This is a genomic window from Granulibacter bethesdensis, assembly GCF_001889525.1.
GTDB classification, from domain to species: Bacteria; Pseudomonadota; Alphaproteobacteria; order Acetobacterales; family Acetobacteraceae; genus Granulibacter; species Granulibacter bethesdensis_C.
Window position 1 is genome coordinate 2,012,501 of sequence record NZ_CP018192.1, and the last position, 57,671, is coordinate 2,070,171.

Annotated in this window: 50 protein-coding genes and 1 other RNA gene (2 of these 51 running past the window's edge); 26 read left to right on the forward strand and 25 right to left on the reverse strand. The window is 57.0% G+C overall.

The annotated features are described in order from the left end of the window. On the reverse strand, positions 1-1,749 hold the 5' portion of the coding sequence (gene clpB / locus GbCGDNIH6_RS08970; RefSeq protein WP_072563630.1) for an ATP-dependent chaperone ClpB. 849 nt of this gene lie to the left of the window's left edge; the window shows 1,749 of its 2,598 coding nt (coding positions 1-1,749); it begins with the start codon at positions 1,747-1,749; the stop codon falls past the left edge of the window. 419 nt (positions 1,750-2,168) lie between these two features. Between clpB and GbCGDNIH6_RS08975 the strand changes: the two genes are divergently transcribed. Next, positions 2,169-2,420 (forward strand): hypothetical protein, encoded by a 252-nt coding sequence (locus tag GbCGDNIH6_RS08975; protein WP_072563631.1) that lies wholly within the window; start codon positions 2,169-2,171, stop codon positions 2,418-2,420. On the opposite strand, the gene greB is transcribed toward GbCGDNIH6_RS08975, so the two are convergent. The 5 genes from greB to ssrA form a co-directional block, all read right to left on the reverse strand. Beyond that, complete coding sequence (gene greB, locus GbCGDNIH6_RS08980) at positions 2,402-2,869, reverse strand: transcription elongation factor GreB (protein WP_232450062.1); 468 nt, start codon at positions 2,867-2,869, stop codon at positions 2,402-2,404. The two genes, GbCGDNIH6_RS08975 and greB, sit on opposite strands and share 19 nt — an antisense overlap. A gap of 48 nt (positions 2,870-2,917) precedes the next feature. Next, the gene (locus GbCGDNIH6_RS08985) at positions 2,918-3,526 is read right to left on the reverse strand and encodes a DNA-3-methyladenine glycosylase (RefSeq protein WP_232449776.1); all 609 of its coding nucleotides are present in this window, start codon (positions 3,524-3,526) and stop codon (positions 2,918-2,920) included. A gap of 10 nt (positions 3,527-3,536) precedes the next feature. After that, the gene (locus GbCGDNIH6_RS08990) at positions 3,537-5,189 is read right to left on the reverse strand and encodes a fumarate hydratase (protein ID WP_072563633.1); all 1,653 of its coding nucleotides are present in this window, start codon (positions 5,187-5,189) and stop codon (positions 3,537-3,539) included. Positions 5,190-5,244: 55 nt separating this feature from the next. Further along, positions 5,245-5,838: an SspB family protein gene (locus GbCGDNIH6_RS08995; protein WP_072563634.1), complete on the reverse strand. Its 594-nt coding sequence runs from the start codon at positions 5,836-5,838 to the stop codon at positions 5,245-5,247. A 112-nt stretch (positions 5,839-5,950) separates the two neighbouring features. Then, positions 5,951-6,264: a transfer-messenger RNA gene (gene ssrA / locus GbCGDNIH6_RS09000) on the reverse strand. Between the two features lie 81 nt (positions 6,265-6,345). Between ssrA and thyX the strand changes: the two genes are divergently transcribed. Together thyX and GbCGDNIH6_RS09010 are read left to right on the forward strand one after the other, a co-directional pair. Then, complete coding sequence (gene thyX, locus GbCGDNIH6_RS09005) at positions 6,346-7,278, forward strand: FAD-dependent thymidylate synthase (RefSeq protein WP_072563635.1); 933 nt, start codon at positions 6,346-6,348, stop codon at positions 7,276-7,278. A gap of 30 nt (positions 7,279-7,308) precedes the next feature. Next, positions 7,309-8,187 (forward strand): ribokinase, encoded by an 879-nt coding sequence (locus tag GbCGDNIH6_RS09010; RefSeq protein WP_072563636.1) that lies wholly within the window; start codon positions 7,309-7,311, stop codon positions 8,185-8,187. Positions 8,188-8,201: 14 nt separating this feature from the next. Here GbCGDNIH6_RS09010 and GbCGDNIH6_RS09015 read toward each other — a convergent pair whose 3' ends face one another. Both GbCGDNIH6_RS09015 and GbCGDNIH6_RS09020 read right to left on the reverse strand, forming a co-directional pair. Then, a complete protein-coding gene (locus tag GbCGDNIH6_RS09015) occupies positions 8,202-8,972 on the reverse strand; it encodes an N-formylglutamate amidohydrolase (RefSeq protein ID WP_072563637.1) in 771 nt (256 codons plus the stop codon). 39 nt (positions 8,973-9,011) lie between these two features. Further along, positions 9,012-10,259 (reverse strand): ABC transporter substrate-binding protein, encoded by a 1,248-nt coding sequence (locus GbCGDNIH6_RS09020; RefSeq protein ID WP_072563638.1) that lies wholly within the window; start codon positions 10,257-10,259, stop codon positions 9,012-9,014. Between the two features lie 315 nt (positions 10,260-10,574). Between GbCGDNIH6_RS09020 and GbCGDNIH6_RS09025 the strand changes: the two genes are divergently transcribed. From GbCGDNIH6_RS09025 to GbCGDNIH6_RS09035, 3 genes are read left to right on the forward strand one after another with little or no spacing between them, the layout of a single operon-like run. After that, entirely contained in the window at positions 10,575-10,844 is a 270-nt protein-coding gene (locus tag GbCGDNIH6_RS09025; protein ID WP_025287164.1) for a hypothetical protein, read from the forward strand. Positions 10,845-10,859: 15 nt separating this feature from the next. After that, positions 10,860-11,303, forward strand: a complete 444-nt coding sequence (locus GbCGDNIH6_RS12490; protein WP_072563639.1) for a hypothetical protein — start codon at positions 10,860-10,862, stop codon at positions 11,301-11,303. After that, positions 11,285-12,334 carry an enoyl-CoA hydratase/isomerase family protein gene (locus tag GbCGDNIH6_RS09035; protein ID WP_157692402.1) on the forward strand — a complete coding sequence of 350 codons (1,050 nt, stop codon included), beginning with the start codon at positions 11,285-11,287 and terminating at the stop codon, positions 12,332-12,334. The genes GbCGDNIH6_RS12490 and GbCGDNIH6_RS09035 overlap by 19 nt, the downstream gene beginning before the upstream one ends. Here the strand turns inward: GbCGDNIH6_RS09035 and GbCGDNIH6_RS09040 are convergent. Both GbCGDNIH6_RS09040 and GbCGDNIH6_RS09045 read right to left on the reverse strand, forming a co-directional pair. Then, entirely contained in the window at positions 12,313-13,260 is a 948-nt protein-coding gene (locus GbCGDNIH6_RS09040; protein WP_072563640.1) for a cation diffusion facilitator family transporter, read from the reverse strand. The two genes, GbCGDNIH6_RS09035 and GbCGDNIH6_RS09040, sit on opposite strands and share 22 nt — an antisense overlap. A 99-nt stretch (positions 13,261-13,359) precedes the next feature. Beyond that, positions 13,360-14,553, reverse strand: a complete 1,194-nt coding sequence (locus tag GbCGDNIH6_RS09045; RefSeq protein WP_081370176.1) for a lytic transglycosylase domain-containing protein — start codon at positions 14,551-14,553, stop codon at positions 13,360-13,362. 429 nt (positions 14,554-14,982) lie between these two features. On the opposite strand from GbCGDNIH6_RS09045, the gene GbCGDNIH6_RS09050 reads away from it, so the two are divergent. The 4 genes from GbCGDNIH6_RS09050 to GbCGDNIH6_RS09065 all read left to right on the forward strand — a co-directional run bounded on the left by GbCGDNIH6_RS09050 (position 14,983) and on the right by GbCGDNIH6_RS09065 (position 18,149). Then, positions 14,983-15,813, forward strand: a complete 831-nt coding sequence (locus GbCGDNIH6_RS09050) for an ABC transporter permease (RefSeq protein WP_232449777.1) — start codon at positions 14,983-14,985, stop codon at positions 15,811-15,813. Between the two features lie 5 nt (positions 15,814-15,818). After that, on the forward strand, positions 15,819-16,604 hold the full coding sequence (locus GbCGDNIH6_RS09055; protein WP_072564489.1) for an ABC transporter ATP-binding protein: 786 nt from the start codon (positions 15,819-15,821) through the stop codon (positions 16,602-16,604). A gap of 10 nt (positions 16,605-16,614) precedes the next feature. Next, positions 16,615-17,259, forward strand: a complete 645-nt coding sequence (locus GbCGDNIH6_RS09060; RefSeq protein ID WP_072563642.1) for a hypothetical protein — start codon at positions 16,615-16,617, stop codon at positions 17,257-17,259. Positions 17,260-17,396: 137 nt separating this feature from the next. Beyond that, positions 17,397-18,149 carry an acid phosphatase gene (locus GbCGDNIH6_RS09065; protein ID WP_157692403.1) on the forward strand — a complete coding sequence of 251 codons (753 nt, stop codon included), beginning with the start codon at positions 17,397-17,399 and terminating at the stop codon, positions 18,147-18,149. An 88-nt stretch (positions 18,150-18,237) separates the two neighbouring features. On the opposite strand, the gene GbCGDNIH6_RS09070 is transcribed toward GbCGDNIH6_RS09065, so the two are convergent. Both GbCGDNIH6_RS09070 and GbCGDNIH6_RS09075 read right to left on the reverse strand, forming a co-directional pair. After that, a complete protein-coding gene (locus GbCGDNIH6_RS09070; RefSeq protein ID WP_072563643.1) occupies positions 18,238-19,884 on the reverse strand; it encodes a trimethylamine N-oxide permease in 1,647 nt (548 codons plus the stop codon). Positions 19,885-20,061: 177 nt separating this feature from the next. Beyond that, complete coding sequence (locus GbCGDNIH6_RS09075) at positions 20,062-21,069, reverse strand: helix-turn-helix transcriptional regulator (protein WP_157692404.1); 1,008 nt, start codon at positions 21,067-21,069, stop codon at positions 20,062-20,064. A 281-nt stretch (positions 21,070-21,350) separates the two neighbouring features. On the opposite strand from GbCGDNIH6_RS09075, the gene GbCGDNIH6_RS09080 reads away from it, so the two are divergent. The 6 genes from GbCGDNIH6_RS09080 to GbCGDNIH6_RS09105 are packed head-to-tail and all read left to right on the forward strand — an operon-like array spanning position 21,351 to position 28,781. Beyond that, complete coding sequence (locus GbCGDNIH6_RS09080) at positions 21,351-23,633, forward strand: DUF1989 domain-containing protein (protein WP_232449779.1); 2,283 nt, start codon at positions 21,351-21,353, stop codon at positions 23,631-23,633. A 33-nt stretch (positions 23,634-23,666) separates the two neighbouring features. Further along, positions 23,667-25,028: an NAD(P)-binding domain-containing protein gene (locus tag GbCGDNIH6_RS09085; protein ID WP_072564492.1), complete on the forward strand. Its 1,362-nt coding sequence runs from the start codon at positions 23,667-23,669 to the stop codon at positions 25,026-25,028. After that, positions 25,025-26,134: an aminomethyl transferase family protein gene (locus GbCGDNIH6_RS09090; protein WP_072563645.1), complete on the forward strand. Its 1,110-nt coding sequence runs from the start codon at positions 25,025-25,027 to the stop codon at positions 26,132-26,134. The genes GbCGDNIH6_RS09085 and GbCGDNIH6_RS09090 overlap by 4 nt, the downstream gene beginning before the upstream one ends. 18 nt (positions 26,135-26,152) lie before the next feature. Beyond that, positions 26,153-26,722: a dimethylamine monooxygenase subunit DmmA family protein gene (locus tag GbCGDNIH6_RS09095; RefSeq protein ID WP_072563646.1), complete on the forward strand. Its 570-nt coding sequence runs from the start codon at positions 26,153-26,155 to the stop codon at positions 26,720-26,722. After that, positions 26,719-27,693, forward strand: coding sequence for a PDR/VanB family oxidoreductase (locus GbCGDNIH6_RS09100; RefSeq protein ID WP_072563647.1), 975 nt, complete (start codon positions 26,719-26,721; stop codon positions 27,691-27,693). Before GbCGDNIH6_RS09095 ends, GbCGDNIH6_RS09100 begins: the two co-directional genes overlap by 4 nt. Positions 27,694-27,722: 29 nt before the next feature. Next, complete coding sequence (locus tag GbCGDNIH6_RS09105) at positions 27,723-28,781, forward strand: heme-dependent oxidative N-demethylase family protein (protein WP_072563648.1); 1,059 nt, start codon at positions 27,723-27,725, stop codon at positions 28,779-28,781. Between the two features lie 49 nt (positions 28,782-28,830). Here GbCGDNIH6_RS09105 and GbCGDNIH6_RS09110 read toward each other — a convergent pair whose 3' ends face one another. From GbCGDNIH6_RS09110 to urtA, 7 genes are read right to left on the reverse strand one after another with little or no spacing between them, the layout of a single operon-like run. Further along, complete coding sequence (locus GbCGDNIH6_RS09110; RefSeq protein WP_072563649.1) at positions 28,831-29,166, reverse strand: FmdB family zinc ribbon protein; 336 nt, start codon at positions 29,164-29,166, stop codon at positions 28,831-28,833. 11 nt (positions 29,167-29,177) lie between these two features. Beyond that, a complete protein-coding gene (gene fmdA, locus GbCGDNIH6_RS09115) occupies positions 29,178-30,410 on the reverse strand; it encodes a formamidase (protein ID WP_011632531.1) in 1,233 nt (410 codons plus the stop codon). Between the two features lie 47 nt (positions 30,411-30,457). Then, positions 30,458-31,147, reverse strand: a complete 690-nt coding sequence (gene urtE / locus GbCGDNIH6_RS09120; RefSeq protein ID WP_025287178.1) for an urea ABC transporter ATP-binding subunit UrtE — start codon at positions 31,145-31,147, stop codon at positions 30,458-30,460. 11 nt (positions 31,148-31,158) lie between these two features. Next, a complete protein-coding gene (gene urtD / locus GbCGDNIH6_RS09125; protein ID WP_011632533.1) occupies positions 31,159-31,905 on the reverse strand; it encodes an urea ABC transporter ATP-binding protein UrtD in 747 nt (248 codons plus the stop codon). Positions 31,906-31,919: 14 nt separating this feature from the next. Further along, the gene (gene urtC, locus GbCGDNIH6_RS09130) at positions 31,920-33,065 is read right to left on the reverse strand and encodes an urea ABC transporter permease subunit UrtC (RefSeq protein WP_072563650.1); all 1,146 of its coding nucleotides are present in this window, start codon (positions 33,063-33,065) and stop codon (positions 31,920-31,922) included. A gap of 14 nt (positions 33,066-33,079) precedes the next feature. Further along, positions 33,080-34,006: an urea ABC transporter permease subunit UrtB gene (gene urtB, locus GbCGDNIH6_RS09135; RefSeq protein ID WP_072563651.1), complete on the reverse strand. Its 927-nt coding sequence runs from the start codon at positions 34,004-34,006 to the stop codon at positions 33,080-33,082. Between the two features lie 40 nt (positions 34,007-34,046). Next, positions 34,047-35,330: an urea ABC transporter substrate-binding protein gene (urtA, locus tag GbCGDNIH6_RS09140; RefSeq protein ID WP_232449780.1), complete on the reverse strand. Its 1,284-nt coding sequence runs from the start codon at positions 35,328-35,330 to the stop codon at positions 34,047-34,049. A 214-nt stretch (positions 35,331-35,544) separates the two neighbouring features. Between urtA and GbCGDNIH6_RS09145 the strand changes: the two genes are divergently transcribed. The 3 genes from GbCGDNIH6_RS09145 to GbCGDNIH6_RS09155 all read left to right on the forward strand — a co-directional run bounded on the left by GbCGDNIH6_RS09145 (position 35,545) and on the right by GbCGDNIH6_RS09155 (position 41,113). Beyond that, positions 35,545-39,051 carry a hybrid sensor histidine kinase/response regulator gene (locus tag GbCGDNIH6_RS09145; RefSeq protein ID WP_072564494.1) on the forward strand — a complete coding sequence of 1,169 codons (3,507 nt, stop codon included), beginning with the start codon at positions 35,545-35,547 and terminating at the stop codon, positions 39,049-39,051. Further along, entirely contained in the window at positions 39,048-39,968 is a 921-nt protein-coding gene (locus GbCGDNIH6_RS09150; RefSeq protein ID WP_072563652.1) for a response regulator transcription factor, read from the forward strand. Before GbCGDNIH6_RS09145 ends, GbCGDNIH6_RS09150 begins: the two co-directional genes overlap by 4 nt. A gap of 113 nt (positions 39,969-40,081) precedes the next feature. Continuing rightward, positions 40,082-41,113 carry an aliphatic amidase gene (locus GbCGDNIH6_RS09155; RefSeq protein WP_072563653.1) on the forward strand — a complete coding sequence of 344 codons (1,032 nt, stop codon included), beginning with the start codon at positions 40,082-40,084 and terminating at the stop codon, positions 41,111-41,113. Between the two features lie 3 nt (positions 41,114-41,116). Here GbCGDNIH6_RS09155 and GbCGDNIH6_RS09160 read toward each other — a convergent pair whose 3' ends face one another. Then, positions 41,117-41,527: a hypothetical protein gene (locus GbCGDNIH6_RS09160; RefSeq protein ID WP_072563654.1), complete on the reverse strand. Its 411-nt coding sequence runs from the start codon at positions 41,525-41,527 to the stop codon at positions 41,117-41,119. A gap of 159 nt (positions 41,528-41,686) precedes the next feature. Here GbCGDNIH6_RS09160 and GbCGDNIH6_RS09165 point away from each other — a divergent pair, with 159 nt between their 5' ends. From GbCGDNIH6_RS09165 to GbCGDNIH6_RS09175, 3 genes are all read left to right on the forward strand, one after another. Further along, entirely contained in the window at positions 41,687-42,565 is an 879-nt protein-coding gene (locus GbCGDNIH6_RS09165) for a LysR family transcriptional regulator (RefSeq protein ID WP_232450065.1), read from the forward strand. Positions 42,566-42,641: 76 nt separating this feature from the next. Continuing rightward, positions 42,642-44,060, forward strand: coding sequence for a hypothetical protein (locus tag GbCGDNIH6_RS09170; RefSeq protein WP_072563656.1), 1,419 nt, complete (start codon positions 42,642-42,644; stop codon positions 44,058-44,060). A gap of 448 nt (positions 44,061-44,508) precedes the next feature. After that, entirely contained in the window at positions 44,509-45,159 is a 651-nt protein-coding gene (locus GbCGDNIH6_RS09175) for a CarD family transcriptional regulator (protein ID WP_072563657.1), read from the forward strand. A 30-nt stretch (positions 45,160-45,189) separates the two neighbouring features. Here the strand turns inward: GbCGDNIH6_RS09175 and GbCGDNIH6_RS09180 are convergent, their stop codons facing one another. Continuing rightward, positions 45,190-46,869: an NAD(P)/FAD-dependent oxidoreductase gene (locus GbCGDNIH6_RS09180; protein WP_072564495.1), complete on the reverse strand. Its 1,680-nt coding sequence runs from the start codon at positions 46,867-46,869 to the stop codon at positions 45,190-45,192. A gap of 192 nt (positions 46,870-47,061) precedes the next feature. Between GbCGDNIH6_RS09180 and GbCGDNIH6_RS09185 the strand changes: the two genes are divergently transcribed. Further along, positions 47,062-47,925, forward strand: coding sequence for an EcsC family protein (locus tag GbCGDNIH6_RS09185; protein WP_072563658.1), 864 nt, complete (start codon positions 47,062-47,064; stop codon positions 47,923-47,925). A gap of 54 nt (positions 47,926-47,979) precedes the next feature. Beyond that, positions 47,980-50,445, forward strand: coding sequence for a mechanosensitive ion channel domain-containing protein (locus tag GbCGDNIH6_RS09190; RefSeq protein ID WP_072563659.1), 2,466 nt, complete (start codon positions 47,980-47,982; stop codon positions 50,443-50,445). 68 nt (positions 50,446-50,513) lie between these two features. Here the strand turns inward: GbCGDNIH6_RS09190 and cysD are convergent, their stop codons facing one another. Genes cysD through GbCGDNIH6_RS09205 form a run of 3 tightly spaced genes read right to left on the reverse strand, consistent with a single transcriptional unit; the run spans position 50,514 to position 54,127 of the window. Continuing rightward, the gene (gene cysD, locus GbCGDNIH6_RS09195) at positions 50,514-51,440 is read right to left on the reverse strand and encodes a sulfate adenylyltransferase subunit CysD (RefSeq protein ID WP_072563660.1); all 927 of its coding nucleotides are present in this window, start codon (positions 51,438-51,440) and stop codon (positions 50,514-50,516) included. Positions 51,441-51,493: 53 nt separating this feature from the next. Continuing rightward, a complete protein-coding gene (locus GbCGDNIH6_RS09200; RefSeq protein WP_072563661.1) occupies positions 51,494-52,402 on the reverse strand; it encodes a 4-(cytidine 5'-diphospho)-2-C-methyl-D-erythritol kinase in 909 nt (302 codons plus the stop codon). A 3-nt stretch (positions 52,403-52,405) separates the two neighbouring features. Beyond that, on the reverse strand, positions 52,406-54,127 hold the full coding sequence (locus GbCGDNIH6_RS09205; protein ID WP_198355742.1) for a tetratricopeptide repeat protein: 1,722 nt from the start codon (positions 54,125-54,127) through the stop codon (positions 52,406-52,408). 211 nt (positions 54,128-54,338) lie between these two features. Here GbCGDNIH6_RS09205 and GbCGDNIH6_RS09210 point away from each other — a divergent pair, with 211 nt between their 5' ends. Further along, positions 54,339-55,187, forward strand: coding sequence for a uracil-DNA glycosylase (locus GbCGDNIH6_RS09210; protein ID WP_072563663.1), 849 nt, complete (start codon positions 54,339-54,341; stop codon positions 55,185-55,187). 146 nt (positions 55,188-55,333) lie between these two features. After that, on the forward strand, positions 55,334-57,172 hold the full coding sequence (locus GbCGDNIH6_RS09215; RefSeq protein WP_072563664.1) for a lytic transglycosylase domain-containing protein: 1,839 nt from the start codon (positions 55,334-55,336) through the stop codon (positions 57,170-57,172). A gap of 121 nt (positions 57,173-57,293) precedes the next feature. On the opposite strand, the gene GbCGDNIH6_RS09220 is transcribed toward GbCGDNIH6_RS09215, so the two are convergent. Then, a protein-coding gene (locus tag GbCGDNIH6_RS09220; RefSeq protein WP_072563665.1) for an oleate hydratase crosses the window boundary here: on the reverse strand, positions 57,294-57,671 show its end. Its footprint extends 1,599 nt past the window's final position; 378 of the gene's 1,977 nt are visible here — the last part of the coding sequence; its start codon lies beyond the right edge, outside the window; its stop codon occupies positions 57,294-57,296.

The window sequence follows — 57,671 nt, forward strand, 5'->3', positions numbered from 1 at the left end:
AACGGCCCGCAGCGCATCCTCCTGTCCTACCACACGCTGGCGGAGTTCATCTTCCATGCGCATCAGCTTGGCACGTTCGCCTTCCAGCATCCGATCCACCGGAACGCCGGTCCAGCGGGAAACAACCGCAGCAATCTGCTCATCTGTCACCGCCTGACTGACCAGCCTGCTGCCAGCGTTACCATGCGCAGCATTTTCGGCCTCTGACAGCTTTGACTGAAGGTCCGGAATCGTGCCGTAGAGAAGCTCGCTCGCCCGTTGAAGATCGCCGCGACGCTGAGCAACCTCGACTTCGTTGCGCGCCTGATCAAGTTGTTCTTTCAGCTTCTGACTTTCGGAAACGCGGTCTTTCTCGGCCCGCCATTCTGTGGTCAGGGCGAAAGATTTCTCCTCGAGCTCGGCCAGCTCCTTCTGCAGGCGCTCAAGACGCTCTTTCGCGCCCTGATCATCCTCCCGCTTCAGCGCCTCGCGCTCGATCTTGAGTTGAAGGATGCGGCGATCGAGTTCGTCCAACGCCTCCGGCTTGCTGTCCACCTGCATGCGCAGGCGGCTTGCGGCCTCATCCACCAGATCAATCGCCTTATCCGGCAGGAAACGATCCGTAATATAGCGGTTGGATAAAGTTGCCGCAGCAATCAGGGCAGAGTCCGTAATCCGAACACCGTGGTGGAGTTCGTACTTCTCCTTGATGCCACGCAGGATCGAGATCGTGTCCTCGACGCTCGGCTCCTCTACATAGACAGGCTGAAAGCGGCGAGCGAGAGCCGCATCCTTTTCCACATGCTTGCGATACTCATCAAGCGTGGTCGCGCCGATGCAGTGCAGTGCGCCACGGGCCAGTTCCGGTTTCAGCAGATTGGATGCATCCATTGCCCCATCCGCTTTGCCGGCTCCGACCAAGGTGTGCATCTCATCGATGAACAAAATGACTTCGCCATTCGCAGACTCAATTTCCTTCAGGACCGCCTTCAGGCGCTCCTCGAACTCCCCACGAAACTTGGCGCCCGCCACCATCGCACCAAGATCAAGCGCCAGCAGCTTTTTATTGCGCAGAGCCTCCGGCACGTCGCCATTGACGATGCGCAGAGCCAGCCCCTCTACAATCGCAGTTTTGCCGACACCCGGTTCGCCAATCAGAACAGGATTGTTTTTGGTGCGCCGGGCCAGAACCTGCACCGTGCGACGAATTTCCTCGTCACGACCGATGACCGGATCAAGCTTTCCATCGCGAGCCAGTTGAGTCACATCCCGCGCATACTTCTTGAGCGCATCAAACGTGGCCTCAGCGTTCTGGCTGGAGACAGTACGGCCCTTACGGAGTTCACCGATGGCGCGTTCAAGCGCCTGAGGAGTGACTTTGGCCTCTTTCAGAATACGCGAGGCGGGGCCATCCGCCAGAGCAAGCCCCTGCAACAGGCGGTCCTGCGCCACGTATTCGTCACCCGCCTTCTTCGCGGCCTGCTCCGCTGCATCCAGCGCACGGATCAGGTCCGGCGTCGCCTGCGGCTGTCCAGCCCCGGCACCCTGTACTTTCGGCACCCGGGCGATTTCAGCCTCCACGGCACGACGGGCCTCGTCAGGGTCACCTCCGGCAGCCCGCACAAGACCTGCCGCCGCCCCTTCCTCATCATCCAGCAATGCTTTCAGCAGATGCTCAGTACCGAGGCGCTGATGAAACTCCCGCGCCGCAATAGTCTGGGCAGCCTGAAGAAAGCCACGCGACCGCTCGGTAAACTTCTCGATATCCATACGTCTATGTCCCTATGCACTCAGGCGACTATGAGACACCAACCCCTCAAAAGGCGGTTAGGCATCCCTTTTCCTGAAGCTGATATGGCAAAAAAAATCGTCGTCTCAAGAAGGGACACCCTCCTTGGAGACATGACAGACGTGAAATTTTCATTCAGCCCAAAAGAATCAAATTTTTTTGTGCGATTTTTAGGACGATAGTTTTATTTAAGATTTTTGTCTCAAAATTTAAACCAAATAATACAAATTGCCGTCTACAAAATAGACAATTCGTTTTAAAGTAGAGGTATCAGCCTCTTCGCTCCGGTATGAAATAAACCCAATAAACAATCTGTTTGCTCTTGCATTTCCATATCAGCAACCATCATATTCACATGATTATGATGTTGCACATGGCAAGAAGTTTATAAGAGCCATCTATGACCCTCACGAATTCTTCCAGCCAGTTCCAGAATTACGCCAACGATCTTGACCAGATTGTCGCCAAGGCTCACGAGGATGGTAACCCCGGCATAGCCTGCTTGGTTTCTTCAATGGCCGACGCAATCAGGGCGATGCAGGCTACGCAGGACAATACGCCGGAATGGGGTTACCATGACATGGATATGACGCATGTCGTTCCCTTTCCCCTGATCAGGTCCACGCCGAAACATCAGGCTAATGGGCGGTAAGCCACATCGAGAATATCCAGAATTTCCGTCTTGACCGGGGTGATAACCGTTACCTCATCACCTTTACTGGCTCCCAGCAGCGCTTTTGCGACTGGTGAAAGCAGACTGATTCGCCCCAAGGCCATATCGGCCTCATCCGCGCCCACGATTGTTATCTGTACCGTTTCATCTGCTTCATTAATATAAGTGACCGTCGCGCCAAAATAGATGCGGTCCTTATGCGGTTGCGTTGCAGGATCGATCACCACGGCATTCTCGAGACGTTTGGTCAGAAATCTGACCCTCCGGTCGATCTCGCGCAGACGTTTTTTACCATACAGGTAATCGCCGTTTTCCGAACGATCGCCATTCCCCGCAGCCCAAGAGACGATCTCGACGATTTTAGGTCGCTCATCCCGCATCAGCTGTTTCAGTTCGGCAACCATCTGCGCATGCCCCACCGGAGTCATGTAGTAAGGCCCGCCCGATGGGGGCTTCGGTGTTACAGCCACAGGATACTACTTTCCGGCTTCATTGATGAGAACGCGAGAGGAACGGCTTCCGCTCACGAAAACCGACTCCGCCTGATAAAACCGCCATGGCGTTTCGGTGGCCCGTGTGATGCCAATACGCGGACCTGCCGCGATCAGGTCTGATGCTTCACCGGTCTTATGACGGGGCTGAAGATCGAATGGCGGCCTGCTCACGGACAGGCCATCCATTCCGCCAGTGATCCCGAGCGCCTGACATACCCGTCCCGGCCCGCGGCACAGATCACGCAACCGGATAGCACCGCGGCGCAGTCGCATGGCCTCCAGACCAAATATCGGATACAACGCCCGGATCAGGACCGCTCCACCGGGAACAGATCCGCACACGATGTTGAAGCACCAGTGAATGCCGTAGGAACGATATACATAAGCGTGTCCAGGAAGCCCGAACATGGACGCATTGCGACGGGTGAGGCCGGAGAAACTGTGAGAGGCCGGATCATCCCGATCATACGCCTCCGTTTCAACGATGACGCCGCCGCACCCATCAACCAGCAAGGTCATTCCCACCAGATCCCGGGCAATTTCCGTCACCGGACGAGTCCAGAACCCGTCCGGCACGCCGGTGGAGGTCACGGGCAATGAATCAGGACAATCCTTCAAAGAAATCGTTGCCCTTGTCGTCGATTACGATGAAAGCCGGGAAATCCTCGACCTCGATCTTCCAGACCGCCTCCATGCCGAGTTCAGGATATTCCAGCACTTCGACCTTGCGGATGCAGTCCTGCGCCAGACGGGCGGCCGGGCCACCGACACTGCCGAGGTAAAAACCACCATAGGTTTTGCAGGCATCCCGTACCGCTTTCGAGCGATTGCCTTTCGCCAGCATGACGAAACTGCCGCCCGCTTTCTGAAATGCATCGACATAGCTGTCCATGCGTCCGGCTGTGGTCGGGCCGAAACTGCCGGTTGGCATACCATCCGGGGTTTTGGCTGGACCGGCATAATAGACCGGGTGATTTTTAATATACTCCGGCAATCCTTCACCCCGTTCCAGTCGCTCAGCCAGTTTGGCATGGGCGATGTCACGCGCCACGACCACCGTTCCGTTCAGGGACAGACGGGTTTTGACCGGATGCTTCGACAATTCGGCCCGAATTTCATCCATCGGACGGTTCAGATCGATGCGCACCACCTCGCCGCCCAGAATGGCGTCCGTCGCTTCCGGCAGGAAGCGGGCCGGATCGGTTTCCAGCTGTTCTAGGAATACTCCCTCCGGCGTAATTTTCGCACGCACCTGGCGGTCGGCAGAACAAGACACACCGATTGCGATCGGCAGGCTGGCGCCATGACGCGGCAGTCTGACCACCCGCACATCATGACAGAAATACTTGCCGCCGAACTGCGCCCCGATCCCGATGGAACGGGTCAGTTCCAGCACCTGCTGCTCCAGCTCCAGATCGCGGAAGGCATGGCCGGTCATATCCCCCTGCGTCGGCAGGGTATCAAGCCATTTGGTGGAAGCCAGCTTCACCGTTTTCAGTGTGGTTTCCGCACTGGTACCACCGATCACGATCGCCAGATGATAGGGTGGACAGGCGGAAGTGCCGAGTGTCCTGATCTTCGTTTCCAGAAACGGCAGCAGCTTTTCGGGGCTGAGCACCGCGCGCGTTTCCTGAAACAGGAACGTCTTGTTCGCGGATCCCCCCCCCTTGGCGACGAACATCAGCTGGAACTCATCCGTATGATGCCCACCCGGCACGGCGAGAATATCGAACTGAACCGGCAGGTTGTTGCCGGTGTTCTTTTCCTCATACATCGTCAGCGGCGCCATCTGGGAGTAGCGCAGATTGGTCTCGGTATAGGTGCGATGCACGCCGAGGGAGAGAGCCTCCTCCTCATCGCCCTCGACCCAGACCTGCTGGCCTTTCTTGCCGAACACGATGGCGGTGCCGGTATCCTGACACATCGGGAGAATGCCACCAGCGGCAATATTCGCGTTCTTCAGCAGATCAAGCGCCACGAACCGGTCATTGGCGCTGGCCTCGGGATCGTCGAGAATTCGGCGCAATTGGGCCAGATGGGCAGGGCGCAGCAAATGCGCAACATCGTGGAATGCCGTGCGGGCCAATTCAGTCAGGGTTTCAGGCGCAATATGCAGGATACGCCGCCCTTCATGCTCCGATACACGGGCGCCCCCAATATCCAGTTTACGCCATACGGTTTCATCATGCGTCAGCGGAAACATCGGGCTGTAGGCAAAGCCGGGGAAAGCAGCGTTCGGGGTATGGGCATCCATGATCGGGAAAAGTCCTGAAGCTCAAGGGAGGTGGGAGGAAGAAAAAAATACCGCTTCAGTCCTTACGGCGGCGGAAAGCATCCAGACTCACGACCTGCGGCGCGCTCTGGGTCGATGTGCTGTCTTTATTCTCCTGCTCTACTTCGGCAGTGGCAGGGGACGCTGTTGAAGAAGCGGCAACAGAGCCGGGGAAGGTTGCAAGCTTACCGCTTTCGGATACGTCTTCCGCCTCGTCTTCACGTTCATCCTCACCTGCGTTTTCATCACTTGGCTCATCGGCCTGGAAACGAAGGCCCACCCCGACATGCGGATCCGCAAAGCCCAGCAATGCGGCAAAGGGGATACGCAGCGTGCTGGCCACACCACCAAAGGAAAGGCCGACGCTGAAACTGTCCGGGCCGACCGCCAGATCCCAGAACTGATGCTGAAGCACGATCGTCATTTCGTGCGGATACTGCGCCTTCAGACGGGAGGGGATGGAGACGCCGAAATAATCCGTGCGAAAAGTAATATAGAAATGATGGCCCTCCGGCATGCCATCATTGGCGACATGCTCCAGCGCGCGGGCAACGACTTGCCTCAGCGCCTGTTCGGTCCATTCATCATAGGGGAGCAGGCTCTCCGGCCGCTGTTCCGTGGTATCGGTCATGTCAAAGGTCACCTCAACGCGTTGCCCTGCAATAGCGTGACTCGCCACGCGATGGAAGCAAGGGAACGGTGGAAGAATGCCACAGCCATCCCGGCAGATCACTAAAGCTGGAAGTGGGGGGCTTCTGTTGCCCGGTGCCCCCCGAACCGCGCTTATCGCTTATGCAGCGACAGCGAGCGCCTCATGATTATCATTGGCACCTGTAATATGGCCCGATAACGGCGGAACCATGCCGGGCAAAAAACGAGTCTTTACCGCGCGCGTCGAGCCTGTTTCGCCCCCATGAACCCCGCAGAACGGAGTTATATGGTGGAGGCGCCGGGTACCGCCCCCGGGTCCACTACGCTTATTCCACTCGCCGTTTATCACCATAGTCAGCGAACTGACGCCTTCTATATAAGGCATTCTCGCCTTGCATGGTAGAGGGTGTCATCAAATTGATGACGGTCACCCTTTCCCCTGAATCATCCTCTCCCCTGCCGGTAGGGGGCATGCTAGTGGAAAGCCATGACACTCAGCATCGAACAGCAGGCGGATATTGAAGCCGCCCGTGCCCAGTCAACCGCCACGCGGCGTGCGACCGTCCCCGCGCTGGAGAATATGCTGTATGAAGCCGTCCCGGTGCTGGATCACGGCTTTGTCCGGGTGATCGACTATATGGGGGATGATGCCGCCATCGTACAGGCGGCCCGTGTTTCCTACGGCAAGGGCACCCGCCATGTGACCGAGGATGCCGGGCTGATCCGCTATCTGATGCGCCACCGGCACTCCACCCCGTTCGAGATGTGCGAGATCAAATATCACATCAAATTGCCGATTTTCGTGGCACGACAATGGATTCGCCATCGGACTGCCAATGTGAACGAATATTCGGCCCGCTACTCGGTGATGGATCGGGAATTCTATATCCCTGCGCCCGAGCATCTGGCGGCACAATCCGTCAGCAACCGGCAGGGACGTGGCGAGGTGCTTCAGGGGGAGGAAGCCGCGGCGGTACTGCGCCTGCTGCGCGAGGATGCGGAGACCTGCCACACCCATTACCTCGCCATGCTGAACGAGAACGGCGCCGATCCGGAGCGGCAGGGACTGGCTCGCGAGCTGGCGCGCATGAACCTGACCCTGAACACCTACACCCAGTGGTACTGGAAAACCGACCTGCACAACCTGCTGCATTTCCTGTCCCTGCGCGCCGATCCGCATGCGCAGTACGAGATCCGCGTCTATGCGGACGCCATGATACGTAGCGTAGAGGCATGGGTACCGCTGGCCATGGCCGCGTTCCGCGAATACCGTCTGGGTGCATTCACCTTCTCTGCCGCCATGCTCGCCGTCCTGCGCAGACGGTTGAACGGTGAAGCCGTCTGTCAGGAAAACAGCGGACTGAGCCGACGGGAATGGCTGGATATGGAAGCCGCTCTCTCCGCTCAGGAAGGCGCGTAACATTTCTGGAGCCGGGAAAGGGCTGCAGGCATGATCGTCTTTGGCTCGATCAATCTCGATCTGCTGTTGTCTGTTCCTTCCCTGCCGGAGCCGGGGCAAACCTTGCTTGCCCGCGACAGCCAGACCGCACCGGGTGGTAAGGGGGCCAATCAGGCCGTAGCCGCGGCGCGGGATGGTGCCAGCGTGAGAATGATCGGGGCCGTTGGTCAGGATGGTTTTGCCGACGCTGCCCTATACGGACTGAAACAGGCCGGGGTTGATCTCAGCGCGGTGCGTCAGGTGCAGGACAGAACCGGTCTGGCCTCCATCTGCATTGACCATGAAGGACGCAATCACATCGTGGTTGCTCCGGGTGCCAATCTCGCTGTGCGGGCGGAATGGATCGAGGAAAACTGGCTGCTCCCCGGCACGGTGCTGGTCACGCAGATGGAGGTTCCACCGGACGAAACAGCGGCCTCCCTGTATCGTGCGAAGCAGGCCGGTATGCGGACTGTGCTGAACCTTGCCCCCGCTGTGTCCTTGCCTCTGGAAACAATGCGATCAGTGGATATTCTGGTCGTCAATGAAGATGAGGCCGCATGGCTGGCCCGTCATCTCCAGACCGATGACAGCGCTGCGGCCCTTCATGCCTTGCTCGGCAGTACCGTGATCAAGACACTGGGCGCAGACGGCATCCATATCGCCGATGCGGAAGCAACAACATCCCTGCCCGCTTTTTCAGTCTCCGCCATCGATACGACCGGTGCGGGAGATTGCTTCGTCGGGGTGCTTGCCGCAGCACTGGAACGGGGCGCATCCACCATAGACGCTGCCCGACGCGCCATCATCGCCAGCGCGCTCTGCTGTACCCGGCCCGGCGCACAGACAGCGTCACCAGCGCAGTATGAAATTGAAGCAGTTCTGCGGTAAACAACGGAAGCAAGCTACCCAGTCAGGCGGCTGATCCCGATGCGCAGCAGACGCGCCATACGCTCCGCCCATTCCGCCTGACCAGCCGCATCGGCAATCAGATCCTGACGGATTTCCATCTCCAGATAGGCCAGGCCTCGACGCTCGGCATGGAATGGGACCGTATAATCCGTCTCGTCACTCACGCTGTAAGGGGCGTTATCTCCCACCACCAGCCCGTTCTCAGCACGGAGCAGGTCCAGCATGATATGCGGCAGCGCCGTATGGCGATTATACAGAACGCCTGCCTGCATCTCCCGCACCTCGCCTTTATAAACCGGTGTGAAGCTGTGCATGGCCACCAGAATCGTGGGGCGTCCGGCCCGGCGATCCAGCTCGGCGGCGATGCGGGCGTGATACGGGGCATAAATTTCCGCCCGACGCGCTTCACGCTGTGCCTCATCCAGCCCTGCGTTACCGACAATCCAGGTGTCTTCGCTGATCTCCGGAATGGCGCTCGGCACATGCAGCGGGCGGTTGCAGTCGATGACCAGCCGGGAATAGCGCTGCATGATGCAGGTTGCATCCAGATGCTGCGACAAAGCCTCACTCACGCCTGCAATGCCGATATCCCAGGCGATATGCCGGTCCAGCTCCGCCGGAGCCAACCCCAGCAAGCCCAACTGGCGGGGAATGGCCCGGCCGGCATGATCCACCACCAGCAGAATATCGGTTTTGGCCTCTGGTCGCAGCACCATAACCGGTGCTGCATCCTCAGGGGCCTGCAACAGGCTGTTATGCGCCATCCGCCCTGTTCCTTCCGTCGCCATGCCCTGCGGAGGGTCTTATTTCATCAACTGGTTGAGGCGCTCATTCAGCATCGCACCATTTTTAGCCCAGAATGCGGCATCGATTTTCAGCCCCTTCTGCCAATGATTGTCCGCCGTGGGCATCCAGCGGATGATCTGCGGTGACAACCCTGCCAGTGCCTCAGGGGAAAAAGTGCCGAGGCCGGTTTGCCCGGCCATGGTTTGCTGGACCTCCTTACCGGCCCATACCCTCAGAAAATCCTGCACAATCGCCGGATTGGCCCCGGATGGAGCCGCCCACCAGCCAATTCGGTAGAGATTGCCGCTCCATTGCACACCATAGCGCAGGGTCTTTCCCGTTGCCGACGGAGCACCCGTTTCAGCGGCCCGGTCTGCAAGAAAAATCTGCTCCGCCGGCGCGCTTTCCATCAGCACCTGTCCGGATGCCATCAGATGCACGGCCTGCGCATCTGTCTCCCACCACACGATATAGGGACGGAGCTGAGCCAGCTTGCGGAAGGCACGATCCTGACCGTCCTTGCCGGAAAGCACGTTATAGACATCACCCGGTGATACACCGTCAGCCATCAGGGCAATTTCCAGATTGCCTTCCGCCCCACGATGCAAGCCGCGCTTGCCGGGATATTTGGCGATATCCCAGAAATCTGCCCAGCCTTCCACGGATTGGAATTTGGACACATCCCAGACCAGGACCATGCTGCGCATCCATGCGCCCAGCCCGCATTTGCCCTGCCCCTGCGGCAACCAGTCTATCCCTGCTGCCCCGGCTGCGGCCGATTTGTGCGGCACAGGATTACGCTGCGCATCACCTGCTGTAGCGGATGGTTTCGCATTGTCGGGGGATATCGGCGAGAGTGGTGCGGGTGCGGCGTGAGTATTGCCCTGCTCCGCTTCTCCGGTCGCAGCATGATGAGGGTCGGAATTGTCCAGCACTTTGGCCAGCGGCATTACCAAACCATGCTCGCAGGCAGCATCCAGGGCTGCTTCCGGCCATTCAAGCACGCTGTCAGCCGGCCCATCCAGATGACCGAGTGTATCAACATCGCCATTCCACTGGAAGAAACGAAGCTTCAGATGCGTACGTGCTTCCAGATCGGCCAGCATATTTTTGCGCAGGAAATCCTGATTGGCGCCCGGCAGAAACCCTACCCCCAGAACAGAAGGCGACGTATCCCGCTTCTCCTGCGCCCCCGCCCCGTAAGCGACAAGGGCCATGATCGCGGCGACACCAGCCGCGATAATGCCAGCAAACCGAGTTTTCATCCGATAGGGTATCCGTCCAAAAACACGCGGGGCTGACCTCTTTCCGTCATGGGGCAGGCAGGATTATTGCAGGCGCGACCACTCATTCCCCGATGCTTCTACACAGGCAGACTGCCGAAAGGGAGGGGAGAAGCATAGATGCGTTCATTCCGGCACCCAACCACCTGAACGCCCATGAAGCAACCGCCCATGAGGACGTCGCGTTAAAAGAGGCAACAGGCCCTGCAGCAAGGTCTTCCGCCAATGATCCTCAACGATCTCGTGCGGTATTGATTTTGTGCAGGGTCACGCATGACGCACCAAGGAGATAACCTTATGGCGCTATTCCGTCGCTCCCGTCCCTCTGCCGATGATGCCCGGGAGCAGATTTTGCACCTGCGTGAGCAGGTGGAGGCGCTGTTGAACGACCGCGTTACCCCGGCGCTGGCCGATGCAGCCGGCCGGGCCGAAAGCGCAGCACGGAATGCACAACGTTACACGCGTGAGCATTCCAGTGTGATTTGTGAGCACGTCAAGGAAAGACCTTTGGTCGCCCTGCTTGCAGCCGGCGCCGCAGGATGGCTGATTGCCCGTATCTTCCGCTGATACGGGACTCGATTCATGCGCACCCTTCGCCTCGCACGTACCGCCCTTGAGGCGGAGGGACTGATCCTCAAACGGCAGGCATGGCAGGTTGCCCTACGGGGGATCTTCCTGGCCATTGCCCTGCTGTTTCTGGGGGCATCTTTGGTGATGCTGCACCTTGTCCTTTATCTCGCCTTGCAACCTCATGTCCCGCCGATCGGTGCTGCGGGGATCATTCTGGGCGGTGATCTGTTCTTTGTACTGATTTTCGCTCTGCTGGCGCTGAAAGGATCACCTGATCCGATCGCCCATGAAGCAAGGATGGTGCGCGATCAAGCACGGGCGGAACTGGCTGGTATATTCACGACTGCGGCCACTCTTGCGCCCCTGGCAAAACGATTTGGAGTAACAGGCATACTCGGGGCCTTGCTGACCGGTGCCATCGCCAATATCCTTGCCTTGTGGAACAAAAAAACCTGATTTCTCTCAGCCAGACTGTCACAATCCGGCAGACCGGCCCGACCGGCTGGATCACGCTCAACCGCCCCTCGGCGCTCAATGCACTGAATGGGGAGATGGTACGAGCCATTCAGCAGACTCTGGACCGCTGGCGCGATGATCCAGCCGTCACCGCCATCATATTGCAGGGTACGGGGCGCGCTTTCTGTGCCGGAGCCGACGTGCGGCGTTTACGGGAAGCCGTACTGGCCGACGATATGGACGTCGTGGAAATATTTTTCCGCGAGGAGTATACGCTCGATCATACCATTGCGACCTATCCAAAGCCGATTCTTGCTCTGGTCGACGGATTGTGTGTTGGTGGCGGCATGGGATTGGCGATGCATGCCCATCTTCTGGTTGCGACCCGCTCTGCCTCCTTCGGGATGCCGGAAACAGCAATCGGCCTGTTTCCGGATGTCGGCGCCAGCCAGGTACTACCGCAACTGCGAGGCCGGACCGGACTCTACATGGCACTGACCGGACGCCCCATCCCCGCCGAAATGGCGCATGCCGCCGGACTTCTCACTCATCTCTGGCCCGGAGAAATGTCCGAGCTGGTTGCCGGTCTGGAAAGACACGGTCTGGCCGCGCTGGTGGAAACCGATCTTCCCGTTCCTTCCTCCGCCTTTAACCATGTTTTCTCACGGATCGACACTTGCTTCTCGGGCACGTCACTCATTGATATTCTCGACGCCCTTGCCAGCGAGACAAGCCAATGGGGGGAGGAGACACTTGCCGCCATACGCGAAAAAGCACCCGCCGCGCTGTGCTGGACCTTCGAGATGATGCGAACCGGTCAGAACCTGACACTTCAACAAGCCCTGAACCGGGATCTGGCCATGGCCATGACCGTCACCAGACTGCCAGATTTTGCGGAGGGTATTCGTGCCCTGCTGATAGACAAGGACCGCACGCCACATTGGCAGGATGCGCGGGTCGAGGATGTCGATCCCGCCATGATCGCCAGCGTGTTGCAATCTGCCGCATCCTATCCGGGGACGCTCTGCTGATCGAAGGCGCGGTGGGTCTCGAAGCCCTGCGCCTCAACGAAGACCCGCCTGACTTCGGGATAATTGCTTCTGATACGCTGTTCGATTCGGGAAACCGCGGCTTCAACGGCCCCGGCGCTGCGCTGGTTCTCGAAATCCATGCTGATCGCCACCAGAACTTCGGACGGACCAAAATGCATCGTCAGAATTTCATTGGCACAGACCACACCGGGCTCTGACGCCACAATCCGGCGAATATGCTCCCGCACCGCTTGCGGCGCAGACTCGCCAATCAGCAGGGAGCGGCTTTCGCGCGCCAGAAACAGTGCCGTGACCGCCAATATGCCGCCGATCACCAGCGAGGCCATCGCATCAAAAGCAGGCTGATCCAGCCATTGCGCCAGTCCCAGCCCGACTCCCGCCGTCAACAAACCCAGCAATGCGGCGGTATCCTCAAACAGGACAGTGAACACGGTCGGATCTTTGCTGGCCTGTGCGGCCTCCAGCACCCCCAGCCTTCCCTTCTGACGGAGGAAAGCACGCATTGCCAGCAGCCAGACAATGCCCTCGAACAAAAAGCTCCCACCCAGCACGAGGTAATTCGGCCAGACATTGGTGACAGAAACGGGATGACGCAGCTTTTCAATCCCCTCGAAGATCGAGACACCCGCGCCAAGACCGAAAATCAGCACGGCCACCATGAAGCTCCAGAAATAAAGCTCCAGCCCATGACCGAACGGGTGTTCGGGTGTGGCGGGACGGGCCGCACATCTCATGCCCCACAGCATCAGCAATTGGTTGCCGGTATCGACCAGCGAATGCACTGCCTCACTCAGCATTGCGGAAGAACCGGTGGAGGCCGCCGCTGCAAATTTCATGACGGCAATCGCGAAATTGCCGCCCAGCGCGGCAAAAACGACGAGACGGGAAGAAGACGCGGATGCCATCCCGCCACTATGATGATCATCTGCCGTCCTGCAAATGGGCAGATATAGAAAAAGGCAGCCCGAAAGCTGCCTTTTTGAGTCAGATATCGCAAGTCAGGATCAGGATTGGGCGTCCGGAGACAACACGATGCAGCCGCCTTTGCCATGATTGATCTTGCTGCATGCAGCCTGAGCGGATTCCCGTGACATGCCGGTCAGCCGTGCCCGATACAGGGTTGCACCGCGCTGCTTGACAGTGCCGACAGCCGTATGGCCATGAGTCACAGAGGCTTTGGCATTGGCCGCCGCTGCCTTGGCGAGATGCGGGCTGTTATAGGCCCCCACCTGAATAGCCCATCCACCGCTTCCAATCCCTCGCGTCTGAATGGGAGACGCTTCCGCCCTGTTGATCAGGCTGAAGCCGCCACGACGCGAAGCGGAAGTCGCCGATGCCAGCTGGACACGGGCGGCAACCGGGGCACCATGTCGACCATAGGAAGAGCCACCATGTGTGGAATTAGACGCCATACGAACCGTTTGAACCCGCCCATGCGTGGCGGCAGAGCGGGATCGCCCATGACTGGAAGAGGATGATTGATCCAGCGCCGCATAGGCACGGGGGCTGGAGAAATGGCTTCCCCCTGTGGTCAACTGATCATAGCTGAGCGTGGTAGAAGCAAGCTGCTCGGCCGGAGAACGACTGATCGGATAGAGACCGTCGATATTCGGAGCGATTGACGCCACATAACGCCGGGTTTCTTGCGGCAGGGAGCGACCGCTATTGACCAGATCATCCACCCGGCCAGGCCCGGCATTGTAAGCCGCCAGAAAAGCCGGAGACCCATAGAGATCATAAAGCTCTCTCAGATAGGCCGTTCCAGCGAGAATATTATTGTGGGGATCATAGGCATCTTCACCGAGGCTGTAACGTACCTTCAGCTCGTCATAGGTGCCGGGCATCACCTGCATCAGGCCCATGGCGCCAACCGGCGATGTCACGAGATCACCGTTATGGAACAGACGGCCACCAGATTCGACGCGCATGACCTCCCTGACCCACCGCTCCGGAACGTCGAAACGCTGCGAAGCCTCGGAAATATAGGGACCCCATGGATCTTCAGCGGAGCCGGGAGCAGAATAATTGCGGGATGCACGCGCCTGGTATTGCGCTGCCTCCTGACTTTCGTTCACTCTGCCGCTATGATTGCCGCAGGCTGTCATCAGCGCCAGCAGGGCGATGCAGGCGAGTTTTCCGAAAGCGGGCCGGAACGCCTTGCGGCGGAGCAATGCTGAGGGGGGGTGGATCTGATCCATCCGGGCTGTTTCTCCGTCGTGACACAGCCACATGCCATGCATGTGGCCGGAGGGCACGGCGACGCCCATGACTGCAAGGCTGCCGTCGTTGATGTTCCTTTTCAGGAACGGCGTGTAAGTCCTTTATAGGCAGGCGATTTTGAACACAAGTCGATAATCAGGAAAATCGCATTTTCTTGACGTCCTGATGTTTTTTCATGCTCACTCGTGCATCCATGCAACGGCTTGCGCTTGTATCAACCGCCCATTCCGGGCTACTCGCCGCACGGATGCAGATGCGGTCCTGACAATAACGGCCCTGTGCTATCCTCGACATGCCGTGAATAGCGCTGACACCGCTGAGATAAGGTAGACATCTTGCCGGATCATCTTTCTTCCCCGGATCCTATGGTCCGGACCACGCAACCGCCTCATCAGGGACAGAGAAGCGTGCGTGAAACAGAATTTTTTGTGGAAAGCGGCAGCAGTTTCAGGGTGCGCAACCGCCTTGCCATGCAGGATATCGCCGACGGTCTGAAGCTGATGCGGCTCGGCTGCACGCTCGGGCTGCTGGATATCAAGGGACGCTATCGCGGATCCATGCTCGGTCCGTTCTGGATGACCCTCTCCACCGCTGTGATGGTCCTGGCGCTCGGGCTGCTGTATTCCCAGCTGCTCGGGCAGACCGTCGCCCAATTCCTCCCTTACCTTTCGCTGTCACTGGTGCTCTGGGGTTTTCTCCAGAACATCATTCAGGATGGCTGTGCTGTTTTTACCTCCTCGGAAGGCATGATCCGTGCCGTCCGCATGCCCTTTTTCGTGCATGCCACACGGTCCATCATCCGCAATCTGGTGATTCTGGCCCATAATATGCTGGTCTTTATCGCCGTCTTTGCCTTTTTCAGGATTTGGCCGGGCGAGGCTGTGTTCGGTGCCATTCCAGCCCTTTTGCTCTGGTTGATCGATGGATACGCACTGACCATCATGATGGGGATTCTCTGCGCCCGTTTCCGTGACGTGCCGCCCATCGTCTCCAACCTCGTGCAGATCGGGTTCTATATCACGCCGATCATCTGGAAGCCGGAACAGCTTCTGTACGGTCGGGACTATCTGCCCCTGAACCCATTTTACGCTATGCTGGCCGTCCTGCGTGACCCCATTCTGGGACTGACGCCCAACTGGCAGGTATGGACCTCCGCCCTTATCTACAGCACCCTGCTGTGTATCGGCAGCTGGTTCCTGTTCGCGCGCGTGCGCGGGCGCATCGCATTCTGGATCTGACCAACATGGCCTTTTTGGAAGCCCGCAATGTCGGGGTGGATTTTCCGCTCTATCATGGCAACGCCCGCAGCCTGAAGCGGGCCGTGTTCAACGCTGCCTCGGCCGGACGGTTCGGGCAGGATGCCCGCAAGCGAACCGTCGTGCAGGCGCTTCAGGATATCAGCTTTACACTTCGTCCCGGCGACAGGCTGGGGCTGGTCGGCAGTAACGGGGCGGGCAAGACCACCTTGCTGCGCGTGCTGGCCGGTATCTATGAGCCGACCACCGGCAGCGTGCAGGCCAGCGGTACCATCAACGCCCTGCTCGATACCACGATGGGCACCAATTCCGACCTTAGCGGCCATGACAATATTCGTCTGCGCGGGATGTATTCCGGTCTTTCCCACGACGAGATCGCCGCGCTGGAAAAAGACGTCGAGACCTTTGCCGATCTGAAAGAATTCATGCACCTGCCGATGCGGGTCTATTCCTCCGGTATGACGATCCGGCTGGCTTTTGGACTGGCCACATCGATCAGGCCGCAGATTCTGCTGATGGATGAGTGGTTCTCGGCCGGGGATTTCAGCTTCATGAGCCGCGCCAAGGCACGCATGGAGGGGCTGGTCAGAGACTCCGAAATTCTGGTCCTGTCCAGCCATTCGCATGACACGGTCGCGGAATGGTGCAACCGGGTCATCTGGATGGATCAGGGACGCATCGTGGCGGATGGTGCTCCGAAGGATGTGCTGGAAGCCTATCTCGGTCGTCCGCTTAAAGAGGCCGAACGCGCCGACGCCTTTGTTCCATCGTAAGGACATCACCATGACGGCACCATGCAGGCAGGCCATGCCGGGGGTCATGCGGCGTTTGCGCGCCGCCCGTTTGCTGATGCTGCTGGGCACCGCCCCGGTGCTTGCCCCGCTGGGTGCCTGCGCCGCCAATACCGGCCTGACCAATCTGAGACCCATCACCCTGCGGGATGGCTCCAACACCGTAGTGCATTTTGTCCCGGACGGGCGTGTGGGGTTGATCGTCGCCGCCCATAGTGGCAGCGCGCCGACCCGTAATGACGTTTTCGTCGTCCTGCTGCCCTCGCCCATGGCGGGAGAAGGCTGGAATATCGTCTCCATCAATGCCGGACCAACCCTGCGCGGTAACGGGCAGGCTGCGGTCCAGGACACGATTACCGCCGCTCAGGACGGCATTCCCGGCCTCCGCGCCGTCCGCTTCGCCCGCGGCAAAATGAACGGAATTCCCCAGACTTTCCTGCTCGCCGCCATGAAGGACGGAGACGGACGCAGCCCCGTCACGCTGGAAATTTACCGGCTCAGTGAAGGCAACCGCACAGGCGGTGAACAGTTTATACAGGTCCGGCAGTTCCGCTCCGGCCGCCATTACTGCTCGGCGGCGGATGCTTTGTCACGGGAATTCGGCCTGCCCTCCGACGCCCCCGATAGCGCCTGCTGAGACGGCACAGCATCCTGTTCCTGTGCTTCCAGCACCGCACGTTGCGTCATGGCATTATCGCCATGCATTCATCACTCTTTCTGCTAGTAGGATCGTGTTGATCAGGCATGCCCATCTCATATCGACCGGACAAAATCATGACAAGACGCCTTACGCTGTGCCGCCACCTTCTGACAGCGACATTGCTGATAACCCCGGCTGTTTTCACGGCCTTCCTGCCTGCGGCTTATGCCGCAGAGGATGCAACCGCCCGCACGGGATGGTATTTCCCGGCCCAAACCCTGCCGCTGGCAAAAGTGCTGGCTCCCCCGCCCGCCCCCGGCTCCGCCGCGCAGGAGAAGGATCTGAAGACCGTGCGCAAGGCTGAAGCCGCCCGCACACCGGAGTTGATCGCAGCCATCAAGGCAGACGCCCATATCAGCGTCTATCGCTTTGCCGATGTCATGGGGCCGGGCTTCATGCCAGAGAATCTGCCGCTGGCCGACAAGATGTTCAGGCATATGTCCGACGATATCCGTATCGCCATCATGGATGCCAAGAAAGAATTCAACCGGCCCCGCCCCTTCGTGGTAGATCCGAAAATCACCACCATCGTGCCACAGCCGCCCAACGCCTCCTATCCCAGCGGGCATACGGCTTTTGCTTATGCCAATGCCATCGTGCTCGCCGCCATGGCGCCAGAGAAAGCCGCCGAAATTTTTGCCCGTGCCCATCTGTACGGGCTGCACCGCATCATGGGCGGGGTACATTTTCCGACCGATGTCGAGGCAGGCAAAGTCTCTGGCAGCGTAATCGGCAGCAATTTCCTGCAATCTCCCCGGTTTCAGGCTGATTTCATCCCCGCCCGCAAGGAAGTGCGACATGCGCTGGGCCTGCCTGAAATACCCTGATCCCATACAAGGCTGAACATGGCATAAGGGAGGACCGGCATGACCGGTCCTCCCTTTTTTATCGACCAACCTGACGCGATGGCCGGGATCAGGCAGACAGCAGCCGCCCGGCGATCACTGCCAACACGCCGCCCAGCAAAGCCAGATAAGGCAACAGACCGGCACGGCTTTCTACGCCTTCCTCTTTCTGCATATGCAGATCCTTGATCGCGGCTTCAGGGAAGACGCCCTTATCCTGCACGTAATGACGGAACAGGAAGACCGGGATGATCATCGCCGCAACGATGATACCGGTCAGCAAGGTCCCACTGCCCCATACACCGGCCCCCATCCCCATCAGGAAGGCGTTGACGAAACCCAGCACCGCCCCCGTGCCTAGCAGCCAGCCGGGGCATTTGAACGGACGGGCCAGAAACGGACGATCAATCCGATGCAGCCAGCCTGCATTGAGGTTCATGAAGCTGAAAATGATATAGCCGACATTGGAAGCCGCCAGCACGAATACGTTATCGCTCAGCAGCAGCAGCAACATATTAAAGCAGAGATCAGTCCACATCGCATGGGTCGGCGCACCATGATGGTTCACATGCGACAGATAGCGCGGCAGCCAGCCATCGACCGATCCCTGATACAGCGTGCGCGATGACCCAGCCATGGCCGTCATGATCGATAGCAGCAAAGTCAGTACGAGCATGACAACGATGATATTCAGCATGATTCCCTGTGCCCCGATCATCGCCGCCATGGCACGGCCAACCCCCATGCCACTGTAAATATCGGGTGCCAGCATGCCATCCAGCCCCAGAGCGCCCTGGAAAGCCAGCGGAACCAGAGTGAAGACTACCAGACAGAGCAGACCGGAAAAGAAGATCGCCTTGAACGTATCCGTGCTGGGATTACGGAACTCCCGCGTGTAGCAAACAGCGGTCTCAAACCCGTACGTGGACCAGGCCGCAATAAACAGGCCGCCTGCCATCAGCGAGAGACCGGCCATGTCCCAATGTCCGGCCACAACCTTGCCCGCCGCATCATGCGCCAGAGGCACAAAAGGCGTGAAATGGCTGGCCGGCAAATCCCCCGTCACCAACGGCACCAGCCCGATGATCAAAAGCGGCAACAAGGACACCACCGCAAAAATCATCTGGATACGGGCAGAGGCCAGAATCCCGCGATGCTGGATAGCAAACACACACAGCATCAGCACAGCCGCAAGCCCAAAAGTAGCGTTGATTCGGATCGTCAGACCATCCTTGATCATCCCCAGATCAAACAGGGTCCACTGCCAGCTGTTCACCACACTATCCGCCGGGAACAACACAGACAGAATATAGCCAGCCCCCAGCGACGTGCCGATGGCCAGCACCGGTGACCATGCAAACCAGTTACACCAGACCGAAAGCGGCGCGATCAGCTTGCTGTAGCGCACCCAGGCCACGGCCCCATAAACGGATGCCCCACCTGATTTTTCCGGGAAAAGCCCGGCAATTTCCGCATAAGTAAAAGACTGCAAAAATCCGAACAGGATTGAAATAATCCAGACTGCCCAGGAAGGATTACCAACAGTCGCGGCAATCGAGCCGATCGTGAACAGAACCAGCGCAGGCACGCCGCTGGAAACCCAGAACGCATCTACCCATGTCAGTGAACGGACCAACTCGTTGCTGGTCTTCGTCACCGTCTCGCCTACTGCCTTACCGCCTGCAGGCAACGCGATATCCAAAGCACCCTCACTCATGACGCCCCTCCATACTCATAAGGTCATGACGTGGCTTTTCCCGGCGGTGATGTCTGACATCCTTCAGGATGCGATCACCTTAATTTTCTTGTTAGGAAATATTATTTCTAAAATCGTAACCTGATCAAAACCGATGCGCAAGCGGACAAATCGGGATCAAGGCAGGGGAAAGGCAAATTAATCCGCTTTTTTTGCTTTTTTATGGCTACGGGAAGCCGCTGTGACAGTGCGCACCACTTCCTCTGGCTCATCCAGCAAAGGGCTGAACAACGCGACCAGCGCACGTTCCGATGTCACATTCGCTTTTCGATAAAGCCGAAGTTTATAGTTTTTGACAGTTCCTTTTGCGATCCCAAGACTCTGCGCAATCTCCCCGGTTGAGCGGCGCTGCAAAATCAATGTCAACAGGGAGCGCTCCCTGCCCGTCAGCATGGCGATATCCGGCAATGGAAAAGAAGCATGTTCCGCAGGCGTCGTATCCTGCACCGGTTTGCTCAGCAGCACGATGCCACGCCCACCCGGTGCCAGAGAAAAATCCTTGTCGAAACAAGCCACTTGAACATGGTACTTCTCATCGAAAGGAAAAAGACCGGGCCTGTCAGGCAAAGCGGCGCAGTCATTGAGATCTGGTGATAAACAAGCCGCCTGCCGCCAAGCCGCGTTGGCGAAAACCGGCACACCGACACGATCCAGAATCAATAAAGGGTCGGTATGCAGATGGCTGGAGCCACGATGGGCCGTCTCCACGGCCTTTTCTTCTCCAAACATGCGCGCGAGATGAATCCGGTGCAAAGCCTCCAGAATCGGGAACAGGGCCTCGGCCTCCTGCCTGTCCTGATCGCTAAAGCGTCCCTCTGCCAGAACCAGAAACAGCACGATGCAGGCCCGACCAGCAGAAGGCAGAAACACGCCTATCTCATCACTGACGCGCACCCGTGGGGCATAAACATCACCATAGACCGTGCTGTCAGGCCCCAGAACCTGCCGCAGAACATACACACCAGGCTGATGATGGCGCGCCCAGTGCTGGGCAAAGGGATCAGCGTGATGATACTGCGTCAGGTAAAATTCACGGATATGAACTGGCACGTTCACCGTATGCACCACATCCTGCCGTGAATGCGCCGTATAGCGGATGATCCAGGCATTATCGTGTCCGATCACAGCACGCAGCAGATCCAGCAAAACCTCATAAAATCGGCGGCTGCCGACCTTTCTGATCGTTAAGGCCAGCTCCCTGCAGAATGCTGCTTGCCCGGGCATAACCCGTGCAGGGAAAACAAATGCCTGCTTATCAGCATCATGATTGCCCAAAAATTGCTCTCCACCCCGCTGAGACAAAGCGCATTTGCCTGAAAAATAGACATTTATCCGTCTTTGTAGTGCCACTTGGCACTATTGTGAATGGACCTGTCAGGCAATTACCTTTCCTACAAGACAACATTACTGAACAGAGGAAATGTTCCTTGGACATCTTTCCTGCTGATACACCAACTCCTAGCAGAAGCAGTGCCATTCTGCGTGGCGGCCAATGGACAGTGCTGACAATCCCGGCAGGCGGTTCGCTCATGTTGGTCAATATCGAAGGCGGCCAGACAGTCGATCTGTATTGTCTTTCAACAGCGGCCCTCATTCTGCCGGAGGATGACAGCGTTTCTCCTTCTCCAGACAAGCTGGCGGGTCTGGTAAGTGCGAAGGAACGCGCCGACACAGTATTGGCACACTATACGGATGCAGAGCTGGCCATCATGGGATGGAGGCTGTTTGACGGCAGCACACCCGACAAGACAGCCTTGAGTGTCACGGCCCGCCATGATGCAGTCTGTGTGCTGATATCAGCCAAAACTGTGATGACGCCAGATAGCCACAATACAGCAACAGACATTGCTATTCATATTACACAAGATGAAACAGCGCTGCGTCTTCCGGCACCACTGGCACCGGTCAAGGCCGAAATTCATATTCCGCCCGCCAGCGCACGCGCCTACACCGTCAAGGCCGGTGACTACATACAGATTATCGACGTGCAGGGTAAACAATGCTCTGACTTTCTGGCTTTTGATGCACAAAGTCTGAAAAATGGCGATCTGAACGGGCTGGATGCCGCGGTGACACGCACCTTCACCGGAGTTGCCAATCCAAGCCCCGGCGTCCATGCGCGATACTTCGATCGCACTATGAAGCCGCTGGTCGAGATCGTACAGGATACAGTCGGGCGCCATGATGCATTTCTGCTGGCCTGTAACGCGCGATATTACGAGACGCAGGGCTATCCCGGACATACAAACTGCACTGATAATTTCAATGCAGCCCTCCAGGATCACGGAATCAAACCTCAGATAACCTGGCCTGCCATCAATTTCTTTTTCAATACACAAGTCAATGCTGACGGGGCTATCTCTCTGGAAGAACCATGGTCAAGGCCGGGTGATTACGTGCTGCTGCGGGCCATGACCGATCTGGTCTGTGCCAGCTCCGCGTGCCCTGACGATATAGACCCGGCCAATGGCTGGACACCTACGGATATCCATGTGCGCATATACGATGCCTCCGCACCGTTTTCCAAAGGCATTGGCCATCGCATCACGCGCCATACGGAGGCACGATTGACAAGGGAATCAGGTTTTCATAGCCGCACATTACCTCTGGCAAAGGAAATGATCGACTATCAAGGCTTCTGGCTTCCACGGGAATATAGTGGCAGTGGAGCCATTGAAGAATACTGGGCCTGCCGGGAAAAATCCGCCCTGTTCGACCTTACGGCCCTCAGAAAATTCGAAATCACTGGCCCGGATGCAGAGAAACTTCTGAACTATGCCGTTACACGCGACATCAGCAAGCTTTCCATAGGGCAGATCGTCTATACAGCGCTTTGTCATCCCCATGGCGGTATGATCGACGATGCCACCGTGTTCCGCATGAGCCAGCACACATTCCGTCTGATATGTGGCCGGGAATGGTGCGGCACCTGGCTGCGTATGCTGGCCAGTGAAAAAGACTTCAAAGTCTGGGTCAGAAGCTCAACAGACCAGCTTCACAATATCTCCCTGCAGGGACCGCTGAGCAGAATAATCCTCAGCACGGTTTTTAGTCCCTATCTGACTCAGCCTGATGCACAAGACCTGAAATGGTTTCACTTTTCGACTGGCATGCTAGGAAAACATGACCCCTCTCCTGTCATGATTTCCAGAACTGGGTACACCGGAGAATTGGGATACGAAATTTTTTGCCATCCCAAACATGCTGGTTCTGTGTGGGATGTCGTGATGGAGGCCGGTAAAAATCATGGTCTCAAACCGGCGGGACTGGATGCCCTGAATATGCTGCGAATTGAAGCGGGCCTGGCGTTTGCCGGGTACGAATTCTGCGATCAGACCGATCCTTTTGAGGCGGGAATAGGCTTTGTCGTCAGTCAGAAAAAACAAAGCGATTATGTGGGTAAAACCGCCCTTCTTGAACGTGGCAGCGCTTATCGCAACAGGCTGGCAGGGCTTGTGATCGACGGCAATGACACCGTTTTTCATGGCGATGGCGTTTATAATGGAATGGCACAGGTTGGCATTATCACCAGCCCAGTATTTTCGCCCATCCTTGGCTCCCAAATTGCCCTGGCACGGATTGATCCGTCGGTTGCCGCATCTGGGACTCACATTGAGATAGGAAAAGATAACGGCATGCAGCTGCGTATTCCGGCCCATGTCGTAGGATTTCCTCACTATGACCCACAAAAAACAAAAGTCCGCTCCTGACTGTTCACTTTATCCAAGACACGGATGTTCATCATGAAAAAGAAAATTGCCATTATCGGTGGTGGTCCAAGCGGTCTGGCATTCCTTCGCGCTATGGAAAGTGCGCGTAAAGCAGGGGCAGAGGTTCCAGAGTATGTCTGTTACGAGAAACAGGCAGATTGTGGAGGACTCTGGAACTATACATGGCGTACCGGCCTGGATGAATTCGGTGAACCGGTGCATGGCAGCATGTATCGTTTTCTGTGGTCCAACGGTCCAAAAGAATGTCTTGAATTCGCAGATTATTCCTTTGAAGAGCATTTTGGCCGCGCCATTCCATCCTATCCACCGCGTGCTGTTCTGCACGATTATATCAAGGGCCGAATTGAAAAGTCCGGCGTTAGGCAGTTCATCAAGTTCCATCATGCTGTCAAATGGATTGACTATGATCAGGAAAGCCGCACCTTTTTTGTGACAGTCAAGGATTTGAAGGCAGATACGCTGAAGACCGATACGTTTGACCATGTGGTCATTGCGACCGGACATTTTTCCGTTCCAAACGTGCCATATTTCGAGGGTTTCGAGAGTTTCCCCGGTCGCATCATGCATGCACATGATTTCCGGGATGCCAATGAATTCGCTGGTAAAGACATTCTGATGGTCGGAAGCTCCTATTCAGCGGAAGATATTGGAACGCAGTGTGCGAAATATGGCTGTCGCTCGGTAACGTTCAGCTATCGCACCCGCCCGATGGGATTTCAGTGGCCGGAAGGATTTGAGGAAAAACCCCTTCTGACTCATGTCAAAGGTAACATAGCCTATTTCAAAGATGGGACCTCAAAAAAGGTAGATTCCATTATCCTCTGTACAGGATACCAGCATTCATTTCCTTTCCTGCCTGACTCCATGCGTCTGAAAACCAACAATCGTCTGTATCCGCTTCATCTGTACAAAGGTATTTTCTGGCAGGACAATACAGATCTCATGTATATTGGCATGCAGGATCAGTATTACACTTTCAATATGTTTGATGCACAAGCATGGCTGGCACGGGATGTCATTCTTGGACGCTACATTCTTCCGGATGCCGCCACACAGGATGCCGACATAAAACACTGGAGAACGCTGGAAGAAAAAATTGAAAATCCTTACCAAGCAATCGATTTCCAGACCGAGTATGTCCGCGATCTTCTATCACTGACGGATTACCCTCATCTTGATGTCGACCGGATCGCAGCCCTGTTCAAGGAATGGGAGCATCATAAAGAGGAAGGGATCATGACGTATCGTGATCGCAGTTATCCCTCCACCCTGACTGGCACCATGGCGCCCAGCCACCATACAAAATGGATGGATGCCAAAGATGACAGCATGGAAGCGTTTCTCAATCACCCTCGTATGGAGGCTGCAGAATGACCATTTCATACCCGGAACGCCATTCCGCCCTTACCAGCCGTCATGTGGCACTCGGATCAAAAATGGATGCATCCTGGAATGGGATGTCTATCCCACAGACCTATGCATCCAACCCTTATGATGAGACCGTTCTTGTCAGGACCAAAGCAGGGCTTTTTGATGTCACGGCATTGCAGATCATCAATGTCTCCGGCCCTGATGCCATGACTGTTCTTAATAATCTGGTGACATCAGATCTTGCGAAAATTTTGCCTGGCAGCTCCCTGATCACCAGCATTGTCAATGATGAAGGCGGCATCATTGATGACGTCATTATCTATGTTGATAGCAAGACCGAGTTCCGTGTTTCTCATGGTGGCGGCACACTTGAGCCGGTGCTCATGAAGGATATTGTCGGGCATGATGTAGTTGCTGAGCGGGATGATGATGTCCACATCCTCTCCCTGCAAGGCCCCCTCTCAGGAGATATTCTGCAGCCCCATACAGAATTGTCTCTATCCTCGCTATCCTATTTCTCCCATGCTCAAACAACGCTGTTCGGAAAACCGGTCAGGATTGCACGGGGTGGATATTCCGGAGAGACTGGATATGAGGTGTTCTGCACTTCAGAAGAAGCAGGCCCAATCTGGGATATGATCCTGGAGGCCGGAAAATCCTATGGCGCGGCTCCAGTGAGCTGGTCCTGCCTTGATATCGTCCGCCTTGAGGGAGGATTGCTGTTTTTCCCCTATGATATGCCGGCGGAGAATACCACCCCATGGGAGGTCAATATGGGATGGTCCATTGACCTTCAGAAACCGGCTTTCCGTGGCAAGAAAGCACTCGAAGCATTACGCGGTCAGGAACGCAGCACGATTATCGGTCTGGAAGTACTCAGCAAGGAAGCAGCCGAGGCCGGCACTCCCATTTTCCATGATGGTGTTCAGGTCGGACAGGTAACCAGCAGTATCTTCAGCCAATATCTGATGAAATCTCTGGCTATTGCCACGATTAAGCCCTCCCTGTCTGCGCTCGGCACCGCGGTATCTGTAGGACAATCAGCACAAGCAAATATCGTTCGCATGCCATTCTATGATCCACTGCGACTGAGAACCCATCCAAGATAAAAAGGGAGAACGGCAGACATGCTTCTCAGTAAGCCAGTCTATCAGGATCTGAAAATTGACCTGACAGGAAGAAGACATTTGTTTGTTTTTGACCGGTCTGCCGCTCAATGGAGAAGTAGATCTGATATCTGCACTCATGCCTCCTTTTACGTGATGCCTGACAGCCGGATCATGCCGGAACAGGCGCCGGATGCAGAGACAAACAGTCTCTGCCTTCCGTTCCGCTCTGAGACCCAGTTGCTGAGCTATCTTGAGTCTTATCTTGGGACAGAGACCATGGGCCTGAGACTCTACGCAGCTGGCCAGGAAAGTTTCGTATGGGATTGTTACCGGGTGGCGCAGCAGGCTGGTATGACGCGCCCGGAAATTCATCTGACCGTCTCAGGAGAAGTCAGCAGGCGGGTTTACTGCGTTCACTGCCAGACCATCAACCATAGGGCAAAAAGCACGCTCATCCAATGTGATGGCTGCAACGCAACTCTTTTTGTCCGTGATCATTTCTCGCGTGCGCATGGCGCCTATATGGGTTTTCAGGTTGATGCTGAAAACCCCGGCGAAATTCCTTCGGCCGAGGCACTTTCCCTATGACAGAGCACAAAAATACACCCCGCCAGATAGATGTCAGGTTGTCTGATATAGAGCCGCTTTCTCCCACTTTGAAACGCCTGACTTTTGTTCCCATAAAAGCTGCTGCTTTTCCCATCATCCCGACAGGCAGCCATGTCATCGTGTCGATACCAGGGAGCAGACGGCCTCATAAAAATGCTTATTCTCTGATCGGGCCATCAGACAAGACAGATGCCTATCAGATTGTCGTTCGAAAAGTGGATAAAAGCCGTGGTGGTTCAAACTGGATTCATGAACAGGCTAAAATAGGCGACAAACTTCAGATCAGCTGGCCATCCAGCCTCTTTCCCCTTTCCAACGTTGCGCGCCGTCATCTTCTGATCAGCGGCGGGATCGGGATTACCCCTATTCTGTCGCATCTGCACGCCCTGACTGCCCGGGGCGCATCGTTCAGCCTGCATCATGCCTGCAAAGCTGAAGACAAGAATGCCTTCTCGACCCTGCTGGCACCTTTCCATGGCCATGACATCACCCTTTACGTAGCCGACGATCCATCATCCTCCCGACTGGATCTTCAGGCCGTGATGGGCAGACAGCCTCTTGGTACTGTTCTCTACACATGCGGCCCACAAAAGCTGACCGATACCATCATGGAGACAGGCCGCGCACTCGGCTGGCCTGCATCAAGCCTTCAGACTGAAAGTTTCGGTGGGGCTCGGGCCGGCACAGCGTTTACCCTGCATGCACGCCGATCGGGCAAAACCATTCTTGTGGATGAAGAGAGCAGCATTCTGGAGGCTTTGGAAAGCGCTGGTATCGAGCCAACCTATCTCTGCCGTGGAGGAGCCTGTGGTCAGTGCCTGACCAGTGTGATTGATGGCATTCCAGAACATCGCGACGACTTTCTGGATGAGCAGGAACGCGCCACAAACAAAAAAATAATGATCTGTGTTTCACGGGCATGCAGCCCTTCTCTGACCCTTGATATTTGATCCACCGACAAAAGAAGGGATTTTCTGTCATGACTTTGCAGTTCAAGCCAGATGAAACGTTCCGGGGTGATTACAACTTCAGAAACAGCGATGAAGCGATACTCAGTTTCCCGTTTCCGTTTCCTGAAGATGAATACATGTATTCGATGAATGCCGAACCACATGTCAAATCCGGACCATCCCCATCCTATCATCATGCATTCGACATTGATGAGCACTACATCGCTGAATGCAAGGAACGTGCAATCATTCTGGAGCAAGACCCGAAACGCTGTCAGGTCATGCCGCATCTTCAGATTGCCGAATGGGATACGCTTGAACTCCTGATGGATTCCCTGTCTACCGACTACCCTCAATGGTTCAGCTTGACGAAGGACGCTAACAAATGGTGCTGGGTCAATCGTCTTCTGGCGATTGAGCAGAATTTCATTTTTGGTGACGCAACTACGCTGCCTTTACCACCCTTCGAGTATATCACCAGACAGGTTCAAGGAGATTTCACTCTTCAGGATCAGCGAGAAAACAATCTGTTTATCGAAGGCGGAATGGTAACTTCTCAGGCGGATTGGTCGCTGAATTTCGACAAGGGCATGAGCTTTCATGAATGGCATGCGCCTGTGCCCTTAGCCCATGATATGGGGGTCTTTGATCGAGCTCTCAAATTTCTGCTCAAACTGCAATATGGGCAGCCTGCGCGACGTCTGAACTGGACTTTGACCGTTAATCCACGCCTCGATACGTCCCCGGAGAATTATGCAGTCTGGGGACCGGATCGTATGACGATAACGCCTGAAAATGTAAGACAGAAAGTGCATCTTCGTGTCGAACTGCAAAGTCTGTTCCGTCTGCCACGCAGCAATGCCATCCTGTTCTCCATCCGCGGTTATCTGGCCAGTATAGAAGAAATTCAACGCGTTCCCAAATGGCGCCGTCGACTGCATCGTGTGATACGGGATATAAACCCTTCGATCCGAACCTATAAGGGCTTCTCGCGCTACTATGACACGCTGGTTTCTGCTCTAGCCGCAGGGGATGATGGATTACCAACATCTTCAGGCATTCAGCCTGATATTGACAGGCTTTCGTAACAAAAAAGGCCCTCCTCCTTAAAGAGCAGGGCCTTTTTAAATGGAGATCTTAGTGACTGATCATCCAAGGTCGTTGGGCAGGAAAATTTTTAGCGGCTGGCGGTGAGTCGGCCGTCAATTTTGACTTTCCCTTCTTTGCACTACAACAAGAGCATCCGGACGGATGACTCCCGCGTGATCGGCGCGGAGCATGGACACTGCGTTCATTGGTAGCGAATGCAGTTCGCCGGGCAGAATCCATAGCGGCAAATGATGGTGCGGTGAGTAACACACGAGGAGCAGATGTGCCGCAATCCGGGCAGCACGCAGGCTGCTCGAACTCAGACATCGGGCGCATTACGGTAAAGACGCCGCATGACTCACAATGATAGTCATAGACCGGCATAGGAGACCTCCTTACAGATCCTGCGCAATCGGCATATCTACCAGACCAGGTGTTACACCACCGCTGGGACCATCCGCACCCGGATTAATATCAAAATCAAAAATTTCCGTGGGTACCCAGAGCGTGGCACAGGAATTGGGAATATCGACCACACCGCTGATATGACCCTGTACCGGTGCAGTGCCGAGGATCGAATATCCCTGTGCACCGGAATATCCAAATTTCTTTAGATACTCGATAGCATTGAGGCAAGCCTGACGATAGGCGACATTGACATCAAGGTAATGTTGTTCGCCTTGCTCATCGACTGAAATACCCTCGAAGATCAAATAGTCACTGTAAACGGGTTTGATGGGACTTGGCTTGAAGATCGGATTTTTGATTCCATACTTTGCCATTCCGTCCTTGATCAGATTCACACGCATATGAATCCAGCCTGGCATTTCGATAGCGCCACAGAAGGTAATTTCACCATCGCCCTGGCTGAAGTGAAGATCACCAACGGATAGACCTGCCCCTGGAACGTAAACCGGGAAGAATACCCGAGCTCCTCGTGATAGATCCTTAATGTCGCAATTGCCCCCATGCTCACGCGGAGGAACGGTGCGGGCACCATGAGCAGCGGCGGCATCACGTGCCTCACCTTTTAAGCGCCCCATATGAGCTGTCGGCTCAAAAGGGGGATTGGCCAAAGGTGGCACACGGTTTGGGTTGGTTGCGATCAGCGCTTTCTCCCGCGCATTCCATTTTTCCAGCAGATCGGGAGATGGCAGGCATCCTATCAGGCCGGGATGGATCAGACCTGCATAATTCACACCGGGAACATGGCGAGAAGAGGCAAACATGCCATGAAAATCCCAGATTGATTTCTGGGCCAAAGGAAAATGGTCCGTCAGAAAGCCGCCGCCATTCTTTTTGGAGAAAAACCCGTTGAAGCCCCACGCATTATGCGGGAATGCCCCAATATCCAGAAAATCGACTACCAGTAGGTCACCTGGTTGTGCCCCCTCGACACCGATCGGGCCACTGAGATAATGCACGGTTGTCAGGTCGACATCCCGGACATCCTCGGCTGAGTCATTATTTTTTATGAATCCACCTGTCCAGTCATAGCATTCAACAATAAAATCATCTCCTGGCTTGACTGTGGCGACCATTGGAATGTCATGATGCCACCGATTATGCACCATATCATTGCTGATAGCCGGTTGTGACAGGTCGATTTTGATGATCGTGTCAGTCATGGCATCATCCCGTTGAACAAATGGTTGAATTTTTTCCGGTTATATTTTTAGACAGCCAGGAAACGGGCTACTTTTTCCTGATCAAGATTTTCTTTTGTATCCTGATGAACAATCTTGCCACCTTCGATTACCATGATCCGATCAGCAACATCCAGTGCAAAAGATAAAACCTGTTCAGACACAAAAATTGAAAGCCCTTTCTGATCACGTATTCTACGTAGTGTTCTGGCCATTTCCAGAATAATAGAGGGTTGAATACCTTCAGTCGGTTCATCCAGCAGCAGAACCTTTGGCTCAGTGGCCAGAGCACGGGCAATGGCAAGCTGTTGCTGCTGGCCGCCAGATAGGTTGCCACCCCGACGTCGGCCCATTTCTTTTAGGACAGGAAAAAGTTCATACAAATCCGAAGGTATTTTCGATTTTCCTCTTACAAAAAGACCTGTTTCAATGTTTTCTGTTACTGTCATCGTCGAAAAAATCATGCGCCCCTGCGGAACATAGGCAATCCCGGTTTCAACACGCCGGTGGCTTTTCATCGTCGTGATATCGGTGCCATCCAGCATGATCTGACCACCGCTGCCGGGAACCATTCCGATCAGCGATTTCATCAGTGTCGATTTTCCCATGCCATTGCGGCCAACAATAGCCACAATTTCTCCGGCACCAATATCAAGATCAATCCCGTGGAGAACTTCACTCTGGCCATATGACACGCGCAATTCATTTGTAGTCAGCATAGCGTGTCTCCTCAATGTCCCAGATAGACTTCAATGACTTTCGGGTCATTCTTTACATGCGCCATGGTTCCATCTGACAAAACCTGTCCCTGATGAAGAACCGTTACTTTATGGGCAATATCCTCTACAAAACCCATGTCGTGCTCGATAACCAGCACAGAGCGACCTTCAATGATCCTGTGCAGAAGCTCAGCAGTTTTCTGCCGTTCGGCCACGCTCATACCTGCAACCGGCTCATCGAGCATGAGAAGTTCAGGATCCTGAATCAGCAGCATTCCTATTTCCAGCCACTGTTTCTGACCATGGCTAAGATACTCGGCCCGTTCATGAAGACGATCCTGAAGGAAAATCATCTCGCTGATTTCCTCAATTCTGGAACGGACTTCTGCGTCACACCGAAAGCTTAATGCTCCAAACACAGATCGGCCACGCGGATAAGAAATCTCAAGATTCTCGAAAACCGTGAGATCTTCATAAATCGATGGGTTCTGGAATTTACGTCCGACTCCAGCACGAACAATCTGATGCTCCTTCAGGGTGGTCAGTTCATGATTACGGAACCTTATAGATCCTGATGATGCTTTTGTTCGCCCGCAGATAAGGTCAAGAACTGTGGTTTTCCCCGCTCCATTTGGACCAATGATCACGCGGATTTCATTGCGATCAACATAGAAGGACAGATCATTAACGGCCTTGAAACCATCGAATGAAACGGTCAATCCCTCGACAGCCAGAAGAAAATCTGTTTCTGATGACATGACAGCTTTCTCCCTTACTTCACAACCACAGGCGTATCGGTCGAAGAAAGCACTTCTTTAGCTGCGTTATGCTGTCTTTTACCCATGCCGAGCAGGCGGCTGACATAGGGATCGAGATAGCTGCGATACAATCCGGCCAGACCGTTGGGGAACACCATTGTCACAACGATGAACAATGCACCCATTGCAAACAGCCAAGCATTGGGGAACGCTTCTGACAGGGTGGAGCGGGCCCAGTTTACCAGCAAGGTTCCATACAGCGCGCCCAGCAGAGAGGTACGCCCACCGACAGCAGCGAAAATCACCATTTCAATAGAAGGAACGATCCCGACAAAACTCGGGGACATGAAGCCAACCTGAAGGGTAAACATTGCACCCCCCACTCCGGCCAGAGCCGCTGCAACACAAAAGGCAAAAATCTTGAAACTCGCAACGTCATACCCGGAGAAACGTACCCGATCCTCCCGATCCCGCATTGCCAGAAGAATACGACCGAGCTTTGATCGCCGGATAAACTGAAGCAGAATCAGACTGCCCAGAAGCAGGCCGCAGCAGACGAAATAAAGCACGTTTCTGGCATGATCTGTGCGGATATCCCAACCATGAAAGCTGCGCAGATCGGTGATTCCATTGACACCACCGGTATAGCCCTGTTGGCCGATGATCAGAATGGTCAGAATGGCGGCAATGGCTTGCGTGATGATGGCGAAATATGTGCCGCCTACTCGCCGCCGGAACATGGCGACCGCGATTACCAGTGCCAGCACCATTGGCACCGCAGGAACTGCAAAAATGGTAAAGGCCAGGCTGTGAAACGGCTTCCAGAACCATGGTAGTGATGTAATCTGGTTCCAGTCCATGAAATCCGGAATCCCTGGTGTAGACTGGATTTTGGTTGCTTCCGGCGTCGATGATTCCAGCTTCAGATACATGGCCATGCAGTAGCCGCCGAGGCCAAAAAACACGCCCTGACCAAGACTGAGAATACCTGCATCACCCCAGCACAGCACCAGACCGAGTGCCACGAAACCATAGGTCAGATATTTTCCGAACAGGTTCAGGCGAAACGTGTCGAGACCAAGCGGAAATACAACAAGGATCAGAAAGGCAAACAAGCCGATACACAGAATATCTTTGCGATTGAGGAAACTACTGTTCATGTGAAATATGCTCCTCAGCGCCGAACCTTGAGAACAAACAGACCCTGCGGCCGGATCATCAGAATGATGATGACCGACAGCAGCACGATTACCTGCGCCATCGAACCACTGAGGAAGAATTCCAGCGTGGACCGTGCCTGGGAAATCGTGAATGCGGAGGCAATCGTACCGATCAGGCTTGATGCGCCGCCGAAAACCACGACAAGGAATGTATCGACAATGTAAAGCTGGCCGGCAGTCGGGCTGGTGGATCCGATCATCGTGAACGCAGCCCCGGCCACACCCGCGATGCCACAGCCGAGGCCGAAAGTCAGACGATCCACCTTTTCTGTATCAATCCCGACAGCCGCCGCCATCGGGCGGTTCTGCACAACAGCCCTTACCTGCTTGCCCCATCCTGAGCGGAACATCAGCAGATAGACCCCAACCGTGATCAGCGTAGTGAGACCCATTACCAACAGACCATTGATGGGAATTTCGATGCTTTCGGATAGATGAGTTGCCCCCATCATCCATTCAGGCAGATTAACGCCGACTTCACGCGCCCCGAAAACCGAGCGATAGATTTGCTGCATGATCAGGCTGAGCCCCCATGTCGCCAGCAGACTGTCGAGCGGCCTTTTGTAGAGATGACGTATCATCAGCCATTCCACCAGCATCCCGGCAAGGCCCGAGGCGCAGAAAGCCAGCACGACGGCAAGAGGGAAGTAGATTGCAAACGCACCTGGAATAAACTGAGAAAAAAACTGTGACGTCAGATAGGTCACATACGCGCCCAGGATCATGAACTCCCCATGCGCCATATTGATGACGCCCATCTGGCCAAAGATAATGGCCATGCCGAGCGCCATCAACACAAAGACGGAGAACAGGATAAGCCCGGAAAACCCCTGCATCACAAAGATGGAACCGAGTTCACTTATCGAGTAGCCACCCATCAACCTGTCCTCCGTGTTTCACTGCCTTATTCAGCCAGGTTTCTCACTGATATCCTTTGGGGAACGGATCAGGCTTGATCAGCTCCGGCGTTTCCCACACCACCTTGAACTGGCCATCCAGCTGGGCCTGCCCAACCCGTGTGCGGCTCCAAAGATGATGATTGGGATCAATTTTGACGTAACCTTCCGGCGCGGTTTTCAGCTCCAGACCCGGGGAAGCGGCAATCACTTTGTCTACATCGAAACTGCCGGCTTTTTCACAGGCCATTTTCCAAAGGAACGGACCAAGATAGGCAGCCTGTGTGACATCACCGATGACGCTTTTCGGTCCGTAGGCTTCCTTGAAGGCGGCAACGAATTTCTCGTTGTTGGGGTTCTTCAAGGACTGGAAATACTTCATGCAGGAATAAGCGCCGGCAATATTTTCGCCGCCAATGCCAAGAACCTCGTCTTCCGTCACGGAAATGGTCAGCACGGTCTGTTTGCTCAGATCGATGCCGGCCGCTTTCAGCTGCTTGTAGAATGCGACATTGGACCCACCGACCACGGCAGCATAGATGACATCCGGCTTTTTCAGGCGGAACTTGTTGATCACCGAATTGAACTGGGTATGGCCGAGGGGGAAATAATCCTCGCCCACCACCTTACAGCCCGGCAGATGATTTTCGATATGCTTGCGGGCGATTTTCATCGACGTACGCGGCCAGATGTAATCAGAGCCAATAAGATAGAAGGTCTTTGCTCCCTTCACTTTATTAACCCAGTCCAGCCCGGCGATAATCTGCTGTGTTGCCTCCTGCCCGGTGTAGAAAACGTTCTTGGACTGCTCGAGGCCTTCATAGAAAGTGGGGTAATACAGCAACCCGTTATACTGTTCGAATACCGGCAGCACCGCCTTGCGCGAGGCAGAGGTCCAACAGCCGAAAACCGTAGCACATTTGTCGTTCACCAGCAGCTTACGGGCCTTTTCAGCGAAAGTCGGCCAGTCACTGGCACCGTCTTCCTGAATATACTTGATCTGCCGTCCCAGCACGCCACCAGCCGCGTTGATCTGGGAAATAGCTAGTTTTTCCGCCTCAATGGAGCCGGTTTCGCTGAGCGCCATGGTGCCGGTGGAGGAATGCAGGATGCCCACTGTCACCGCATCATCGGTCACAGCCAGCCCGGTCTTGTCGATCGCCGCAGTGGCGGGCTTGCCATCCGCCCATGATGTGCCGGGCAGCATGGCAGCGGCCGGCAATGCGGCCATGCCCTGCAACAGACGGCGACGCAGGCCGGAACGGGGAGTGTCCATATCGGAGGCATCAAAGGGGGAATGATCGGCCATATGTTTTGTCCTGACGGTCATGTCGGAGGAAAAAAATCGTTTCCGCTTCGCGACATACTGGTCCGGCCGGACGCCAATCATGGATACGTCATATGACGTATGGCAATGCATAGCGGATGAAGGGAGGCTCCCTCACCATACACGGCCATACGGTGGCGAGGATGGTGAAAGGTCAGGCGAAAAAACCGGGCCATTATGGCATACTGCCCCCGACATGACCCAAAGACCGTTCCCTGAATCGCCGGAAGGCAGCCCCTGGATTTCGCGTCAGCGTATTATCCGCATCCGCCGGGATTATAATCGCTGGGTCGCTGATGAAACGCTGGAAGATTATGCGCTACGCTTTACAGCGAGGCGTGCCCGGCGCTGGAGCGGCCTGCGCATTGCCAATACCGCACTCAGCGCCATCTCCTTCCTTGCACTGGAAGCCATTGGAGGTACGATCACAGTAGGATACGGCTTTACCAATGCCGTCAGCGCCATTTTCGCGGTCGGGTTGCTGATTTTTCTGGCCGGACTGCCGATCAGCCTGCAGGCGGCCCGGGCCGGGGTCGATATTGATCTGCTCACCCGTGGCGCAGGGTTCGGCTATATCGGCTCCACCATCACATCGCTGATCTATGCCAGTTTTACCTTTCTGTTCTTTGCGTTGGAAAGCGTCATTCTGGCCTCGATGCTGAAAATCTGCTTCGGCATTCCGCTTTATGCGGCCTATCTGATCTGTTCTGTCGTCGTGATCCCGGTGGTGGTACGCGGTATTTCCGCCATCAACCGTGTCCAGCTCTGGACCCAGCCTTTATGGCTGGTACTGCACTGCATACCCTTCATCGCCATTGCTCTCAACGGGCGCGATATTCTGGGTCTGTGGATTGGTTTTGCGGGGGTTTCATCCCTCTCCAGCACGCCCAGCGGTCATGGGTTCGACTGGCTGGGCTTTGGTGCAGCAGCCTCGATCATCATGTCCCTGATCACCCAGATCGGGGAGCAGATCGATTATCTGCGCTTTATCCCGGCAGAGACACAGGAACGTCACAGGTTCCGCTGGACCATGACCGTTCTGGCGGGGGGAGCCGGGTGGATTTTTCCCGGCATGCTGAAAATGCTGGCCGGGTCGTTTCTGGCGGTTTTTGCCATCCATGCGGGTATTCCCGCCATGGAAGCCATTCAACCAGCCTGGATGTACCGAATCGCTTTCGGCTCGCTGGGACTGCATCCGGCAGCCGCACTGTTTCTGGCAGCACTGTTTGTGTTCATCTCCCAGTTCAAGATCAACGTGACCAACGCCTATGCTGGCTCCATCGCATGGTCGAATTTCTTTTCCCGCCTGACCCATGCTCATCCGGGACGGGTGGTATGGCTTATCTTCAACATTGCCATTGCGCTGGCATTGATGGAGCTGGGTGTATTTCAGGCCATCGAAGCCACGCTGCATAATTACTCCAGCATCGCCGCCGCCTGGATGGGGGCGCTGGTTTCTGATCTTACAATCAACCGGGCACTGGGACTGGCTCCGCGACAGATCGAGTTCAAACGCGCCCATTTGCCGGACGTCAATCCGGTCGGGGTCGGAGCGATGCTGACCGCCATTACAGTTTCCCTCTGCGCTCAGGCCGGATGGTTTGGTGTGGCGGCGGGCGTATTCTCCCCCTTTCTCGGCTTTGCAACCGCCTTTGTGACAGCGCCTGTGATCGCATGGGCAACGGGGGGTAAAACCTATCTGGCGCGCAAGGCCCGGCGGAGCTGGGCGCATCGCCAAAGCCTGCATTGCGTAGTCTGCGAAAACGACTTCGAACCGGAGGATTCGGCCTATTGCCCCGCTTATGGCGGCGCGATCTGCTCGTTGTGCTGTTCCCTCGATGCACGGTGCGATGATCTCTGCAAGAAACCGGAGACGAGGCTGTCAGTCCAATGGCACCGGATCCGACAATGGCTTACACCCACCCGCCTGCAACCTGTGCTGGACAGTCTGGGAGGACGCTACTGCATTGTCTTTGCGATGCTGGGAGGCAGCACCGGCCTGATGTTGCTGGGGATTTATCACCAGACTGTTTCCGGCCTGACCCGGGCAGACCCTCTGTTACGCAGCGCTTTCTGGCAAGCATGGTGCGTCATGCTGCTGATTTCCGGCATTGCCGCGTGGCTGCTGGTTCTGGCGCTTCAAAGCCGGCATGTCGCACGGGAGGAAAGCCGCCGTCAGACCGCGCTGCTGATGAACGAGATCCGCGCCCATCGCCGTACCGATGCAAAACTGCAGAAAGCCAAGGAAGCGGCGGAATCCGCCAACCTCGCCAAAAGCCGTTTCGTGGTTGGGGCCAGTCATGAACTGCGCTCCCCCCTGAATGCGATTCTCGGCTATGCGCAGTTGATGGATGGGGATGAAACCCTGCCCCCCAGATGGCGGCGCGCCATTGGCATCATGCGCCGGAGCGGAGAACATCTGGCCGGTCTGATCGAGGGGCTGCTGGATATCTCGAAAATTGAGGCCGGACGGATCGATGTGGCGCGCGATGCCGTCAGGCTCGGTGATTTTCTGGACCAGATTGTCAGCATGTTCCGCATTCAGGCGGAAGCGAAAGGCATCGACTTCATCTTCGACCGCCCGGAGACACTGCCGGATCAGGTTTATACCGATGAGCGCAGGTTAAGGCAGATTCTGATCAATCTGCTGTCCAATGCCATCAAGTTCACACGCTATGGACGGGTAACGTTCCGTGTGCGGTGGCGCAGCCAGATTGCCGATCTCGACATTACCGATACCGGGATCGGCATTGACGAGCAGGAACTGGAACGGATTTTCGAACCGTTTCACCGCACAACGGGAGCCCTGCATGCCAGCATGCCCGGAATCGGACTGGGGCTGACGATTACCAAACTGCTGGTGCAGATTCTGGGCGGCGACATCACTGTGCAATCAAAGCTGGGCGAAGGCAGTACTTTTCGTATCCGCCTGATGCTCTCGGAAGTGCGGCAGACTACGGAAGCGCCTCCGGAAGCACTTCAGCCCACATCCGCCACCATTGCCGCGACGCTACGTCCGGGTCTGACTGCGATCATTGCCGATGATGACCCGGTCCATCGTGATATGATGAGCGATATTCTGTCACCTTTGGGAATCACCGCCATTCAGGCCGTCAATGGTCAGGCCTGTCTTGAACTGGCCGAAGAGCAGCGGCGCGCTGGCAACATCGTTGCCCTGTTCCTGCTCGACATCCAGATGCCGGGGCTGAATGGATGGGAAGTCGCGCGACACCTGCGTGAGGCTGATTTCAGCGACGCGGCCATTCTGATCATCTCCGCCAATTCCGGTGCCATCAGCGGCAGCAGCATGGCAGGCGATCATCATGACGGGCTGTTGAGCAAACCTGTTGATATCAGCCTGCTCTATGCGTTTCTGCATCAGCGCCTGCATCTGAAAACCAAACCACACGCAAAAAGCGAGCCGTTGCCGATCATCGGCGCCGCGGCCCTGCCGCAGGAGCAGGGTCTGACCAAACTTGATGCCAGACAGCGTGATGAGTTGCGCCAGCTCCTCGCCATCGGATACATGCGCGGCCTGCGCAACAAAATGGAGGATATCGCCACGACCCACCCGGATACCCGTCCCGATATCGACCGGCTGCGTCATCTGGCGGATCAATTCGACCTCAATGGTCTGTCAGCCCTGCTGGATCATGCCCCGGCAAGATCGTCCCCTCTTCTTTCAGACAGCAACGCTCCATGACACCACGCGACATCGTCCTGCTGGTCGATGATACACCGGGCAGTCTCTCCGTCCTGCATGATGCGCTGGATATGGCCGGCTATACCGTTCTGGTTGCACAATCCGGTCAGGCCGCCCTGACGCTGATGGACCAGGTCACACCCGATATCATTCTGCTGGATGCCGTCATGCCGGGTCTGGATGGGTTTGAAACCTGCCGCCGCCTGAAACAGCATCCAACCCATGCCATGATCCCGGTGATTTTCATGACCGGCCTGACCGACACCAAACACGTGGTGCAGGCTCTGCAATGCGGCGGAGTCGATTACGTGACCAAACCTGTCTCGCCGGAACAGGTGCTGGCCCGCATCACCGTGCATCTCGGCAATGCCCGTCTGATGCAGAGTGCGCATGTCGCACTTGATCGCGCCGGGCGCTATCTGTTTGCTGTCGATGCCGCCGGGCATATTTCTTGGAGCACCCCACAAGCGGCTCTTCTGCTGGGCGCTTCGGATGGCAGACCGGTGCTGCCTGCTTTTCTGCTGCCCTGGATCGCCGAATGCGCCAGCGGTGAAGCAATGACCGGCAGCCGCCGGGTCGTTGCAGAAAGCCGGCTTTCTCCTGAAGGCACCGGATCGCGGGAGGTGGAGATCGTGTTCTTCGGCACCTCACGCGAGGACGAGATCCTGATGCGCCTGATCATCAACGATCCAGCCGAGGAGCAGACTATCCTGCATCAGCGTCTGCCCGTGACGGCACGGGAGGCTGAAGTTCTGCTATGGATCGGCCGAGGCAAGCAGAACCGTGACATTGCCGACATTCTGGGTCTGAGTCCGCGCACCGTGAATAAGCATCTGGAGCAGATCTACACCAAGATCGGGGTCGAAAACCGGGCTGCCGCCGCAGCCGTTGTCATGAAATTGCTCGCCTCCCGTTGACAGGTTTTCATTCTTCCGAAACCGGACGAGGTCAATAAGCAGAACAACGTATCCTCTGCTATCGAACAGCAGAGCAGCATGCATCATCATTTTCTGCCGCGGGAAACAGGCTCATGATGCATGGTGACATTTCCAGCTCTGCCGATACAGTTGGCGTTGCTGTGGTCAATTACAAAATGCCGCGTCTGCATACGATCGAGGACGTACGCAGCAATGCCCATGCCATTGCCGAGATGATCATCGGCATGAAAGCCGGTCTGCCAGGAATGGATTTGGTGATTTTCCCCGAATACAGCACCCACGGCATCATGTATGATGAGGCCGAAATGATGGAAACCGCCGTTTCCATCCCCGGACCGGAGACCGATATTCTGGCCGATGCCTGCCGCGGGGCCAAAGTATGGGGCGTGTTCTCCCTGACTGGGGAGCGGCATGAGCAGCACCCGGAAAAACGGCCCTACAACACGCTGATTCTGATCGACGATACCGGAAAAATTGTTCAGAAATACCGCAAGATCATTCCCTGGACACCGATCGAAGGCTGGTATCCAGGCGATCAGACCTACGTGTCTGCGGGGCCGAAAGGGATGAAGATCAGCCTCATCATCTGCGATGACGGCAATTATCCTGAAATCTGGCGTGACTGCGCCATGCGTGGGGCAGAGCTGATCGTACGCTGCCAAGGGTATATGTATCCCGCAAAGGAACAGCAGATATTGATGGCCAAAGCGATGGCATGGGCCAACAACGTCTATGTGGCCGTGGCCAATGCGGCTGGATTTGACGGGGTGTATTCCTATTTCGGCCATTCCGCGATCATCGGTTTCGACGGACGCACCCTGGGTGAATGCGGGACGGAGGAAAACGGCATCCAGTATGCCCAGCTTTCCAAAGCCCTGATCCGCGATGCCCGCAGGAACGGGCAATCGCAGAATCATCTCTACAAGCTGCTGCACCGTGGATATACCGGCACCATTGCCTCCCGCGAGAATATCAGCGGCAAGGCGGAATGCCCCTATTCCTTCTATCGCGACTGGATCACCGATCCTGAAGGCACACGCGCCAAAGTCGAGGCCCTGACCCGCAGTGAACCTGGCGTTGCCGATTGCCCGGTTGCCGGTGTGCCGACACCGACAGGTTCATAATTTTTACCGCACAGCAGATGGTCTGATCACGGCCAGCATGACGAGCATGGCTTCTGCGGCAATGGCGATGCCAACCGGGAGCCAAACCATCCCGCTACTGAACCATGCGCCGGCCGCATAAAGCGGTATGATCACCAGTGCCGCGACCAGATCACCTGCATGCCGGAGCCGAAAGGCAAGGCCTGACAAAATCAGGCAAGCCCCCGGAACGGATTTTATGGCCACGTCCCATGGATGGAGCCGGATAAACCCGTTTCCAAGTGGCCCTTGCTGAGCAATCCCCGTTGGCAGCATCACCTCCAGCAACCAATGCATGATGTCTGCTGCACCACGCAGACTGTCCAGTACCATCGTCGCCAGCAGGATCAGGACCAATGGCAGCAATGCCAGCGCCGCCGCGCATAATGCGGCCATGATGCCTGCCCATCCTAATCCGGCGCAAAAAGCATGCCTCATTCCCGCGCTATCCATCGAACCGCCCGGCCAAGGGCATGCTTGTCAAAACAGGTGCCGGCCCCGAATAATACAGAAGACTGATGACGGGACATATCAATGCTCGATGTGCTGCGGGCAATGCGGGTTTTTCTCCGGGTTGCCGAATTGGGCTCATTTTCCGCGGCAGCGCGGGGGATCAACATGTCCCAACCGATGATCTCCCGGCAAATCGGCATGCTGGAGGATCATTTCGGCACGCAACTGGTGCAGCGCTCCACCCGCCACCTGCATCTGACCGAGGAAGGGGAGGCCCTGCGAGAACATGCCCGCCGTATCCTCGACCATCTGGACGCCGCTGAGGAGGCAATCGGTCGGGGTGCCAGACCACCTTCCGGACGGGTGCGTCTCAGTTCCCCTACTGCATTTGGCCTGTATCTGTCGGGGCAGATGGCAGCCTTTCATCAGCTGTATCCCGATATCGATGTTGCCCTGAGGCTGAGCGACGAAACCGTCAATCTGATTGAGGATGGACTTGATCTGGCGCTGTATGTCGGTGGAGTGCCTGAAACGTCCATGATCGTTCGGAAGATTGGCAGCGCGCGGCGCCTGCTCGTTGCCGCCCCTCGCTATATGGATGGACGGGCTGAGCCTTCCTCCCCTACGCAGTTGAAGGATTTTGACTGCCTGACCTATGCCGGACCGGGCAGCGATACCGCATGGGCCTTCATCACCGGCGGCATCTCCTCGCCCCTGCCGGTCCATAGCTGGTTCTCCAGCAGCAGCAGCGAGGCCACTCGCCGTGCCGCTCTGGCGGGGGCCGGTATTGCCGCCCTGCCCCATTACATGGTGGAGCAGGATCTCCAGGAAGGGCGACTGATCGAATTGTTGCCACAGGATCGGATGGAACCATTGGCCGTGTTTGTCGCCTATGCATCAACACGCCATCTGGCTCCTCGCTGTCGGGTGCTGATCGATTTTATTGCCCGCACCTTCAAAAATGCTCCGGGAACGATCTGACTTTACCCATTATGTCTGTTTCTAAAGATAAAACAGGCTCCGACCGGCTTCAGTCTGCAAAGGATATCACTCGGCCATGTCGCGGAAAACCATTCTGATCGCCGCTCCATTGATCATTGCCGCTGTCGGGACCGGAGGCTACTGGTGGATGCACCAGAAGGTGGAAAATCGACTTCTGACGGAATTGCAGGCCTTTCAGAACAGACTCAGGCCTGACGGAAGCATGACCTATTCCAGTGCCGAACCAGCCTTGTGGCAGCGGGGCTTCATCCTGCATGACGTGACGCTGCACTATCAAACGCACCTCATCACGGCCCGCACGGTCTCCGCCCATGGTGTATCCGACAATACCATCGGACAGCTTGATCTGAAGGATGTTACCGAAACAGAACCTGAAGACCGGGTGACAGCAACCGCCAGACACGTGACGGTCAAGGCGCTGACCATCCCGGATCAAGGGCAAGAAGAAGCGATAGCCCCTCAAAAACTGCGCTTTGACCGGTTGGATATGGCCGAATGGGCAGTGGTTTTCCTGCTCCACCCGCCCAAGGCCGATGATGGGGATGCAGATGGAAAAGAACGTCCCGTCAAGGCCCGTTTCGAAAGCTTTACCATCGACCACTGGGGGGTGGATCAGACATCCGACCTTCGCTTCACAGGGCTGGAGGCTCTTATCCCGCAAGCAGGTCAGACGGCGCATCTGACAGTCCGGCAAAGCGCATTGACCGGGGCCGATCTGGCCGCCCTGATCGAGGATGCCCGGCATGGTCACCCTCGATCCTCCCTTGGTCAGAATGTGGTCTTTGAAACCGGCGGTATCAAACTGGAACAATCCTCCACTGCTTTTGCCTGCGGGCATGCCCGCTCTCGGGAAACCCGCTCCGCTGCCGGAGATGTGGAGACGGATGTTGCCGTGGAGGATCTGACCATTCCTTCCGTTCAGGAGACCTTTGCCCCGCTGACACATACGGACATCCTGCGGCAGCTTGGATATACAAGTCTGTCCGGTTCTTTTGCCATGCAAAGCCACTACACCGCAGGAAACCAGACATGGCTGCTCCGCTCGCTGCGGGCGGATGTTCAGAAGGCAGGAACCCTGACTATATCCGGGGCGCTGGTCGGTTTACCGCCTGCAGCGCTCGATACCGGGGGACCGCTGGCTTTTCTTCAGGCCAGATTGTCTAGACTGAGCCTCACATGGAATGAGGCAGGACTGATGAAAAACATCGTCACTCTGATCAGCCGGCAGCGCCAGGTAACACCGGAACAGGTACAGCAGGCAACGCTCCAGCAGATGGACATGCTGTCTCAAAGTGCCCCGGCGAAAATCATGCCGGCTCTGGACGCAGTGAAAGCATTTCTGCGCGATCCACGTTTTCTGAGCCTTTCGGCGGCGATGGATCCTCCGGCCCCGCTCCTGTCGCTGCTCAACCCGAATAACAGCCTGCTGAGCAACATGACCATCAGCGCCACAGCCGATCCTGTCACAAAATAATATCTCCTCGGACATACCCTGAAATATCTTACAGGATTGTCATAAACTGGTCGGAAACAGAGTAAAATCAGACATAGTTTGGCCTTTATTTCTGAACTGATCAGAAGATCAGGCGTTAAGATTTCGCAATCCACCAGCATTTACGGGGTTGTATTCGCCATCATGGCACACAGAAGGGTATCTGTCCGGATTGTCACTTGAGAGAGACAAGTTCCGTTCATACACTTGATCCATCGACTACAGATGTCTTCCCCAACTGATCAACTGCGGGGCCGGAAAACCGGCTCCGTTTTTTTTGCCTGCCACAATGATGTAAAAAAACATGCAGGAATGATGCCCTACCGTGCGTGAAGGCCTGCAAAATTGTGCAGGATCGTGTATGATTGCTCCAGCAATATGACCTGCTTCGCCTGATCGGGGCGTTGAGACCGGAGCACCAGAAGAAACAATGGCAGTCGTCGTTATCACCAAGGCTATGACCGATGAGGCGTTCGCCGCCACCGCCGCACAGAGCAGCCCTGCTGCCAAGCAGTTTAAAACCGGCGATGCGGTGGTCTATCCGGGCCATGGTGTAGGCCGTGTCGATCATGTCGGTATGCAGGATGTCGCAGGCCACAAGATCGAGATGATCCAGATATCCTTCGCTGAAAACCAGATGACCATTCGCCTGCCCGCCGCCAAGGTGGCAACGACTGGCTTGCGCAAGCTGTCCAGCAAGGCCGATGCGGAAAAAGCGATTGCCGCCCTGTCCGGCCGACCGCGAATCAGCAAGGTCATGTGGTCCAAACGGGCACAGGAATATCAGGCGCGGATCAACTCCGGCGATCTGCTGGCACTGGCTGAATTGCTGCGTGATCTACGCCGCAATGCAGGCAGTCAGGATGGCAGCTTCAGCGAGCGGCAGATTTTTGAAACCGCGCTTGATCGCTTTGCCTCCGAAATTGCCACCGTGCGCGGAGAGGACAAGGCCGATACCTCCCAGCAACTGATTGCACTGCTGATCAAAGCGCAACCTGCCTCGGTTGCCGCCGCGGCCGAAAAAGCCGCCGCCAAGGATAAAGCCGAAGCCAAGGATAAAGACCCCGATGCGGAAGACTGATCTGCCCGACATCCGGCGCATCAGGCGGTTTTAGCCGTAGACCGTTATCGCCTCTCCCCCTGGCTCCCGGCTAAGGGGGGTGGCGCTGCCGGTGATGCTGAGAGAAACGGCCTCGGCAATGCGAATACCGTCCACCCCGGCGGAGAGAATCCCGCCCGCATACCCCGCCCCTTCCCCGGCCGGAAACAGCCCCGTCGTATTCAGGCTCTGCCCTGTTCCATCGCGCCGGACCCGCACGGGGGAGGAAGTTCGGGTTTCCACCGCCGTCATCACCGCATCCTCCATTGCGAAGCCCTTGATGCGTTTGTCAAAAGCGGGCAGTGCCTCCCTGATCGCCGCAACGGCGAAATCCGGCAGACAGGTAGACAGATCCGTCGGCGTTACACCGGGACGGTAGGAAGGCGGTACGCTGCCCAGCGAGATAGACGGCCGGCCGGCCAGAAAATCCCCCACTGTCTGTGCCGGCGCTCTATAGCCACCGCCCCCGGCCTCGAACGCACGGCGCTCCCAATGGCGCTGGAAGGCGATGCCCGCCAGCGGGTCCATCGTGGCATCCCCCGGAAAATCCTCCGGCGTGATCCCGACTACGATCCCGGCATTGGCGTTGCGCTCGGCACGTAGATACTGGCTCATGCCATTGGTGACGACATGCCCGGGCTCGGAGGTCGCCGCCACCACCGTTCCCCCCGGACACATGCAGAAGCTGTATACATCCCGGCCGTTGGAGGCATGATGGACCAGCTTGTAATCTGCCGCGCCCAGCAAAGGATGACGCGAAAAATCCCCGAAACGGTTGCGGTCAATCAGAGCCTGCGGATGCTCGATCCGCACACCGATCGAAAGCGGCTTGGCCTCCATATAGACGCCCCGCGCATGCAGCATCCCGAACGTATCGCGAGCACTATGGCCTACTGCGAGAATGACGTGATCGGTGGCGATGCGCTCTCCATTATTCAGCACCACGCCCCGCACCTGCTGACGACCATCCGCCAAACCCTCGATATCAAGATCGGTGACCTGCGTCTCAAAGCGGTATTCCCCTCCCAGCGCCTCGATACTGGCCCGGATACGTTCCACCATCGTCACCAGACGAAACGTGCCAATATGGGGTTTGCTGATGGTCAGGATTTCCTCAGGCGCACCTGCCGCAACGAACTCCGTCAGCACCTTGCGGCCATAGAAATGCGGATCCCGGATCTGGCTGTAGAGCTTTCCATCCGAGAAAGTCCCCGCCCCGCCTTCACCGAACTGCACGTTAGAGCCGGGATCAAGCTCCCCACGCCGCCACAACCCCCAGGTATCCCTGGTGCGAGGCCGCACTGACTTGCCACGCTCCAGAATGATCGGACGAAAGCCGGTCTGCGCCAACACCAGCGCGGCCATCAGCCCGCATGGACCAGCCCCGATCACCACAGGTCTGGAGGGAAGACTCTGCGGAGCCTGCGCCACAAAGCGATAGCCGGTATCGGGGGCAGGCATCACACGGTGATCCGCCGCACACCGCGCCAATACTGCCTGCTCGTCCTTCACCGCCACATCCACCGTGTAGATCAGGGCGATGGAGGAACGCCTGCGCGCATCATAGCCGCGACGGAACACCGTGCTGCTCAACAGCGCATCCGGCGTAATGCCCAGCCGGGCGATCACCGCCTCATCCAACGCAGCCGGGCCATGATCGAGGGGGAGTCTCAGTTCAGTCAGGCGTAACATCGGCAGGAAAAATCCGCTTTCTCGTCCGGCGGCGATATGCCGGTCCGGTGCTATGCCTGTGCTAGAGGAAAATACCCGATCATGAAAACCGGCAATCCTGAGGGGCAGACGGAAAAACACGCCAACCACCGGCCACCCCCGGCGTTATAGTCTGCTACCAAGCATGACCGTACGGATCAGGAGACCATCCGCATGACCGAAAGCAGCCACAGCCGGGATTCAGCCGGTGCCCTGACTCCCGCCAGTCTCAGCCTGACCCCCGCCGATGCCGCAACGCTGGAAGAAGCAGTCCGCGCCCTGCATGACAGCCGCGGCCTGCTGGTGCGTGGGGCCGATCTGGTGGCAGGGCTGATCGGTCAGGCAGCGACCTTTGGTATCAACCGCCTGTCGCTGACGCGGCGCTATGCCGAAAAAATCCAGGGTCTGGCAGAGGCTGCCCTGCGGCGTGCTTTTGATGTGGCCATTCTGGGGATCGACCACGGCAGCCGCCTGTCCAGCGCAGGCGGTGCACGTTTTGTCGCCGCGACCAGCGGCGCGCTGGGTGGACTGGCAGGTATGGCCGGTTTTCTGCCCGATGCAACCGCGACGACCCTCCTGATCATGCGCAACATCGCCACCATCGCGCGGGAAGAAGGGGAAGATCTCAGCCAGGCGGAGGCACGGGAGGCATGCCTTCAGGTATTTGCGTTCGGCGGGCCAGCGCTGGGAAGGCTTGGGACGCTGTCAGAGGAAGCCGATACCGGATACTGGTCTGCACGCCTGTTCTTGCAGGGCCGTCCGCTGGTCATGCTGTTTTCAGAGGTCGCCAGCCGTTATGGCGTGCGGATCGGGGAAAAATTCGCCATGCAGGCCATACCGCTGATCGGGGCCGCTGGCGGAGCATTGGTGAATACCGTGTTTCTGGATCATTATCGCAGGCTGGCAAAAGTGCATTTCACCATTCGCCGTCTGGAGCGGCAATACGGTACTGTGGCGGTGCAGAGTCTCGCTCGCACGATTTCCGACCGTATCCGCTATGGCAATGCCCTGCCAGAGGATGCCTCCGCGGCTGCCTGATTTGATTCTTCCCATGATTGACAAGGGGCCTGCTTCCATGGTCCCCCATTGCCCATGAGTCAGAAACGCCACGGCCTGATATGGCTGCTCCCTGTCCTGCTCATGATGCTGGTGATGTGGCCAGCGTGCCTGCGGGCGGAAGATGCAGCTTCTCCGCACCCCGCCGCGTCCTCCCTGACGCCCGATCAGACCAAAGCCGCGCTTGAAGTGCTGGGGGATGCCCGCAAACGGGACGAACTCATCAGGATTCTTCAGACGCTGCCAACGGACAGAGCCGACAAGGCTTCCTCCTCTGATCGGGCACAATCAACCAAAGCGGCTGATGACAAAGCGGTCCAGGCCGACACAGCGGCTGCAACCACCACCCCGCCAGAGCAGACTAAAAAAGACGCGCCGACAACGCCGAAGCCAGCCCCTGCAAAACCCGATACAGCCGGGCTTGCTCCCGATAGCCTGGGCGCGGAGTTGATCAAATCGTCCGGCTCGGCACTGGATGATGCTGCTGTCAGGCTGAAGCATTCCATACGCTCCATCGCCGAAGCGCCGCTTTTTTATTACTGGCTGCAAGGGCAGATGAGCCAGCCGGAGCGAAAGCTGTTGCTGGTGCGCAGCCTGCTCGCACTGATTGCCTGCATGGTGGCGGGTGGTCTGGCGGCATGGGGAACTGCCGTGCTGACAGCGCCATTCCTGAACCGTCTGTTTGCCCGACATACTGCTTCATCCTCCGCTGAAACAGAAGAGGGTTTTCTTCCATCCGAAACATCGGATGAAGACGCAGAACAGGTGGATGAGGAGGATAGAGAGAAAGCAACCCCTCCCGAGCAGTCGCAACAGCATATTCATGCGGAACGGGTCCTGTCTCGTTTTCCCTCCATTCTGCTGGCAGCCATCATCACCGCCCTGCCAGTCGGTGCATTTCTGGTGACGGCAGGCGCGCTTTTATGGCTGACCACATCCCCTGAAATTCGCGGTGCTGCAACGGCCTGTATCAAGGCAACCGTTTTCGGTGCCATGGTGCTGGTATTGGGACGCACCATGCTGCGCCCGGAGACAAAATCCCTCCGGCTGATCAGGATACCGGACTCCCTCGCGCAATATGGCTATCGCTGGTTGCGACGCCTGATCATCGTCGAGACGATCGGGGCCGCCATTGCAGGAATCGGTGCCAGTCTGGGTCTGTATAATCTTGCCGTCGAGGCTATTCTCAAAATCACGGCACTGGCCATCTACCTCTGTCTGGTCATCATCATCCTGCAAAAACGGGTGTCCGTAGCCAAGCGCATCTCCCATGGTGCGGAAGGCCGGGGATCATGGGCAGCGCTGCGGCGTACTCTGGCCCCCATCTGGCACTGGCCGGCCCTGATCGGCCTCGCAGCCTTCTGGCTGGTCTGGGCTTTGGAAATGGAAGACGGCCTGCACAGGCTGGCACATGGCGCCATTGTGACGATTTCCATCCTGACAGCGGCAAGGATTATCTCGCTGCTGCTGCTCGGCCTGCTGTCACGCATTGTCCGACCATCCCCCGAGAGCCGCGAACGACATCCGGAAATCGCGTTGCGGGCGGATCTGTATTATCCCTATCTGAAACGGCTTCTCTCCGCCGTGCTGGCTGTGGCCACGCTGGTGATCCTGCTGCAAAGCTGGGGCATTCCCACCCTGATATGGTTCAATCAGGGTGCCGTCGGCAGCCGGCTTCTCTCCGCGCTGATTACCATCGGCGTGACGGTCACGCTGGCGGTGATCATCTGGGAAAGCGTCAACATCGCCAGCGAGAAGCATCTCGCCCGCCTGACCGCCAGCGCCCAGTATGTGCGCAGCGCCAGAATGCGCACCCTGCTGCCGATGTTCCGCACGGCCCTGCTGATCGTCATTCTGGCGATCATCATCATGACCGTGCTGAGCGAAATCGGCGTCAATATCGCTCCGTTATTGGCCGGTGCAGGCATTGTCGGCGTTGCCATCGGCTTCGGCTCCCAGAAACTGGTGCAGGATCTGATCACCGGCATTTTCCTGCTGCTGGAAAACGCCATGCAGGTTGGGGACAGCGTGACCTTGAGCGGCCTGTCCGGGACGGTGGAGCATCTGTCCATCCGCACCATTCGGCTGAGAGCGGGGGATGGCTCCGTGCATATCATCCCGTTCAGCTCTGTCTCCACCGTGACCAATGCCAATCGCGGTATCGGCAACGCCGCCATCAGCGTGACGCTTGCGCTGGGTGAGGATACAGCGCAGGTCAGCCAGATCATCAGGGATATCGGTGCCGAGCTGCGAGAAGAAGAAGAATTCTCCGACAGGATCACCGGCGATCTGAGCGTATTCGGCGTCGATAAAGTGGATGCTTCCGGTGTCACCGTCACAGGACAGATTCCCTGTACCGATACCGGCCGTACCCCGGTGCTGCGCGAATTTAACCGGCGGATGCATCAGCGTTTTCAGGAGGAAGGCATTCGCTTTGCCATCCCTCAACAGGCTGTGACCCTGCAAGCGGGGAATACACCCTCCGCCACCCGAACAGACTGAACAGCATCAAAAAAGGCAGCGCCATCACAACAGCGTCGCCTTTTTCACGGTCCCACACTATTGCGAGATCAGAAATAACCCTCGCGCTTCTTGTGTTCCATCGAAGCGCTTTCATCGCGATCAATGATGCGACCACCGCGCTCTGAAACCGCGGCATTGGACAGCTCTTCGATGACGCCATCAATATCCGTGACCGTGCTTTCAAGCGCCCCAGTCAGCGGCCAGCAACCCAGCGTGCGGAAACGCACCATGCGTGGGCGGATTTCCTCACCCGGCTTCAGATCGATCCGGTCATCATCGACCATGATCAGTGTGCCATCCCGCTCAAGCACAGGACGCTCAGCCGCATAATATAGCGGCACGATCGGAATGTTCTCAGCCCGGATGTATTCCCACACATCCATTTCCGTCCAGTTGGACAGAGGGAAAACGCGCGCCGTCTCCCCCGGGCCGAGGCGGGTATTATACAGATCCCACAATTCAGGGCGCTGCGCTTTCGGATCCCATGTCTGGCTTGCACTGCGGATTGACACAACACGCTCCTTGGCACGGCTTTTTTCCTCGTCACGGCGGGCACCACCGAACGCGAAATCATAGCCGCCTGCTTTCAGAGCCTGCTTCAACGCCTCAGTCTTCATGACCTGCGTGTAGATGGATGCACCATGGTCGAACGGATTGATTCCCGCCGCACGGCCTTCCTCATTGGTATGCACAACCAGTTTGAGACCGTATTCCTTGGCGATCCGGTCGCGGAAGGCGATCATCTCCCGGAACTTCCATTTGGTATCGATGTGCAGCAGCGGGAACGGCATCGGCATCGGGTAGAACGCCTTGCGCGCCAGATGCAGCAGCACGGAACTGTCTTTGCCGATCGAATACAGCATCACGGGGTGGCGTGCTTCCGCAACCACCTCACGGATGATGTGGATGCTTTCATCTTCCAATCGCTTCAGCGGGGAGGACGGATCGAGCGTGGCAGCTTTCGTGGCGGTCATGGTCAGTCCGATTATGGGAAAAGTGAGTAACAGCGTATCGTCCAGGCGGGGCTTTACAGGGTCGTTTTCTCCGGCGGAGAAGACGTCTTATACAGGCCGCCGCCCCAGCACCAGCCACCCATCCCACTCTGCGCCTGCAACACCTGCGCGGCATCGCGCGCTGCATCGGGATGATCGAACAGGGTGAAGCAGGTTGCCCCCGAGCCTGACATGCGCGTCAGACGGGCGCCTGGCAACCCTTCCAGAACATGGATCAGTGTCCCGATGGCGGGACAAAGCCGCATGGCAGGAGGCTGAAGGTCATTGCGGGATGCTTGCAGATCACGCAGCAGCGCCGCCATGTCAGGCCAGTGTGATGCCAGCCTGGCCTCCGGCGTGAAACCTGGCTCACGGTTGCGAAACACCTCCGGCGTTGACACCGGCACGCCGGGATTGGCCAGCAACAGACCGATCTCCGGCATGGCAGGCAGCGCCTCCAACCGTTCACCGATGCCACGCATCCGGTAGGTGCCGGGTTCGAGACAGACAGGCACGTCAGCCCCCAGCGAGGTCGCAATACGGTGCAGATCCTCCGCCGCTGGAGACACCCCCCATGCACGGCTCAACAGACGCAGCGCTGCCGCCGCATCAGAGGAGCCTCCACCAATGCCGGATGCGACCGGCAAGTGCTTGTCGAGCACAATGGTTCCGCGCGGTTTGATCCCGGCAAGCGCAGCCAGTGCACGGCCCGCCCGTAACACCAGATTATCAGGCTCGGCCCGCAGCGTCTCCGCCCCCGGCCCTTCCAGCTGCAAACCCAACCCGACTGCCTGATCACCATCCCGATAGCGCAGAACATCACAGGCTCCGGCAAAGACCGCGAGACTGTCGAGCAGATGATATCCGTCCGACCGCCTCCCTGTCACATGGAGGTACAGGTTGATCTTTGCCGGAGCGAAAGCAGCGTTCTGATCAACAATCATGAGTCAGGGGGCAATTTTGGTCGTGGACGCATCCGCATCCTGATTTGCCTGCTCCAACCGCGATTCAAGCCGCGGCCGCTCGGTCGGATCGGGATTGAGGCTCAGGGCACGCTGCCATTGATAACGTGCTTCCAGCTTGCGCCCTGTCTCCCAGTAGGCATCGCCGAGATGCCCGTTGATGGTCGGGTCATTCGGCACCAGCTCCGCCGCGCGTTCCAGATAACGCACCGCCGCGCGCCGGTCCCCCTGGCGCAGCAGCACCCAACCAAGGCTGTCGATGATCGCGCCGTCATTGGGCCTGATCTCCACTGCCCGCTGGATTAGCTGCCGGGCACGATCCAGATGCATTCCCTGTTCAGTCCAGGAATATCCCAGATAGTTCAGCACGGCCGCCTGATCGGGAGACAGGCTGAGTGCCTTCTGAAAATCCGCCTCAGCCCGCGGCCACTGATGCAGCCGCTCCAGCGTCACACCACGGTTGTAGAACACGCTCCAATCATGCGGTTGCGGGTGAGACAGCAAAGCGATGGCCTTGTCATACGCGTTCAGGGCAGCTTCGAACTGCTGCTTGTTGCGCAGGATGTCACCACGCAGGACCAGGGGGAATGCAAAACTGGGGAACCGCTTCGACAGGCTGTCAAGAATAGCCAGCGCCTGATCCGTATGACCGGTTTCATCCAGCAGCACCACCCGACGCACCTGAGCCAGAGGAGCCAGCGGATCACTGTCCCTGATACCGCTGAGCTGTTCCAGTGCCCCTTGCTTATGCTTGTCAGCATCTAGAATATCGGCGGAGAGCAGCTTGGCTTCCGTAAAATCAGGGCGCAGATCCAGAGCCATGCGCAGCAACAGGCGGGATGCATCCGCCCCTTCCGGCTGCTGGCGCAGCGTCGCGGCCAAGGCCAGATAGGCCTCGGCAATGCCATCTGCAGGTGTGGGGACAACCGGCTTCGCACTGGCTTCGATCAGCGCAGGGACCGCCATTCCCAGCACCTCTCCGCCACTTCCCAGATTGTTCAACAGACGAATGGCGGCTTCAGGGTGCCCTTCTCTGGTTTGCCAGCTGGCCATGATGCGGACCAGACGCAGATTCTCCGCCCCCAGACTATGGGCCGCAATGTCATAGAATGAGGCCGCTTCCTGCTTCCGGCCCGCCTGATCAGCGATCAAGGCTGCATGCAGCGCGTAAATACCCTGAAGCTGGCCGCCCTGAATATGCGGCAGCAAGGTTTTCAACGCGCCATTGATGCGGTTGGCTCCCGCCTGTGTCCATGCGGAAAACAAAGGCTGAAGAAGCTGGGTCAAGCCATTCTGACCGATACCCGCATAGCGTTGGGATGCTGCATCCCAATCCCCATCCCGCACGGAATCATTGGCCAGTACCAACTGGGCCGCCGGATTTTCTGGCAGTTGCCGGGCCAGATTAACGGCCTCCGGCCGCCCGGCCATGAGACAGGCGATAAAGGCCTGCCTTACCAGATCACGGTTACCCGGATCGGCTTTCATCGCCTGCAACAGCGAATCGGCTGCCTGATTGAAAGCCCCCTGCAATGCTGCATGTCGCCCGGCGAGAAAATCACCGTATGCCCGTGCACTGGCATCCTCGGCAGCATTCTGATGTGCCCCCGCAGAGGATGAAATATGCAGCAGATGGCCGATCCCCGAAGACGACCCGCTTCCTACGCCAGAGGCAGCACATCCCGCTAACAAACTAGCTGCTAGCAATATGCTGCGCCTCCATGTTGTCCTCATGGGTGTCATGGCGGGTACATTTCCGGCCCGGTTCAAAAATCTGGGAAATCGCATATCCGGCAGCAGTGGATTCTGTGACATGCACGGTATCTTATCCATCACCAGCGCCGCCGCCAATCGGCAGGAAGAACAGTTTCTTTTCTTCGCACTTGCATCTGTCCGGTTTCGGTCGGAATAACCGTTCATGGATGCGCTCGCGGCTTTGTACCTGCAACTGGAATGGGGGGCGGACGAGGCACTCGGTGACTCACCGGTGGACCGGTTCAGCATTGCCATGGCCCGTGCTCAGGCGCATTCCGGCATCGCCCCTGCGGACCTGCAAACGGTGCCAGCCGCAGCTCCAGACCCTGAACTGCACCGTATCCCTGTCCAGGCTGTTCAAAGACCCGCACCCTTTGCAGGTACGGCATCACTTTTACCGCAACAGGGTGCCGCCCGTCTGGCCGCGGATATAGCGGCCGAGGCATCCACTCTGGACGCTTTACGCGCTGCGATGGAGCAATTCGATGCCTGTCCGCTCAAGGCCACAGCCACGCAGCTGGTTTTTTCAGACGGCACCTATGAAGCCGGGTTGATGCTGATTGGTGAAGCACCAGGCGCAGAAGAAGACCGGGCCGGAAAACCGTTTGTCGGTCCTTCCGGGAAATTTCTGGACCGCATGCTGGCCAGCGCAGGCATCACGCGGGAACGGGATTTCGTCATTGCCAATCTGATTCCATGGCGCCCCCCCGGAAACCGGAATCCGACCGAAACCGAAATTCTCCAGTGCCTGCCTTTTCTGCTGCGCCATATCGTGCTGGCGCGCCCCCGAATGCTGGTGTGTCTGGGAGGTGTATCGGCCAAGGCTCTGACCGGCAGCACTGTCGGAATCAGGCGGCTGCGAGGCAAATGGACGGATATTGCCATCCCCGGACTGGATTCGCCGTTACCGATGCTGCCGATGCTCCATCCAGCCTATCTGCTGCGGAATCCGGGGGCCAAGCGGGAAGCCTGGGCGGATATACTGACCCTGCGAAAAGCGCTGGATGGCTGATATGCTACCAGAGCATGTTTTTGCTGAAACCGTTGAAAAACGTTGCATTCCCCCCTTCACGAAGCGATTTGGCAATGATACTTGTCGCGCTGTGAAGCCCTGAAAGCTTGCCTGCGCCACTTTTGGCGTGTAGCGCACCCCTCATCATGCGTGGGATCAGACAATCGATCTCCCGACTGGCAGGTGCGCGTGCCCTGCTGGCGGGAGCGGCTTTTCTGGCCAGTGCGGCCAGTGGGCATGCTCAGTCCATGGATGAAGTGGCGATGGCGATGCCGCGGATCCATCCTCCTCAATTCGGCGTCCCCGGGCTGCCGCAACCGCTGTCGCCCAGCGATGCGGCCTTGGTACGGCATATTTTCGATGCACAGGCTCATGGCGACCTGATGGAAGCCAGACAGGCGACCGACAGGCTTGATACGAACTTTCCACTCGGCAAGGCCATGCTCGGCCATATACTGGCTGACCGCTATCTGGGTGCGTTCCACAAAAGCACACCTGCCGAGCTGAAAGACTGGTTGGCCCATTATCCGAACCATCCTTCCGCCCCGGCAATCCATGCTCTGCTGCTGACCAAGGCAGACAAAAAGGATACGCTGCCCCCAGCCCCCCAGCTGGTCACCTTCGACCCGACGCCCGGCAACGACCCCGTTCCCGAGGATGACACCCCTCAGGATTTGAGCTTCAAACGCCTGCCGGGACTGGATCACAGCGTTCATGAACGTGCAGGCTCCGGCCATGCCGATGCAGCACTGCGGATAATTGCCGCCAACACCTCAATCTCCGCGACTTACGGGGCACAGCTTCGTGCCGAAGTCGCGCAAATTCTGTTCACCCTCAATCAGGACAACGAGGCACTGCGGATTGCGCTGGAAGCCGAACAACAGGGGCATGGCAAGGTCGGGCTGGGCAGTTACGTGTCCGGGCTGCTGCTATGGCGCAAGGCCGAGTATCAACAGGCGATGGCGCATTTCGAGGCGACATGGAGCGCGGAGATGACGTCAGCCGCCATTCGCACCGCCGGAGCGTTCTGGGCTGCACGATCCCATCTGCGCAGCCACGATCCAGCCAATTATGCTGTCTGGATGCATCGGGCCGCTGAGCAGCCGCGCACGTTCTATGGCTTGCTGGCCCGTCGCGTTCTGGGGGTGGGGATCGAAGGTTCACTCTCCCTGACCAGAGAAACCCTCGGCACGGCCGATCTGGAAGCCATCTCGGCCACCGAAGCCGGAACAACCGCTTTCGCCCTGCTTCAGGTGGAGCAGCCGGATCGGGCAGAGCAGGAATTCAGGCGTCTGGCAGGGCAATCGCACGACAATACCGCCATGATCCATGCGCTGATGCTGGTGGCCGACAAGGCCGGGCTGCATGATCTCAGTGCCCAGCTTGCAGCTCTCAATCAGGCGGCCGATGGGCACCCGCGTGACTATGCACGCTTTCCGGTGCCTGCCCTGAAACCACAAGGCGGTTTCAGCATCTCTCCCGCACTGGTCTACGGGTTGACCCGAGTGGAATCCAACTTCAACGCCTCAGCTGTATCCGCCGTCGGCGCGCGCGGGTTGATGCAGTTAATGCCGCAAACCGCGAATTATGTCGCAGAGACACATACTGGCGCAGCACGGCTCCATGACCCGGCGGTTAATCTGAAGCTGGGACAGCGTTACGTGGCCTATCTGGCGGATAGCGATGTAACGGGGGGAGACCTGCTGCGTATCCTCGCCAGTTACAATAGCGGGCCGAACAGCTTTTCCCGCTGGGGCGCACAGATTCAGCATCATGATGATCCGCTTCTGTTCATCGAGGCAATTCCGCTCGCGGAAACCCGCAGCTTCATCCAGCGCACCCTGACATATAGCTGGATCTACGCTGCGCGGCTTGACATTGATGCGCCCGGTCTGGACGAATTGGCAGCCGGGATTTTTCCGCATTTCACGGCTACAACCCCGGACAGCCAGAGCCTGAACCGTATGAAAATCAGACTTCACTGAATGAAGCAGCAGAGGTGATTTTCAGGCTTTTCCGCTTCCGTCGCCCAAAGATGGTTATGGCGCGGAAAAGCCTGAAAACAACTGGCCATTTTGATGACTGCCAAGCTGTGAAGAAATTTTCTTACTTTTTACCGCAGGCCTTGAGGTCGTCCAGTAACCTCTGCAACCAGTCACCCAAAGTTATGATGGCCTGACTGCCTTTACCCAGCAGCCCCTGAAGCTCCGCCTCTGTTGCTTCATGTCTGCTCTGTCCCGAATCCGGCAAAGGCGGCAAAATATGAGCGTAATAGGTCTTGCCAAGCAGACGGTGCAGCAGACGTTCGCCGGGGAATGGTTGATCATTATTCACCGTGCGTGCCGCCTTCAGCATCGTGCGGATATCATACTGAACCGGGCTGATATCCGGCACCTGCCTGCGCAGACCGAGCAGCGTATAGACTGCAATACGCGCGGTACGGACCGATGACTCAACCGTAAAAACCACATCATTCGCTGTTTC

What these genes read in the sequence shown, in the direction of transcription:
- GbCGDNIH6_RS08975 (WP_072563631.1), top strand. Translation starts at nt 2,169, where the DNA reads ATGACCCTCACGAATTCTTCCAGCCAGTTCCAGAATTACGCCAACGAT.
- greB (WP_232450062.1), bottom strand. Translation starts at nt 2,869, where the DNA reads ATGACTCCGGTGGGGCATGCGCAGATGGTTGCCGAACTGAAACAGCTG.
- GbCGDNIH6_RS08990 (WP_072563633.1), bottom strand. Translation starts at nt 5,189, where the DNA reads ATGGATGCCCATACCCCGAACGCTGCTTTCCCCGGCTTTGCCTACAGC.
- GbCGDNIH6_RS08995 (WP_072563634.1), bottom strand. Translation starts at nt 5,838, where the DNA reads ATGACCGATACCACGGAACAGCGGCCGGAGAGCCTGCTCCCCTATGAT.
- thyX (WP_072563635.1), top strand. Translation starts at nt 6,346, where the DNA reads ATGACACTCAGCATCGAACAGCAGGCGGATATTGAAGCCGCCCGTGCC.
- GbCGDNIH6_RS09010 (WP_072563636.1), top strand. Translation starts at nt 7,309, where the DNA reads ATGATCGTCTTTGGCTCGATCAATCTCGATCTGCTGTTGTCTGTTCCT.
- GbCGDNIH6_RS09015 (WP_072563637.1), bottom strand. Translation starts at nt 8,972, where the DNA reads ATGGCGCATAACAGCCTGTTGCAGGCCCCTGAGGATGCAGCACCGGTT.
- GbCGDNIH6_RS09020 (WP_072563638.1), bottom strand. Translation starts at nt 10,259, where the DNA reads ATGAAAACTCGGTTTGCTGGCATTATCGCGGCTGGTGTCGCCGCGATC.
- GbCGDNIH6_RS09025 (WP_025287164.1), top strand. Translation starts at nt 10,575, where the DNA reads ATGGCGCTATTCCGTCGCTCCCGTCCCTCTGCCGATGATGCCCGGGAG.
- GbCGDNIH6_RS12490 (WP_072563639.1), top strand. Translation starts at nt 10,860, where the DNA reads ATGCGCACCCTTCGCCTCGCACGTACCGCCCTTGAGGCGGAGGGACTG.
- GbCGDNIH6_RS09040 (WP_072563640.1), bottom strand. Translation starts at nt 13,260, where the DNA reads ATGGCATCCGCGTCTTCTTCCCGTCTCGTCGTTTTTGCCGCGCTGGGC.
- GbCGDNIH6_RS09045 (WP_081370176.1), bottom strand. Translation starts at nt 14,553, where the DNA reads ATGGATCAGATCCACCCCCCCTCAGCATTGCTCCGCCGCAAGGCGTTC.
- GbCGDNIH6_RS09055 (WP_072564489.1), top strand. Translation starts at nt 15,819, where the DNA reads ATGGCCTTTTTGGAAGCCCGCAATGTCGGGGTGGATTTTCCGCTCTAT.
- GbCGDNIH6_RS09060 (WP_072563642.1), top strand. Translation starts at nt 16,615, where the DNA reads ATGACGGCACCATGCAGGCAGGCCATGCCGGGGGTCATGCGGCGTTTG.
- GbCGDNIH6_RS09065 (WP_157692403.1), top strand. Translation starts at nt 17,397, where the DNA reads ATGACAAGACGCCTTACGCTGTGCCGCCACCTTCTGACAGCGACATTG.
- GbCGDNIH6_RS09070 (WP_072563643.1), bottom strand. Translation starts at nt 19,884, where the DNA reads ATGAGTGAGGGTGCTTTGGATATCGCGTTGCCTGCAGGCGGTAAGGCA.
- GbCGDNIH6_RS09085 (WP_072564492.1), top strand. Translation starts at nt 23,667, where the DNA reads ATGAAAAAGAAAATTGCCATTATCGGTGGTGGTCCAAGCGGTCTGGCA.
- GbCGDNIH6_RS09090 (WP_072563645.1), top strand. Translation starts at nt 25,025, where the DNA reads ATGACCATTTCATACCCGGAACGCCATTCCGCCCTTACCAGCCGTCAT.
- GbCGDNIH6_RS09095 (WP_072563646.1), top strand. Translation starts at nt 26,153, where the DNA reads ATGCTTCTCAGTAAGCCAGTCTATCAGGATCTGAAAATTGACCTGACA.
- GbCGDNIH6_RS09100 (WP_072563647.1), top strand. Translation starts at nt 26,719, where the DNA reads ATGACAGAGCACAAAAATACACCCCGCCAGATAGATGTCAGGTTGTCT.
- GbCGDNIH6_RS09105 (WP_072563648.1), top strand. Translation starts at nt 27,723, where the DNA reads ATGACTTTGCAGTTCAAGCCAGATGAAACGTTCCGGGGTGATTACAAC.
- GbCGDNIH6_RS09110 (WP_072563649.1), bottom strand. Translation starts at nt 29,166, where the DNA reads ATGCCGGTCTATGACTATCATTGTGAGTCATGCGGCGTCTTTACCGTA.
- fmdA (WP_011632531.1), bottom strand. Translation starts at nt 30,410, where the DNA reads ATGACTGACACGATCATCAAAATCGACCTGTCACAACCGGCTATCAGC.
- urtE (WP_025287178.1), bottom strand. Translation starts at nt 31,147, where the DNA reads ATGCTGACTACAAATGAATTGCGCGTGTCATATGGCCAGAGTGAAGTT.
- urtD (WP_011632533.1), bottom strand. Translation starts at nt 31,905, where the DNA reads ATGTCATCAGAAACAGATTTTCTTCTGGCTGTCGAGGGATTGACCGTT.
- urtC (WP_072563650.1), bottom strand. Translation starts at nt 33,065, where the DNA reads ATGAACAGTAGTTTCCTCAATCGCAAAGATATTCTGTGTATCGGCTTG.
- urtA (WP_232449780.1), bottom strand. Translation starts at nt 35,330, where the DNA reads ATGGCCGATCATTCCCCCTTTGATGCCTCCGATATGGACACTCCCCGT.
- GbCGDNIH6_RS09145 (WP_072564494.1), top strand. Translation starts at nt 35,545, where the DNA reads ATGACCCAAAGACCGTTCCCTGAATCGCCGGAAGGCAGCCCCTGGATT.
- GbCGDNIH6_RS09150 (WP_072563652.1), top strand. Translation starts at nt 39,048, where the DNA reads ATGACACCACGCGACATCGTCCTGCTGGTCGATGATACACCGGGCAGT.
- GbCGDNIH6_RS09155 (WP_072563653.1), top strand. Translation starts at nt 40,082, where the DNA reads ATGATGCATGGTGACATTTCCAGCTCTGCCGATACAGTTGGCGTTGCT.
- GbCGDNIH6_RS09160 (WP_072563654.1), bottom strand. Translation starts at nt 41,527, where the DNA reads ATGGCCGCATTATGCGCGGCGGCGCTGGCATTGCTGCCATTGGTCCTG.
- GbCGDNIH6_RS09165 (WP_232450065.1), top strand. Translation starts at nt 41,687, where the DNA reads ATGCGGGTTTTTCTCCGGGTTGCCGAATTGGGCTCATTTTCCGCGGCA.
- GbCGDNIH6_RS09170 (WP_072563656.1), top strand. Translation starts at nt 42,642, where the DNA reads ATGTCGCGGAAAACCATTCTGATCGCCGCTCCATTGATCATTGCCGCT.
- GbCGDNIH6_RS09175 (WP_072563657.1), top strand. Translation starts at nt 44,509, where the DNA reads ATGGCAGTCGTCGTTATCACCAAGGCTATGACCGATGAGGCGTTCGCC.
- GbCGDNIH6_RS09180 (WP_072564495.1), bottom strand. Translation starts at nt 46,869, where the DNA reads ATGTTACGCCTGACTGAACTGAGACTCCCCCTCGATCATGGCCCGGCT.
- GbCGDNIH6_RS09185 (WP_072563658.1), top strand. Translation starts at nt 47,062, where the DNA reads ATGACCGAAAGCAGCCACAGCCGGGATTCAGCCGGTGCCCTGACTCCC.
- GbCGDNIH6_RS09190 (WP_072563659.1), top strand. Translation starts at nt 47,980, where the DNA reads ATGAGTCAGAAACGCCACGGCCTGATATGGCTGCTCCCTGTCCTGCTC.
- cysD (WP_072563660.1), bottom strand. Translation starts at nt 51,440, where the DNA reads ATGACCGCCACGAAAGCTGCCACGCTCGATCCGTCCTCCCCGCTGAAG.
- GbCGDNIH6_RS09200 (WP_072563661.1), bottom strand. Translation starts at nt 52,402, where the DNA reads ATGATTGTTGATCAGAACGCTGCTTTCGCTCCGGCAAAGATCAACCTG.
- GbCGDNIH6_RS09210 (WP_072563663.1), top strand. Translation starts at nt 54,339, where the DNA reads ATGGATGCGCTCGCGGCTTTGTACCTGCAACTGGAATGGGGGGCGGAC.
- GbCGDNIH6_RS09215 (WP_072563664.1), top strand. Translation starts at nt 55,334, where the DNA reads ATGCGTGGGATCAGACAATCGATCTCCCGACTGGCAGGTGCGCGTGCC.